Source organism: Neorhizobium sp. LMR1-1-1.1, assembly GCF_040675795.1.
Taxonomy (GTDB): domain Bacteria; phylum Pseudomonadota; class Alphaproteobacteria; order Rhizobiales; family Rhizobiaceae; genus Neorhizobium; species Neorhizobium cellulosilyticum.
Map to the genome: position 1 here is coordinate 1010341 of NZ_JBEGHE010000025.1, position 53094 is coordinate 1063434.

A 53094-nucleotide genomic window follows, 5' to 3' on the forward strand; every position below is an offset into this window, starting at 1 on the left:
TCGCGATAGGCCGGCGTCGTATTGATGCGCAGCTTCATGCCGTTCAGGTCGTTGATGCCGCCGATCTCCTTGGCAGTGAAGACGACGCGCATCGTGGTGATACCCCAGGCAAGACCCAGCGTACCGGTTTCCTTCGGCAGCACGTCGAGCATTTTCATCGCCAGCGGATCGCGCACCAGCTTCGCCACCTTTGCGGTGGAATCGACGACGTAAGGCGCGTTGATCGCCGCGATCGAGGGAATGCGCGAACCGAGTTCGGCGGTCATGATCCAGCCGAAATCGAGCGAACCGGCCTGCATCTGCTGCATCATCACGGCTTCGGTGCCGAGCTGGTTGGCCGGGAAGACGGCGAGGTCGAGACGGCCCTTGGTCTCAGCCTTCAGCATCTCGCCCACCTTCAGCGCCGCATTGTTCCACGGATGGCCGGGCGGCGTGGTGATGCCGAGACGGAAGGTTTTGGCCTCCTGTGCCCTGAGCACGTTCGGCATCGAGAGCGTGCCGGCGGCAACGGCGCCGGCTGCCGCCATCGTCGAGTTGCGGAGGAATGATCTGCGGGAAATTGTCATGGTCTAATCCTCTGGAGTTTTATTGTTGTGGTTGCGGTTACTTGACGAAGAAGGTCGACAGGATCGGGAAGATCGAAAGCAGCACGAGCAGCACGCAGGAGGCGAAGAAGAAGGGCAGGGTGACGATGAACATCTTGCCCGGTTTCGCCCCCGTCACCGCCGAGGCGACGAAGAAGCACAGACCGACCGGTGGCGACAGGAAGCCGAGCACCAGGTTGACGGTAACGACGACGCCGAAATGGATCGGGTCGATGCCATAGACCTCGGTCGCGATCGGCAGCAGGATCGGTACCGTCATGATCAGCCCGGGCGCGCCATCGATCACGGTGCCGATGACGAGCAGGATGACGTTGACGAGAAGCATGAAGGTGATCGGGTCGGATGCGATCGTCTGCACCCAGGCGGCGACATTCTGCGGCACCATGCCGTAGACCAGTACCCAGGAGAACACGGCCGCGGCCGCGACCAAGAGGAGCACGACGGCGGAATAGATGCCGGCCTTCAACAGCATCATCGGCAGGTCGGAGAATTTCAGGTCGCCGATCCAGTAGCGCCCGACGAGAACCGCAGCGACCACGCCGACGGCAGCCGCTTCCGTCGCATTGGCAATGCCCGCCATGATCGAGCCGACGATGATGATCGGGATCGACAGCGTCGGCAGCGCGCCGAGCACGATCTTGACACGCTGTTTCAGCGTCATCACATCGCCGCGCGGATAATCGTAACAGAACCAGCCCATGCCGGCGATGACGACGCAGAAGATCGCGGTCAGAAGAATGCCGGGCAGCATGCCGGCCGTCAGCATGTCGCTCACCGGCACCTGCGCAAGAACGGAATAGACGACGAACATGATCGATGGCGGAATGATCGGCCCGAGCATGCCGGCGTAAGCTGTTAGCCCCGCCGCAAAGGTCTTGTCATAGCCCTTCTTTTCCATCTCCGGCACCATCATCTGCGCCATGATGGCGACCTGGGCGGTGGCCGAGCCGAGGATCGACGAGACGAACATATTGGCGAGCAGGTTCACATAGGCGAGCCCGCCCTTCATCGAACCGACAAAGGCCATGGTCATGTTGATGATGCGGCGGGTAATGCCGCCGCCATTCATCACTTCGCCGATCAGCACGAAAAGCGGAATGGAGATCAGGCCGTAATTGTCGACCCCGCCGAAAAGCTGAACCGGAAAGCTGGCGAACAGAAGCGTGTTTCCGGTCGCCCAGATATAGACGGCGGCCGCCATGCACAGGCAAAGGCCGATCGGCACGCCGACCAGCATGAAGAAGGTGAAAAATGCGGTTGTGACCATCAGTTGACCCCTTCCGCATTGGCGAATGCAAGCCGCTGTCTTTTGGGAGCGAACTTCATCTCTTCAAGCAGATTGGCGGCGGTATGGATCGTCATGGTGACGGCAAACAGCGGCACGACGAGGCTGATCGCCCAGACCGGCCAGTTCAGCGTCTGGGTGTATTCGGTATAGAGGAAGTTGAAGCTCTCACCGGCATATTCCTTGGCGTCGAATCCTGCGGCTGCGATGCCGATCGGGTCCATCCAGTTCCAGCACATCACGCCGAGCCCGATGGAAAACAGCATCGCGAGAAAGGTCGCGAAGGCCTGCAGCCGCTCGGCATTCTTCTTCTGCAGCTTGTCGCTGATCAGCGTCACGGCAAAATCGAGCCGCAGGCGGGTGAGCGCCGAACCGCCGATGAAGGTGAGCCAGACCATGGCGTAAACCGCCGCCTCATCCACCCAATAGAGCGGCATGCCGCCATAACGGGTGACGACATTGAGCAGGATGAGGAAAAGCACGAGTGCCATGAAAAATCCGACGAGGAGCTTTTCCACGGCAAGCACGCCTTCCGACAGTCCGATGATTGCGCGTGCGGCAAGGGGAGGCGAACCGGGCGGCAGCCCGTTCTCCGTCAAGGCAGTCGTCATTATTTCAGTTCCCTCTTTGTTGGGTATAATGTAGATTTTATACATTTCGAGAGTCAACTGGCTTTTCGACGGAAATGGTGTAGCGGGGTTGCATGGCCTTAAAACTGAAACACAAGACGCTTTCGGGCGCCCTCATCACCGAAATCCGCCAGGCGATCCTGTCGGGAAAATATGCCGGCGGCACGCAGCTCAGGCAGGATGCATTGGCGGAAACCTATGGCGTCAGCCGCATTCCGGTGCGCGAGGTGCTGTTTCAGCTGGAAGCGGAAGGGCTGGTAAAAATCCTGCCGCAGAAGGGCGCGATCGTCTCGGAACTGTCGCGTGCCGAAATCGACGACGTGTTCGACTTGAGGATCATGCTGGAGCCGCGCCTGCTTCTGGCTTCCGCTCCGGCGCTGAACGAGAAGGATCTGGCCGAACTCGATGAGCATCAGGCAAATTACGTCAAGGCGATCGCCTCGGGCGAGCGGGATGATTATGGCCGGTTGAACGCTGAACTACACATGGCCATGTATCACCGCGCCGACATGCCAAGAAGCCAGCAGATCGTTGCCTCGCTTCTGCAGACCAGCGACCGCTATACCCGCCTGCAGCTGTCCAACGAGGCCGCAATGGAAAAGGCGATGTTCGAACATGCCGAACTGATCGGCCTGATCCGCGCCCACCGCTTCGAAAAGGCCGGCGAGCTGCTCGCCACCCATATCGGCTCCGTCCGCGAAGACCTGATCAAGGTCGTCGAGGGCAGGGGATAAGAAAAGTCGGGAATTTAAAGCGTGTCTCCCGAAAGTGGTCACCGGTTTCGGGACGAAGACATGCGCAAAAACAAAAAGCGAAAGTACGGCAAGCGAATTTGAACGATCGCGAAGTGCTTTAGCGGACGGCCAGCGTGATCTCGCGGCAACGACGTGACGTCAATCTATCGCCCGACCCCGTTCTAAAGTTAACGGCATTCGCGTCCGGTGGGGCTTGTGGCAGAAAGGGACCGATAAGTCCAATCGTAAAGCTATCGGTCGTGCCTGGCTAGCCGATTGCGCCCGGTTACGGTCATCAACTTCGGCTGCGCGAAGACTGGAGTTTGACTTTGGGCGTTCGGTGTACTATCTGAGGTATATCGATATTTTTCTTGCCGAGATTTGGTTACTGCGCGAGTGGCACCGCGTATTGAACGACACTCCCTTTAAAGCATCGTTATTATCATCCGCGGCGCTTTTGCGCAGCGGTCCCTCTATGTTGCTATGAAAGGGTTCATCATGACCACTGGCACAGTTAAATGGTTCAATTCCACCAAGGGCTTCGGCTTCATCCAGCCTGACAACGGCGAAGCTGACGCATTCGTCCATATCTCCGCTGTCGAGCGTTCGGGTATGCGTGAACTCGTAGAAGGCCAGAAGGTCTCCTTCGATCTGGAGCGCGACCGCAAGTCTGGCAAGATGTCGGCCTGCAACCTTCAGGCTGTCTGAATTGGTATCCGCTTTCGTGTGACCACGGATGTACTGGCACTGTCGAAAGCATGGGACCACAGGAGGTCAGGCAGCCGCCTGGCCTTTTTTTATTGCCGTTGAAGAGCGGATCACGCTGTCGATGGTGCTCAAATGGCGCTGTAGCAGTTTCAGGTCTGCACATCCTGCTTTGCGAAAGTCCGGACTTCTTATCGAAGCGCCGGCGCGCACAAACCGAGGAAGACAATGACCGAGCAACACAGCAAAGCGCGACAGGTTGCCGAAAAGGCATTCGACAAGACACAGGCTTCAAGTGCTGCCGGCGACCGTGCCCGCGATGAACTCGATGCCGTTACTAAGGCGCGTCAGGAAAAGACGTCCCGGTTGCGTGAAGCGCGTCTCGCCATGGAGGCGCAAAACGCGGCCGATGTGTCCGTCAGGAAAACCTGAGCGATTTCGAAACGGACCTGCTTGAAAGCGGCAGTGAGCGGCATTGACGCCTGTTGCGAAGAGAAAGAACAAAGACATGAACAGCACGACAACTGCTGCGCTGACCATTGAATTGACGCCAACCCAGATCAGGGGATTGAAGCTCGCAAAACTCGGCGACCTCCACCCCCAGGACGGGAACCGCTGGACCCATCTTGGCGCCACCGAGACCTACGCAAAATCCGACCGCTTCAAGGAGCGGCCGCTGAAGGTAAAGTTCGCGACGACCGCCACTCTCGAACAGCTTACGGGCTACGGCCTTCTCAAAGGACTTGACCCCGATGCCGAGGCCGGCGAAACCCCACATGGAATAACCATGGCGGGCAAGATGTGGCTGCTGAAGCACAAATGACGACAGGCGGCGCCTCATCAGGGCGCGTGGGGCGGGATTTTGATCACGCCCTTGGCGATGATCTGTCTTCAGGTGATCAGGGCGCTGCTGACCTTCCGGATTGCCAGGCCTGTGGTGCCTGCTGTTCCTATTCGTCCGAATGGCCGCGCTTCACCACGGAAACCGATGAAGCTCTCGACTTGGTTCCGCCGCAGTTCGTTGCTGCGGACCAGCGAGGCATGCGGTGTGAGGATCAGCGATGTTCGGCGCTGTCCGGCCGTGTCGGTGAGAGTACCTCATGTCTGGTCTACGAAGTTCGTCCCGACGTATGCCGCGCTTGCGCCCCCGGAGATCCCGAATGCAGGACCGCTCGCTGGGCTTTCGGTCTGAAATAGGCGCAGTCAAGTCAATCAGGGGCAGTTGATCAGAGAGCCAGCGTCGAGTGCCTTGACGAGCGCCGCGCTCCTCACGCTTCCCGATATGCCCATCCGGTTCAGGCGTTTCTTGATCCGCCAGTCGCTGACCTTGAAAAAGCCGCCGAAGAAGAACAGTGCCACGGACCCGATGACACGGGCGTCCGAAGACGCTTCAACATGGCGCGGATATTGAGCTTCTTGCCTTAAGTCGCCCGTAACGGATAGCTGCCAATGGTATGGGAAATATCGTCCAGAGGCTGTTTCATGTCCATTTCGCAAGATGATCCGAACAGGGCCGCGGCCCGCATCCGCCTCTTGCAGGAACTTGATGCAGCGCTGCCGCGGCTGGCGGTATTGATGGAGGAGATGCAGGCTCACTATGAGGTGCCGTGTCCTGCGCGCGCGGAAATCATTGCCGGGCTGCAGGCGAGGCCGCAAGGGGCAGAAATTCTCGTTGCCGAGCAGGAAGAAAGCGTGATTGCCTTATGTGCATTCAGTGCGATCTATCCGGGGCCGGGCTTGAAACCGGGCATTTTCCTCAAGGAGTTGTATGTCGGCAGAATGTCTCGTGGTCTCGGCGTCGGGCGGGCCCTGATGCGGGAACTCGCCGCCTTGGCCGGCCGGCGGGGGTTGTCGAGAATAGACTGGACCGCCGACGCGCAGGACGACAGGCTTCTTGCATTTTATGATGAGATAGGCGGCGTCGCAAAACCGGAAAAACTGTTCTACCGGCTGGATGGCGAGGCGCTGGCAAGGCTCGGCGACGAGGCGTCCTGAAAACGCGTGGCGGGGCCTGAGGTTTCAGGTCTCAAGCCGCTTCCCGTCCCGCATTGACCTATATTCCCCCTGCAAGGCGGCGATTCCGCCATGCGCGTATTCCTTCGCGCGGGTTGATCGTCTCCATCGCCCGAATGCGCCTGATCCGGGCTTTAATGATAGGGCGTTGCTGGGCCTCGAACGGGCGGTGCGGGTGGATAAACGGTGCTTCGATGATTCGAAGCAATATCCCTCATATGGGGTATGCCCTGTCTGCAATATAAGGTATGGTTAACTTCCGGTTAACTCTTGGAGTGGCGCATGGAAAAGCTTTTTCGTCACCTTCAGCTGCCTTGCAGTTTCCTGAAGATGCTGCTCGCGTCTGCTTTTGTTGCTTGCGCTAGTCTGATTTCAGGCGATGGGGCGTGGTGGGCTGCCGGCTTTGGTGTCGCCTCTCTCGTCTTCATGCAGGTCGGCTACTTCGGTGCCGTCGTCGCCCTGTCTTTCGCGGAAAAAAGCCGTAGAAGATAATTTCCGGCTTCAGAACAGAGACCATACGAGTGCAAAAAGGCCTGTAAGCCAAGCTATGGTCAAAACCGCGACGCAGACCAGAAACAGCTTTATGCGCATTCTTCGTCCTCCAGTTGGAGAAAATAGGCCAAATGCCCGGCTCGGCAAATCTATTTTAGAATCCGCTTTTATTCTTTTCCGTCACAGTTAATCGACAGCTGATGATAGGGCGTGTTTTCCGCGCCAGGCTGCGGGAACGGCTGACTCAAAGCCAATGTCTCCAGAATTGTGATTTGAAAATAAGCACGCGAAATATTGATGATAAAATGTGCAGGGATACTTGCGCGGTTGGCGATTTGTCGTTTTCTATGGGTCAATAACAACCAGCAGGGGAACATGATGCTGACTCGTAGATATCTGACTAAATTGGCCGCCCTGGCCACGGTGGCCTTGGGCACCGGCTTCTCCGGCGCGGCCTTTGCCGAAACCAACATCAAGTTCACGCTCGACTGGAAATTCGAAGGCCCGGCCGCCGGCTTCCTGCTTGCCGTGGACAAGGGATATTTCAAGCAAGAGGGTCTGAACGTCACGATCGACACCGGCAATGGCTCGGTGGAGGCGATCCCGCGCGTCGCGACCGGCACCTACCAGATGGGTTTCGGCGACATCAACTCGCTGATCAAGTTCTTGGACGAGGACCCATCGCAGAAGGTCAAGGCGGCGATGATGATCTACGAGCGCCCGACCTTCGCGGTCGTCGGCCGCAAGTCGCTCGGCGTCACCACCGATCCGAAGTCGCTGGAAGGCAAGAAGCTCGGCGCACCGCCGCCGGATGGCGCATTCGCCCAGTGGAAGGCCTTCAAGCAGGTGGCAAAAATCGACGACAGCAAGATCACCATCGAGTCGATCGGCTTCCCGGTGCGTGAGCCGATGCTGGCCAAGGGCGATGTCGATGCCGTCTTCGGTTTCGCCTTCTCGGTCATCCTCAACCTGAAGGCTCAGGGCATCGCCGATGACGATATCGCGACCATCCTGATGGCCGAACACGGCTTGAATCTTTATGGCAACTCGGTCCTGGTAAATACCGATTTTGCCAAGGAAAATCCCGAAGCCGTGAAGGGTTTCATGAAGGCGCTGGCCAAGGGCTTTGCCGCCGCTGTCGCCAACCCGAAGGAAGGCGTCGATGCCGTGTTGAAGCGCAACGAGACGCTTAACCCGGATATCGAGATCCAGCGCCTGAACATGGCCAACGCCATGAACATCAAGACGCCTTACGTCGTTGAAAACGGTTTCGGCGGCGTCGACATGGCAAGGCTCTCCGCTTCCATCGACACGCTCAAAATCTCGATGGGCCTCAAGGGCGCTGTCAAGGCCGAGCAGGTCTTCGACGCCAGCTTCTTGCCGGCAAAGGCGGAGCGGATGCTGCCGTAAGGACAGAGGAAAGTCCCCGCCCCAAACCCCTCCCCACAAGGGGAGGGGCTTAACCCGGCCGCACTCTCTACGCTTGATTTTGCCAGTTATGGTGCCGCGTGTTCAACCCTCCCTCTTGTGGGGAGGGTGGCCGGCAGGCGGGAGGGGGTTTCGCGACAAGATTGTTCGATCAAGGAAATTCTGATTGGCACACCTCGTTTCCATCGATGATGTCGATATGCGTTATGGCGGCGCGGAAGGCACGCTTGCTGTCTCCGGCCTCACCATGCGCGTCGACAAAGGCGATTTCGCCGCCGTTGTCGGCCCGTCCGGCTGCGGCAAGTCCACGCTGATGAAACTCGTCACCGGCCTGCATATCCCGCAGGTCGGCACGGTCATCGTCGCCGGCCAGCATGTCACGCAGCCCGTCTCGATCGTCGGCATGGCCTTCCAGAACCCGACCATGCTGCCTTGGCGCACGACGCTGGAAAACATCCTCCTGCCGCTCGAAATCGTCGAAAGACACCGGCATCGCCTGCGCGCCAACAAGAAGGAATACGTGGAGAAAGCCGAGCATCTGCTTGAACTCGTTGGCCTCAAGGGCTTTGGCGAAAAATTCCCCTGGCAGCTTTCCGGCGGCATGCAGCAGCGCGCGAATCTGTGTCGCGCCCTCATCCACGAGCCGGAACTCCTGATGCTCGACGAACCCTTTGGCGCGCTCGATGCCTTTACCCGCGAGGAGTTGTGGTGCGTCATCCGCGATCTTCACGCGGCACAGGGCGTCACCATCGTTCTCGTCACCCATGACCTGCGCGAAGCGGCCTTTCTCGCCGACAAGATTTTCGTCATGAGCGCGCGCCCCGGCCGTATCCTCAAGGAACATCGCGTCCCCTTCGAGCGGCCGCGTGATCTCGAGATCATGTATGAGACGAGGTTCAACGACCTCGTGCACCAGCTGCACGGCGAGATCGCGCAGGCGAGGGCGGTAGCATGACCACCACGACCGAGAATTCCACTGCTCCAGCGATCGTCGCAAAACAGCCCGCCCGCATCAACTGGGTGAAGGCCGCGCCCTGGCTTTTCACGCTTGGGCTGTTTCTCTTCTGGGAACTATTGGTGCGCGGCCTCGGCACGCCGGTCACCATCCTGCCTGCCCCGAGCCGCATCTTTCAAGCAGTGGTGCAATACTGGTCGCCGCTTCTGAAAAACTCCGCCCAGACGCTGTTCACCACCACGCTCGGTTTCGGCCTGGCGGTGGTCGGGGGGCTGGCAATCGGTCTGTTCATCGGCTGGTCGAAGACCATCTATGCCGGGCTTTACCCGATCATGATCGGCTTCAACGCCATCCCCAAGGTCGCCGTCGTGCCGATCCTCGTCATCTGGTTCGGCATCGGCACCATTCCTGCCGTCATCACCGCCTTCCTGATCTCCTTCTTCCCGATCGTCGTGAATGTCGCGACGGGTCTGGCGACGATCGAGCCGGAGACGGAGGATGTGCTGCGGGCACTCGGAGCAAAGAAGCTGGACATCATGCTGAAGGTCGGTATTCCGCGCTCGATGCCCTATTTCTTCGGCTCGCTGAAGATCGCCATCACGCTTGCCTTCGTCGGCTCGGTGCTCAGCGAAACCGTCGCCTCCAATTACGGCCTCGGCAACATGATGGCCTCGGCCCAGAGCCAGTTCAACGTGCCGCTGGTTTTTGCCGGTCTGCTTGCACTCGCCGTCGAAGGCATCGCCATGTATTCGCTGATGGCGTGGATCGAACGCCGCATGACCGGTTGGGCGCATCGCTCGACCATGGCCAACTGAGATCGAAAATGCCCCGGCGGGAGACCTGCCGGGGCGTTATATCTCGAGAAAGGACGGTTTAAGCTGGCAGCGGCGCCGCGGGGTTCACCAGCTTTTCCGCCCTCAACTCCCGCCAGAAATCGGCAGGCACGACTTCCTTCAGGGCCGCGCTGTCCTCGGCGATGCGCGAGGGCTGGCTGGCGCCGGGAATGACGGCGGCAACGGCCGGGTTGGCGAGTGAGAACTGCAGGCCGGCAGCCTTCATGCTCACCTGATGGCGGTCGGCAATCGCCTTGATTTTCGCGATCTTCGCAGCCATGTCAGGCTTGATCGGCGCATATTCAAAATTCGGTCCGCCAACCAGAGCGCCCGAGCTATAAGGCCCGCCGACGACGACACCCAGGCCCCACTCTGCCACCATCGGCATCACCCGCTGCAAGGCCTTGTCATGGTCGAGCAGCGTGTAACGGCCGGCAAGCAGGAAGGCATCGGGCTTCGGTTCGTCCAGTTCGAGCACCAGCTCGATCGGCTCGACCTTGTTGACGCCCAGCCCCCAGGCCTTGATCACCCCTTCGTTGCGCAACCGGTCGAGTGCCTTGAAGGCACCATTTCGGGCCTCCTCGAACTTTTCCAGCCACCGGTCGCCCCAGAAATCCTGCGCCAGATCATGCACGAAGGCGATCTCGATATGGTCGGTCTTCAGTCTTTCCAGGCTCTGCTCGATCGAACGCAACGTGCCGTCATGGCTGTAGTCGTTGACCACCTTGTTCGGCAGACCGTGGCTGAACACGCCGGCCTTTTCGCCCTGCTCGCGGGCGCTGACATCCTCGATCTCGTCGAGAATGTAGCGGCCGACTTTGGTCGAGATCACATACTGGTCGCGCGGCTTGTCCTTGAGCGCATCGCCCATGCGGATCTCGGCCAGCCCTGCGCCGTAGAAGGGGGCGTTATCGTAATAACGGATGCCGTCGGTCCAGGCGGCTTCCACCGTGGCGCGCGCCTCATCCTCGGGAATATCGCGAAACATGTTGCCGAGCGGGGCTGCGCCGAAACCAAGCCTGCTCGGCAGAATATCCTTGAGTGCCATGGGGTCTATCCTTCTTTTCAGGGGTGTCAGCCGAGATTGACGGGAGTGACCACATAGGCGGACCGCTCGGCCAAGCTGTTGATCTTTGAAGCGTAGTTTTTGAAATGGGGCGTCTCGCGATGCGCTTCAACCGCATCCGCATCGATATAGAGTTCATCGAGGATAAAGCGTTCGGGGTTCGCCCGGTCCTGCCAGACATCCCAACGCAGATTGCCCGGCTCGGAACGGCAGGAAGGTGCGGTGTCGGCAAGCAGCGCCCGCAATTCAGCGGCCTTGCCGGGCAGGGCGGTGAGTATGGCGATGATTTTGGCGTTGTTGGTTTCGGTAGTCATGGCGTGTTCCTTTGGGTGAGCCGTCGCGCGTGTAAAAAGTCCCCTCCCAACCCTCCCCACAAGGGGGAGGGCTTAGCCCGGTCGACCTGCCGTGGCTTAATTGGGACAGGCGGTCGCCTTAGGTCTTCTCCCCCCTTGTGGGGGCTCGAAGAGCGGGGCGAGACAGGCGGCTCGCCCCAGGAAAGCCGGCAGGCCAGAGGGGTATTTCTGCCAAGTATGTTTACTGTCACGCAGCCAGCCTGCGATCCAGTGCCTCGATCAGTGCTGCGGCGATCGGGTGATCCGAACGTGGGTTCTGGCCGGTGATCAGTTCACGGTCGATGACGACATTCGGTTCGAAATCGATCTTGGTCTTGCTTACATCACCACCTGCCGCCGTCAGCGCCTCGATCATGTTGAAATAGAGTTTGGCGTGCAGAACATAATCCTCGACGACCTTTTCTTCCGTGTCGGAAAAGACTGTCATCTTGTAGCCCGCATATTGCCAGCCCTTGGCCCATTCGCGCGCCTTGGCCTCATCGCCGGCCACCAGTGCCGAGCGAAATTCGCGGGCATGCGGCATGGCGGCGACAGTCGCTATCGGGCCGTGGCACAGATAGGCGGAAGGCTTGCCCTTTTCGTGGAAATGCCTTGCGATTTCGCCCATGTCGGGGTCGATCATCAGGTCGACGACCGGGCCCTGGCCGCCGGGAACGAAGATAGCCGCAAAATTGTCGAGCCCCTGTTCTATTGCGCCGCGCAGCGTCAGGCCGCTGTTCATCGACGTGTCGTTTGCCCAGAAGGCCTTGGCCTTTTCGTAAGCCGCGACATCGCCACCGAAATGCTCTGCACTGTCGGATGCCTCGTCCATATGCGGCTTCGCTCCGTTCGGCGTCGCCAGCACAACCTCGTAACCGGCATCGATCAATGCCAGCATCGGCACCACGGTTTCGTTGAGATATTGACCGGTCGCACCCGTGCGGCCGTCTTTGGTTTCGATCCGGGTCGCATTGGACCCGATGACCAGTACCTTGCCCTTGCTCATCGTCTTTCTCCTTAGAGTTGTGTTGTCCGTTTTGGACAGCCTGACGATGCGCCATCTCGACACATTTCGGAAATTTATTTAATCTATTCCAGACATAATCAAGGCGTTATAACTGAATAGGCGTTGTGTTTGAATGAGATACGACCTCAACCTACTGCCGGTCTTCGTTGTCCTGATGGAGGAGCGCAATGTAACCCGCGCCGCTGAACGCCTCGGCATCACCCAGCCGGCGCTGTCCAACACGCTCAACCGGTTGCGCGAGACCTTTCGCGATCCGCTTTTCGTACGCGAGCGATATGGCATCCGGCCGACCGAACTCGCAGAAGAGATCGCCCCTGCGATTGTGGAGGCGCTGGCGAAGCTGGATGATGTCATACTCGGCCAGCAGGACTTTGACCCGCTGACTGCCGAGCGGCTGTTCACCATCGCACCCAACGATTATGTGGAATTCGTGTTGGTGCCGGCCATCGTTGAGCGGCTGCGCCAGGCGGCGCCTGGCATCCGGCTGCGGCTCACTCCCTTCGGCAGCGATATCGCCGAGACGGGCGTGATGTCCGGCACCACGGCTATGGTGCTGGGGAGGCTCACCGATCCTCCGGATAATCTCGTCGTCCAGCATCTTATGGAGGATGGACTTGCCTGCGTTGTCCGTGCCGATCATCCCGATATCGGCGACAGCATCTCCAAGGAGCAATATGAGCGGCTGAAGCATGTCAACATGCTGCCGCCCGGCCGGTTACGCGCCGGCCTGTTCCAGTCTCTGGAGCGGCAGGGGCTGAAGCGTGAGGTGGCGGTGTCCGTCACGCATTTCCTCTCCATTCCGGAACTTGTAGCCGTCACTGACTACTGCACCACGCTTCCGGCATTGATCTGCCGGCGTATTGCGCTCGATCCACGGCTGAAGGTGCTTCCCTCGCCAGTCGATCTCGGCACCTTTCCCGTCCAGATGGCCTGGCATGTCCGCCACCGCAACGACCCGGCGCATCGCTGGCTGCGTGGGTTGATCGGTGACGTTGCCAGGGAGTTGGCGCGCTGAATATCAGCTATGCCTTCATTCGAATTCTGAACACTGCGGATATCTATATCAACGAGAAGCGACATATGTCCGAAAGGGTCGCTGTGTGACTGTCCGGGCTGCCTATCGGAATGGTTATTTGGCGAAAGCAATATGGCCATATCCTGCCCTAGGCAGACCCGCAGAAACTGACGATAATCCAAAAGATTGCAGAGATGAGGGGCTGAACCCGCCATAACCGATCTTTCATAGGTATCGGATATACCGATGCCGACCAGTTACACTATTCCTGAGGGCATGAAGGCCTTGGACGACGACAAAACGATGTTGCAGGCCGTCCGGCTGATGGAAGCCGCTGACGTCTGCGTGGCGCTCTATGACGACCAGGATCGGCTGCGTTATGCCAACCGTGCGTTTCGTGCGGCATGGTTCATCGAAGAAGGTGAACATCCGCTCTGGTCGGAGTTGATGCGTCGAAATTTCCACGCAAGGCGCGGCACCGTCATCAAGGTCGAAAATTTCGAGGCATGGCTGGCGTCCACCATCTCCCGGCGCGGCAAGGCAGGTTTTCGCGCCTTCGAAACGGACCTCCACGATGGCCGCTGGTTGTGGATGACGGAGACGACGCAGGATGATGGCTGGATGCTCTGCGTGGCGAGCGACATCACCTCAATCCGCCCCGACGAGCGTGCCTTGCGGCAGGACCGCGACGACGCGATCAAGGCTTCCCATACCGACGAACTGACCGGTATTCCGAGCCGCCGTTTCGTCATGGCAAAGCTCAACGATCTTCTCGCTATGCGTGACGAGGGTAACGTCAACGGGCTGCATTGGGGGCCCGTAGGCTGTATCGCCGTGCTCGACATCGACAATTTCAAATATATCAACGACCGTTTCGGCCATTCGGTCGGGGATGCGGTGCTGAAGGATTTCGCCGCCACCTTGCAGAGCTACGTCCGCAAGACGGATGTCCTCGGCCGTGTCGGCGGAGAGGAGTTCGTTCTCATCCTTCCCAATACCACCGCGGAAAATGCCGAGGTGATCGTCGGGCGCATGCTTGAGGCAGTCAGGCTGTCTCGGCCTCTGCCGGATCAGGTCAGTTTTCGCTACATGTTCTCCGCCGGCATCGCCTGCGCCGAAAGAAACGAGAAGGCTGACGACCTCTATCGCCGTGCCGACCTCGCGCTCTACGCCGCCAAGATGCGCGGTCGCAACCAGATCAGCCTCGATACGGCGGCGCGAGTGGGGTGAAAGATCAAAGACCCCGCACCGCCGCCGCAGGATCCCTGAGCGATGGCAGGTGACGGCGGATATGCTCTCCCAGCATCGCGGCAGCGGAGGACGGGCGGCTTTCGGAAAACTCAAGCGCTATACCGATCGTCGGCAGACGCGGCAGCCCATGCTCGATGATGTGAAGGTCAGGCGGCACCGCCGTTTTTGTCAGTACACTGACCGCATGGCCTGCGCGAGTGATCGCGATCAGCCCAGCAAGACTGTCGCTGGCAAACGCTACTCGATAACGGCGGTTGACGGCCTCCATCGCGTCACAGGCGGCGCGGTAATCGAGTGTTGTCGGCGCCGATAGCGCCAGCGGCAGGATCTCGTTGGACAGCAGCTGCGTATCCGGCCTGTCCGCCACCCAGACGAAGCGCTCCTGCCGGATCACCGCGGCATCATCCGCATCGGGCAGCGACACCAGCGCCATGTCGATCTGCCGGCGCTGGATGAGCGGCCGAAGCCCGATCGTCGGAGCGCAGACAAGCCTCAGCTCCACTTGCGGATTGGCAGCGCAAAAGCGTTTCAGCAGCTCCGGCAGGAAAGCGATCGAATAGTCCTCCGGACATCCGAGGCTGACCGCCCCCTTCAGCGCCAGCCCGCCCATATCTGCCAGGATCTCGTCATGCCGCGCGATCAGCTGTTCGGCATGGGCCAGCAGTCTCTCGCCTGCCGCAGTCAGCCGCATGCCGGCGCCGGTGCGCTGCAGAAGCGGCTGACCGACCTCGGCCTCCAACCGCTGCATCTGCATGCTGAGTGCGGATTGGGTGCGCCCGACCTGGTTGGAGGCAAGGCTGATGGAACCCGTGCGGGCAACGACGACAAAGTTTTTCAGAAGCGCGAGATCAAGCATGGCAATATCAGCGAAATGGATATCGGATTGAAATACTATCAATTGGACTGAGGTGCCAGTGGCTTGTTACCCTCCCGGCCAATCAATCACAATGGGGAACCGTCATGGAAAACGCCGCCAGAAACCTCACGTCGCGCAATGACGATCCGGCCTTCTGGGCCGATGCCGACAAGCACCTGACCCGTTACGGGCCGGCCTTCGAGGACGTCATCATCGAACGCGCTGAGGGTAGCTTCGTCTACGATGCCGATGGCCGCGCGATTCTCGACTTCACCTCCGGCCAGATGAGCGCCGTGCTCGGCCACACCCACCCGGATATCGTGGCGACGGTAAACCGCCAGATGGCCTCGGTCGCGCATCTGTTCTCCGGCATGCTGTCGCGTCCGGTGGTGGAGCTGGCAGCAAGGCTCGCCGCGCTCGCCCCGGGCCTCGACCGTGTCCAGTTGCTGACAACGGGTGCCGAATCCAACGAGGCGGCCATCCGCATGGCGAAGCTCGTGACCGGCGGGCACGAAATCGTTGCCTTCGCCCAGAGCTGGCATGGCATGACCGGAGCTGCGGCTTCCGCCACCTACAGCGCCGGTCGCAAGGGATATGGTCCGGTCTCGGCCGGCTCCTTCGTCATCCCGGCACCGAATGCCTATCGCCCGCGCTTCAGGAACCCGGACGGATCGAACGACTGGCAGGCCGAGCTAGACGATGCGTTCCATCTGATCGACAATCAGTCGACCGGCAATCTCGCCGCCTTCATCGCCGAACCGATCCTGTCTTCCGGCGGCATTCTCGAACTGCCGCTCGGTTATCTCGCGGCCTTGAAGAAGAAGTGCGAGGAGCGCGGTATGCTGCTTATCCTCGACGAGGCACAGACCGGCGTCGGCCGCACCGGTAACATGTTCGCCTTCCAGCGTGACGGCGTGACGCCCGATATCATGACGCTGTCGAAGACGCTCGGCGCCGGCCTTCCGCTTGCCGCTGTCATGACAAGCGCGGAAGTGGAGCAGAAAGCGTTCGAGAAGGGGTTCCTCTTCTACACGACCCACGTATCGGACCCGCTGCCGGCTGCTGTCGGTGTGACCGTGCTGGATGTGATGGCACGTGACAATCTGGTCCAGCAGGCGATAACCCGCGGCAAGCGCCTGAAGGACGGGCTGTTGGCGCTGCAGCAGCGTTTCGAATGCATCGGCGACGTGCGCGGCCGCGGTCTTCTGCTCGGGCTGGAAGTGGTGACCGACCGCCACACCAAGGCGCCCGGTTTCGAGCTTGGCGCGAAGATCATGGAAGAAGCGATGGTTCGCGGCCTTTCGATGAACATCGTCAAGCTGCCCGGCATGGGCGGCGTCTTCCGCATCGCTCCGGCGCTAACCGTTTCGGACGCCGAGATCGACCGCGGCGTCGAGATCATGGCCGACGCGATCGTGGCGGCTCAAGGATAGCCGATAGACGGAAGACCGCTCGGAGACACGGCCGGGCGCAAACCTCCAAATGACGAATATCGACCGTATCCTGCCCATGCGGCAGGATACGGCATGAGGGCTGATGAGCCGCGGGCCCAATCTATTCGGCATCCTCAAGGGGGCGTTTCACACAAAGTGCCACCCTCGCCATTACTTGGTTCTGAGTATCCTCCCAGTGCAACCATCGTGCTTCTGGATGGATGAGGCGATCACGTCTTTATCGTTTTCGGTGACCTGCGGAGGAATGGCCGTTCCACGAGGATCCAGCTGAGATAACCAGCCATATAGGCCAAGGGCAGGCTCAGCGCGATCATCATCGCTGGCGATTGGACACCAACGAAATAGAGAAGGGTGCCTGAAATCGGCCAGCCATATACACTCCGTAGGAAACGTCGTCGTCAGCGTTTATCCGCGATATCGCTTCTGATTTTACTGCAAAGGAGAACCAGAAGATCAGATAGCCGCCAAAGACGGCGAAGGCTGCGATTTCGAAGTACTCAAGGAACATCATCACGACCAGAGCGGTGGTGCTGGCAATGGCAAGGGTATTGGTGAACGGAATTTCCCGGCGGAACAGATAGAAGCACGCGCCGACAGAGAAGTTTGCAAACAGACGAACGCTTTCGGAATAATAACCGGTGAAAAATGCGATCCTGTTCGGGATCTGGATATCCAAAGGCATCATCGTCATGAGGAGCAGTGCCGCCGATATCGCAGCAAAGGCAAAGCGTTTTCGGCTCAGACCGACGAGGCCGACGAGCAAGGCGAATATGTAGCAACGGAATTCGTAAGAGATCGTCCAAAGCGAACCGTTCAGGATTTCATAGGGTAATCCTATGAAACCGGGTTGCGAGGGGCCGTGAAGCGTTACGATTTCCAGGGTGAGACGAAGCAGGTCACCCATCCCGTAATAACCGATTGCAGCGCCTGTCAAGGGTGCAAGCGCCAGGCAAATAAAGACCGCGACCAGATAACCCGGATAGATACGGAAAGCGCGTTTTTTCAGAAATGAAATTGGGTTGCTGGAGCGGTCGTAACTCTGAGTGATCAGATAACCGCTAAGAAGAAAGAACCCGTCCACGGCAAGCTCCGCGAATGTCCGCGCTCCAAGCGCGCCAGACAATATTTCTCGGGATCTATTACCGTCGATGATCTCTGACGCGTGAGAGACTATTACGAGAGAAGCAAACAGCAGTCGAAGAAAACCAATGTTGTTGGCATGCAGTGTCTGTTGCATAATATACCCGCTTCATTAATAATATAAATTCTTATTGTTTTGCGGGCTGAAAGTGTCAAGTTCAGTATACAAAATCCTTTTTATAGCATTAATGCCGGTGCCCTGAGCTGCGTCAGCTTGTGAGCCGGGCCGGTTTCAGCATGCTTTCGAGGAGGGCGGCCATGATGGCCGAAAGCATCATTGCTGCGGGAGATATCCTGATGATCCGGCGTGTCTATTGCCAACTGCGGGCGGAGGGCTGGGAGGACGGCGGAGAGCCCCGGCGTCTGGCAGCCAATCTCATCTATCTTTACAAGATCGGCGTGAGACAGGAAAATCAACTGCTTGAGCTTGCGCCCTATCTCACCTGAGGCGGCCCGGAGCCTGGTATTCCCATTGCAGAACAACGTCTTGAGTCCTGATTATCGTTAATTAAGCAAGTTTGAATGTATGGCGACACGAATAGCGCTTCTTTGCGTTAAATGCCGCCATGCTAATATTCGATAGAGCCAATCGCAGCATCGTTTCCGACCCGGCTGGTAACTTCGGGATGATGACTGCGCTCATCCTGCCCATGTTGCTGGGAGGCGCCGGGCTGGCGGTCGACACCGCCAATCTCATGGTTTCGAAACGCCAGTTGCAGGAGGCGACGGATGCCGCGGCCCTTGCCGTTTCAGGTGCTATGGCCAACGGTTCCGATACCGCGGCCGGCCAGAAGCTCGGCAAGGATTTTCTGGCGGGCCAGTTAGCCAATTACATGAACACCACCGACACCGCGACGATCAAGAACGCGACGACGGTGGCAATCGTCACCAACACGGATGCATCGACGGGGGCCAAGAGCTATACGGTCTCGGTAACCTCCTCTGCCGATATTCCGCTGACGCCGCTTACCAGTTTTTTCGCCGGGCGAACCTATCCCGTAAATGCCTCTAGCAGCACGATATCGGGCACCGGAAGCGGTACTGGTGCTGACGGAGCGGCTGCGGCAAGCAATGGCATATCGATGGAAATCCTGCTCGATGAATCTGCTTCGATGGCGGAGAACACGACGACGGTGAAGGGCACGAAATGCGTCATCAACCTGCTCGGCATCTGTATCGGCCAGCAGACTGTTTATGTGACCAAGGTGGAAGCGCTGAAACAGGCTGCAGCCACGATGTTTGACGCCCTCGACAAATCTGATCCCAAGACCCGCTTTGTCCGCACCGGCACGATCTCCTATACCAACGGCATCAAGGGCCAGTCGGCGGTCGCCTGGGGAACGACGGCTGCAAGGAACTACGTCAATGCCATGACGCTTAACCCGGTTGGTGGAACGGACGCGACGGCGGCGGTGACCACCGCGACCTCCAACATCAAGAGCAACATCTACGGCACCGATACCGAGAGCGTCGAGCAGGCCAAGAAAGGCAACAAGACATCGGATCGCATCATGATCCTGATGACCGATGGTGATATGACCGGCAATAGCGTGGACTGGAGCCAGAGGCTGGACCAGAACGTACGTGACGGATGCGCGGCCGCAAAGACGGCCGGAATAAAGATCTACACCGTCGCCTTCATGGCTCCGCCCAAAGGGCAGGAACTGTTGAAATACTGCGCCTCTGCCGCTGGCAACTATTACGAACCCAACACGATGGAAGCCCTGGTTGCATCGTTCAAGTCGATTGCCGACAACGCGATCAAGCCGGTGAACCGACTGACCAACTAGCCTGCCTTTAGCATTTCCTCCCGCGTCACGCGGGAACCGGACGGCGACCTTCCTGTTCTAACCTTCGGAGGCACAAAGGAAAGGGATGCATATGGTTGAGGCACATGGAGAAAAGACGCAGGCTCTGGAACTGGCCGAGGAATATCGCAGGCTCGGCGGAACGCGGCTTGCCAAGCTCGACGATAATTTCGTCACCACCCGAAAGTGGGAAGACGAACCCGAGGAGGCATCACGCTTCTGGCACGACCGGGTGGAAATTCTCGATGACAAGCGTCAGGCGGAGGTCGTCACCCATCTGAAATCCATGAATTCCTGACATTTCGAGATAGCAGGCTCCCAAGGCGAAAGCCGCCATTGCCCGGGCGGACCCAAGTGATCCGTCCGGGCAAATGGTTCGGTCGGGAAGGGCTAGAACACCGCCAGATATTTCAGAAGCGAAATGATGCCGATGATGATGACGACAACCCGCACGATCTGGCGGACCTTTGCGTCAAGCGGCAGCATGTTGACAAGATAAAGTACCAGCACGATCACGAGGAAAGTGATCAGGATGCTGATCAGAAGCGACAAACCCATAGCCCCAGTCTCCATAATTTGCGGCGCGTCCTGCGCCGATCACGAAACTGTAATTATGAGACGATGCGGAAAAGGAAAGGGTGCTCAATAAGATAGTGTGGGCGCTTTATCATTCGGTCCGGACAGGCACAGATGTTTCGGCTTGTTCCTCGCCTGCTATTTCCCATATTGGGCGAAAAGGCCCATATGCCCGATGGAGACATGCTTGTTCCACTTCGACAACTCCTATGCCCGTCTGCCCGACAGGTTCTACGCTTCGGTTTATCCCGAGCCGGTCGAGGGGCCGAAGCTGATCATGTTCAACGAGGCTCTGGCGAAAGAGCTTGGCGTCGAGGCCGATCTTTCCGATCCGGATCGGCTGGCGGCGACATTTTCCGGCAACGTGGTGCCACAAGGGGCGATGCCGCTTGCGATGGCTTATGCCGGCCACCAGTTCGGCAGTTTCGTGCCGCAGCTCGGCGACGGCCGTGCGATCCTGCTGGGCGAAGTGGTGGATCGAGGCGGTATTCGTCGCGATATCCAGCTGAAAGGCGCAGGCCCGACGCCATTTTCCCGCCGTGGCGACGGCCGTGCGGCTTTGGGGCCTGTGCTGCGGGAATATATCGTCTCCGAGGCCATGGCTGCGCTCGGCATTCCTGCGACACGGGCGCTGGCGGCGGTGACGACCGGCGAGCAGGTCTATCGCGAGACGGTGGAGCAGGGTGCGGTCTTCGTTCGTGTCGCGGCAAGCCATGTGCGGGTCGGCACCTTCCAGTTCTTTGCTGCGCGCGGCGATACGGATGGCATAAGGGAACTGGCCGACTATGTTATCGACCGGCATTATCCCGAGTTGAAGGCGGCCGAGAACCCCTATGCGGCACTGCTGCAGGCCGTGGCATTCCGGCAGGCGGAGCTGATCGCGCGCTGGCTCGGCGTCGGTTTCGTCCATGGTGTGATGAACACCGACAACATGACCATATCGGGGGAGACGATCGACTTCGGCCCTTGCGCCTTTCTCGACGAATATCATCAGATGAAGGTGTTTTCCTCGATCGATCATGGCGGGCGTTACGCCTATCGCAACCAGCCGGGCATCGGCCAGTGGAACATCGCCAGACTGGCGGAATGCCTGCTGCCGGTAATCGACGCGGATCAGGACAGGGCAGTCGACGCGTCGAACGAGGTTCTGAGAGAGTTCGGCGAGCGGTTTCAGGCGGAATGGATCAAGGTGTTCAGGGCCAAGATCGGGCTTTCGAGTGAAGCCGATGATGATGGAGAACTGGTACAGCAGCTGCTTTCGGCAATGCAGGATCAGGAGGCGGATTTCACGCTTGTTTTCCGTGGTTTGGCGGATGCGGCGGAAGGGCTGGACGAACGGTTCCTGAGCCAGTTCGCCGATCCTTCCAAGGCTGCGGAATGGCTGGGACTGTGGCGCGAGCGGCTGGCGCAGGAGCCTCAAGGTGACGCTGGCCGTGCCGACGCGATGCGTGCCGTCAATCCGGCGATCATCCCGCGCAACCACCGCATTCAAGAGGCGATTTCGGCTGCCAATTACGGCGATTTTTCCTTCTTCGAGCGGCTGCTTTCAGCACTCGAAAAGCCCTATGAGGAGCGTCCCGGATTTGCCGATTACATGACGCCGCCAACACCTGAAGAAAGGGTGACGCGAACCTTCTGTGGGACCTAGTCCTTCAGAAGCGAGATGGCTGCTTCGATATCCCGAACGGCCTCCGAACCCAGCGGCAGGACGGGGCGCGGCGGCTGGGCTTTGGTGATGCCCATGAGGTTCGCGGCCGCATAGACCACGCGCAGGCTGCCATGCGTCTTGAACAGCTGCCAGAGAGGGTGGAAGGAGGTATCCAGCCGCTTCGTTTCTTCCGCGTTGCCGCTGATCGCCGCGCGGGTCAGGGCTAGCGCGGGCTTGGGGAACAGACCGGCGACGACGCTGTACCAGCAATCCGCACCGGCCAGCAGTGCATGCGGGCACTCCCAGTCACCGCTATAGCCAATGGCGAAATTGGCCGGTGTGGCGGCTCTCAATCGAGCGATCTCGCCTGAAAAATCGCCGCCCTTCGGCAGCGGCATTTTCACCGCGCTGACATTGGCAAGGCCAGCCAGGCGCCCGATCAGTGCCTCGCTGAAAGAAAAATGCGTGGTTGACGGGTTGTTGTAGATCGAAAGCGGCAGATCGGTTGCGGCGGCGACCGCTTCGAAATGGCGAAACGCCTCTTCCTCGGTGAGCGGCGTGTATGAGACCGGCGCAAGAAGCAGCGCGTGGGCGCCGGCTGATGCCGCATCCCGGGCAAGCGCCACCGCATCGTCGGTGCGCAGAGTGCCGACGCCGACGATCAGCGGGAGCTTGCCGCCAACGCATTCGACCGCGGCCTCCACCGCCCGGCGGCGTTCCTCGCGGGTGAGGTACATATAGGTTCCGGTGCTGCCGAGAAGACCGATCGAATTCGTCTTGGCCTCGACAACGCGCGAAAGAAGTCGCTGCAGGGCATCGGTATCGACGCGGCCGGCTTCGTCCGCAGGCGTCAGCGGGAAGGCGGAAAGGCCGGTAAAGGCGGGCGGTGTGGTCGGCATCGAATTCTCCGGCGAAACGAATGGGTGGCCACTATGAGCGATTGCACCACGATCGCAAGGGCTTAAGACGACAGCGCAGAGATCGTCTCCGCCTATTTACGAAAAACACCAAGATAGGAAAATAATCCTTGACGGCGTAACGGTGCTTTGATAGGGTTCAGGCATAGTCGAAGAACTGCGCTTGAGGGCGGGGGGCTTCGACGGGTGTGCGCCTATAGTTGAGCGCGCCAGGACTTGAGCAACCATTCTAATCCGACATTGCGATACGGGAACGAAACGCTGCAGCCGAAGAGGCTGGCGGCGATTTGCCTGTGCGCTTCATGGAGCCTGCCATGGATGAGTTCGACAGTTTCGATCCGGGCCTGTTCGGCATCTGGCGGGATCGCGCGGCCTATGGCGACGAGATGCCAACGGAGGATGCCGTGCTGGCGGATGAAGTGCGGATTGCGCTTGAGATCAAGTCGGCGGATGGCGGCGTTTCTGCGAGCGACGAACTACGCAAGCTATTAAACGACATGACGGTGGAGATGCGCGAGCAGTTTTCCACCTTCCGCAAGATGCGCGAGAGCGCGGCGGGCGCTCTGACGGATGGCGACGAGGCGGCGCAGAAGCTGGCGCGCGCCGACGTGAAGGCGGCGACCGACGCCATGAGCCTGATCGTGCGCACGCTCGAAAAGGTCGACAGTCTTCAAAGGCAGCTGGCGCGGGATCGCGAGATCGAGGCCGAGCGCGTGGCCGATGAGGGCGGCTATGGAGAGGCGAAAGACCGCCTGCAGCGGCTGATAGCGGACAAGGCGGATGAACGGGCCAAAAGTCTTCTTGCTACCTGGATCCGAAACGGCGCTGCCTCTGATGCCGAGCCTCGACGAGCGGGCACCGATCCGCCATCGGGCACGGGCTGAGCGTCGTGCACGGGCATCCGACGCGAGGCGTCTCGCCAAGCAGAAAAGTCGTATCGCTGCCCAACATCAGGCAGGCATGCAGGGTATCGACGAGCAGCATGAGAGTGAATGCATGGCGGTCACCAGCGCGGAAAACATATTGGCGCGAGGGGCAAGCCATGCGCATGAAATAGAAACGGCTGAAGCATCTTCGACAGCGGCGACGCAACCTTCCGCGGTCGTCGAGGTGGAGGGGCTTGTGGTACCGGCACGGTTCGTCTCTCGCTATGAACGGGACTGGGACGTCAACGGTCGACCGGAACAGAGGCCGCCCGCAGGTGACTGGCGCACGTGGCTGGTCATGGGCGGACGCGGATCGGGCAAGACGCGGGCCGGGGCCGAATGGGTGCATAAGCTGGCTTCTGCCGGAGAGCGGTCCGATCTGAGGATCGCGCTGGTGGCGGAAACGCTGGGTGACGCCCGCGAGGTGATGATCGACGGCGTATCCGGTATCTGCCGGATTGCGCGCGACAAGTCTCCGGACTTTGAAATCTCGCGGCGCCGGCTTGTCTGGCCGAACGGGGCGGTGGCGCAGATATTTTCCTCCGAGGACCCGGAGGCGCTGCGCGGGCCGCAGTTTCATTATGCGTGGTGCGACGAGATCGGGAAATGGAAACATGCCGAAGAGACATTCGACATGCTGCAGTTCGGCCTGCGGCTGGGCAACGATCCGCGGCAGCTGGTGACGACGACGCCGCGGCCGGTTCCGGTATTGAAGCGGCTGATCGCCGATCCTTCGACGCGGCTGGTCAGGATCGCCACCGGCGACAACCGGCAAAACCTGGCGCCGGGTTTTATCGAGGCGCTGGAGCGCCGGTATGGCGGCACGAGGCTGGGCCGGCAGGAACTGGCTGGCGAGCTGATCGAGGACCGCGAGGACGCGCTGTGGCGCCGCTCGGAGATCGAGGCCTGCGTGATCCGGGTCGTGCCGGCCTTAAGGCGGATCGTCGTTGCGGTCGATCCGCCCGCAGGCATAGGACAGAATTCCTGTTGCGGCATCGTCGTGGCCGGGCTGGAGCCGGAGGGGCGGGCCGTTGTGCTGGCGGATTGTTCCGTGGAGGGCGCGACGCCTGCCCAGTGGGCGCAGTCTGTCGTGAGGGCATATCGGCGGTTTTCTGCCGACAGGATCGTCGCCGAGGTCAACCAGGGCGGCGAGATGGTGACGGCGATGCTCCGAAGTGTCGACGTGGCGCTGCCAATCACCATGGTCAGGGCGACGCGGGGAAAGTTTCTGCGGGCCGAGCCGGTGGCGGCGCTCTACGAACAGGGAAGGGTGGCGCATGCAGGGCGGTTTATCGAACTGGAGGACCAGATGTGCGATTTTGGTCCCGACGGGCTGTCATCGGGGCGCTCACCTGACAGGCTGGATGCGCTGGTCTGGGCGCTGACGGCGCTGGTTCTGGAAGGGCAGGGCGAACCGCGGGTGCGCGGGATATGATGCAATGCGCTTTAGGGGCAAAGCTCAATCAGGATAGGGGCTTTGACCCTAGAGCGTGCAGCTTTCGGCAAGGTCCTTGTAAAGCCGAGCCTCGGTCTGCCTTCTCAGCGCTTCACCGTTGCGGCCCGGCCCGAAACACCGATCGCCTGGTCTTATCTGTTCGGCGATGAGCGCGGCGCGCTCGCGATAGAACAGGCATTGTTGATTTCGCGGCAGTGATGACAGCCGCAAGAGAGTTTGTTCGGATTGCTGCATTCGGCGTGAATGCTCGGCTTGTCGCGGAGCGCAGGATGGATCCATGGCCACCCTGACCAGCATGCTTGCACCAAACAAAAGCACCGTTCCCATAAGGACCGGTGCCACGTAATTACGCCATCCGGACATCGGCGATATCCGGATGGGTTATCTGGCTCAGCGCTGGTTCGGCTGGCGGGAATTGTTTTCCTGCATCTGCTTCCATTCGGATTCCATGCGATCCAGAACTTCCTGCGGGATCGGTTTCGAAGGGGCTGCCTGAGCGGGCTGCGGCATCATCATGATCTCCTTTTTTGTTGCGCTGCACCATCATGGAAAAGCGTCGACATAACGTCGCATGGCCATATTGGTTCCATAGCTCGAGACAAAAGTAAATTAGCCTTTAAGTCGTTAAAACGATTTAGTTTTCTTAAACCGATTGAAAGTCGCAACACGGTGAAGGCGAGCGGTAAATGGGTAAGCTTAACAATGCGGCGGAACGTCGCATTTTCTTCGACGAGGTGCGCAAGAGCCTGTTTTCCGGGTGTCTGAAGCAGCGCGAGGTTAACGGGCTCAATACGATTCTCGACGGATGGACGAAACTGAGCGTGGCCGTTCGAAAGTCTGCAGGTGGCGACGATGCGCTGGCCTATGTGCTGGCGACAGCCTTCCATGAGACGGCGGCGACGATGCAGCCGGTGCGCGAGACGCTGGCGCTCAATGATGAGGAAGCGATTGCCCGGCTGGAAAAAGCCTTCAAGGCGGGTCGGCTTCCCGCGGTGAAGACACCCTATTGGCGGCCGGATGCCGAGGGCAGGACCTGGCTTGGCCGCGGCTTCGTGCAACTGACACATCGGAGAAATTACGAGGCGATGTCGGCACTGACCGGGATCGATCTCGTTTCCGAGCCGGGGCGTGCGATGGAGATGGGCGTTGCAGTCGCGATCCTTGTCAGTGGCATGCTCGAGGGCTCGTTTACCGGTCGCAGGCTCGGTGATTATTTCGCTGACGGCAGGAGAGACTGGACCGGTGCGCGAAAGATCGTCAACGGGACGGATCGGGCGGAACTTGTGGCGGGATACGCCAAGGCATACCGGCTGGCTTTGCCGAGGCGCATTGATGCGGGCGGGGACGCGTGTTAGCAGGCACCTTGTCTGAATGAGGTGCTGCGGAGTTTCGATGATACGCCATATCGTGTTTTTCACGGCCACGTCCGAAAATCTCGAGGATGTCAGGGCAGGGCTTTCGATGCTGACCGCAAACCCGCATGCATCGCTTCTGGAAATCGGCACGAATGTAAAAACCGACCAGTGGGACCGGGAAGTCGACTTCGTCGTCTACGGCGAGTTCGAAAACGAGGCGGCGCTGGCAGCCTACAAGGCGCATCCGATCTATCAGAAATCGACTGAAACCGTGCGGCCGCTTCGCGAGATGCGCATTGCTGCAGACTATGACAGCGACAAGGCGGCAAAGACGCCGCTCAGGTAGGCTATATCCGTAACTGACCTGAACTGACCTGTATGAGATGCACTTGTTGACACCGATAGATGTCAGTGATTTTCTCGGCTGCGGGGGCGGTTATGGATTGGGAAAATACTGCACATTCAGTTGATGACTGGATAGCGCTTGCGCAGCGACATCGAAACGGCGCGCGCGCCCTGAAAAAGGATAAGCAGTTTTCCTTAGTTTGGGACCATACCGGCTTTGCCGTCGAGTGCTATCTCAAGGCTGCGATCATGCAGCAAAAAGGGTGGAACAGATGGCCTGATAGCGGTGAGCGTAAGGACCTCTGGGTTCACGAAACGTGGGGGCTGCTGAAGGAACTCGGCGTAACCCCGGAGGGCTTAGGACGGCATCCGATTAGATTTCGCCTGAAGACAATTCTGGATTGGCGGCGCCGGCATGGCTATAATCCAAGCTCCATGCCTGAGAAATATGCCGAACAGATTTATAGAGATGCATTCTCAAGCGAAGGAGTGGTTGAGTGGATAGTGAAAACCTTTCACCTGCCCTGCTGAGGGCCGGCCAGGAATATCTGGCATCATTGCGGCGTTTGCGATTAAACCCCGAGGGTTTGCTGTGGGCTCGGGTCAATGAGACGCAAATGGTAAAAGATAGCGCGACAGGCATGCAGTTCGATGCCGGAGGTTTGGGAGAATGGCATCTGGTTCTCGTTACGGGCGCCATCGACGAAGCTGGTCCATCGGCACTCAATGAACTTCTTTTCAAAGCTTACGACGCTTCAGCGACTCCGAAAGAAATATCACCATTCATCGTCGAGGTCATGAGCGCTAAGTCACCATTCGTTTCACAGCTTTTGATTGCGCTGAATAATCCGGTTGGACCAATTGCCATAACGAGCGGTACGACCGGTGGAAAATCCTATCGTCAGGACATCGACCCATATGAGGGGCAGCAGATGGTTGCCGGCCTATGGTTCGATCGGAAATGGATATATCATCTTACGGGACTTCACGCACGTCACGCAGAAAGAAAGCGGAGCTGGAAAGATTTTAAGCAGAGCGTAAACGCACTTGCCGCTTAAAATCTGTGAGAGCCCGCCACTTCCGGCGCGCAGACTCCACTCCACGGTTAGTTTGGCCTTTAAATAAAGGATCACTGGAATGAAATCTCCTTTTCGCCTGCCGTGGCTTTCCACGGGGGAACGCAAAGCCGTGTCTGCAGATCAAGGGAAGGGCGTCGCGTCCGCCTTTGCGGTGCTTGCCAGCGAGGGAACGGCGCATTGGTCCGGCAGGTCTTATGCGGCGCTGGCGCGGACAGGGTTCATGCGCAATCCGGTGGCATATCGGGCGGTGCGGATGATTGCGGAGGCTGCAGCCGCTGTGCCGTGGCTGGCTTACGAAGGTGTTGCGGAGGTTGCGGATCATCCGGCGCTGGCGCTGCTTCTGCGTCCAAACGGACGGCAGGGCGGACCGGATTTTTTCGAGGCGCTCTACGGGCATCTGCTCCTCTCCGGCAATGCCTATGTCGAACCGCTGGCGATCGGCGGCAGTTTGCGCGAACTGCATCTGTTGCGGCCCGATCGGGTGAGCGTCGTTGAGGGGCGCGATGGCTGGGTGACGGGGTATGATTATCGCGCCGGTGGGGGAACGCGCAGGCTTGCGGCTGAAGCCGAGGATGGGAGGCTTTCGCTGTTGCACTTAAAACTGTTTCACCCGCTCGACGACCATTCTGGCTTTTCGCCGCTTGTGGCGGCGGGAGCAGCACTCGATCTCTCCAATGCGGCGGCGGGTTGGAACAAGGCTTTGCTCGACAATTCGGCGAGACCTTCCGGCGCGCTCGTCTATCAGCCGAAGGATGGCGGCAATCTTTCGGCCGACCAGTATCAGCGGCTGAAGGACGAGCTGGAGGCGGGGTATTCCGGTGCCGTCAATGCCGGGCGGCCCTTGCTGCTTGAGGGAGGGCTGGACTGGAAGGCGATGGGGCTTTCGCCGAAGGACATGGATTTCATCGAGGCGCGCAATGGCGCCGCAAGGGATGTCGCGCTGGCGCTCGGCGTGCCGCCGATGCTGATCGGTATTCCCGGCGACAATACCTATGCCAATTACCAGGAGGCCAACCGCGCCTTCTACAGGCTGACCGTGTTGCCGCTGATTGCGCGAACTGCCGCGAGCTTCTCCGCCTGGCTGTCCGAGATCTACGGGGAATTACGGCTGGAGCCGGATCTCGACCGGATTGCGGGGCTGAGTGCCGAGCGCGAAGCACTGTGGGCGCGGGTCGGGGCGGCGGGTTTTCTGACCGACGACGAGAAACGCGAGGCAGTGGGATATTGAGCGAATGGCCGCATGGGTGTAATTTGTAATACGTCGTATTACAAATGGAGGCTCCTATGGCTGACAAGAAGAACGCCGACAAATCGGCCGACAAGCCGGTCCTGTCCGATCCGATCACGCTGCGTGTGCCGCAAGACATTCTCGAGGATATCGAGAGGATTGCCGAAACTGCCGATCGCAGCCGCAGCTGGGTGATTGTGCGGGCGTTGAAATATTACCTGATCAATGAGGGCAGCGATCTGCTCGAAATTAGGCAGGGGCTGGACGATGTGAAGGCCGGTCGCGTCCACGACGCCGAAGAGGTTTTTGCCGAACTTGAGCGCCTTTCTAGAGAAGACGCCGCCTGATGAAAATTCGCCTTTCGGATCGAGCTTTGGCCTATCTGAAACGTGAGCAGGGCTATCTGGCGAAATTCGATAAGCGTGTCGCTCTTGCTGTTGTTCGGCAAATCAGGGCCGCGACCAAACTGATTGGCGAGTATCCGCAGATCGGACCTGTCATCGATGGTGCTAAAGGGGTTCGGCGTTATATCTCCGCGCCCTACCAGATCGATTATCAAGAAGACGACGTGGGGATCATGGTGGTTGCCATTCGTCACGGAAGACAAGCCCCGAGAGAGGTCGAGGCCGAGTACCCGCAGTTCAAGCTCGACTGAGCGTTGAGAAGGCAGGTATCGGCTGCAGCTTTCAAGCTTCAGCCTCTCACGCAACCTCCGAAGCGTCGGACTCAACCTCTCAAGGCTTCTCTACAAGCGATTCTGAAAGTTGACCAATATCCGCCTGCGCTCGCGGTAACACGGCGCCGCAATTGTCCGAAGGTGCTGTGGGTACACGCCTTTCCGAGATGCGCCTGATTGGGATCTCGACTGACTGCCCCCCTCTCTAACCGACAAGGGATTAACTATGGCTGACCTTGGACAGGATCCGGGCGCGATCATCGGCGTCTGGGCGGCAAAGACGGCGGGTGCTTTTGCCGGCGCCGGCGTGTCGCTGATCTACCTTCTGCCCAAAAGCAGGCGCGAGGCGGCGAGCCGGTTTGCGACGGGCGTGACATGCGGGTTGATTTTTGGCGGACCGACGGGGCTGTGGCTGGCAGAAAGGCTCGGCATTTCCGGCATGCTCTCGGGAGCGGAAACGATGCTGGCGGGGTCGGCTGCGGCGAGCCTCTGCGCCTGGTGGGTGCTGGGCGCATTGTCGCGGGTGGCGGAGAGATACGGTGGTCGACGTTAGGTGGTCAGCTGTGGATTTCACCACCGCCACCTTCATCGGTGCCGGTATACATGACCGCGTCTCCCAGGGCGTGATCCGCTCTTTCGAGGGCATCGGCCAGAAGCGGCTTTCGGAAAATGGCTGGTGGATGCAGGGCAAGGCCGACTGCTCCAGCTATCACTGCCGTGCCTGAGATGAGACCGAGTGCGATGAGCATCAACGTCTGCATGGCGCGCTCCATTCAAGGACCCGTGCTCCGAATATAGTGCGGCTCGCACGGGGCTTCAACTCAGCCAAGAGCGCACGCCGAGCCGTTCGTTCAGTTCATTCAGGAGATTTCCATGCACGCTTACCGCGGGCATCGCGCCCCCATGCGTATTCCTTTGCGCCCGACGGCCCGAAAATTCGCCAATCTGGAACTGGCCGGGATTACCGGCGACGGCACCTTTTCCGGTTATGCCAGCGTCTTCGGCGAGGTCGATCTCGGCAAGGACAAGATCGAGCGCGGGGCGTTTCTGAACTCGCTTGTCGCCCGCGGCGCGGATGGCGTGCGGATGCTTTACCAGCATGATCCGAACGAGCCGATCGGCGCCTGGAAGACGATCCGCGAGGATGCCCGCGGGCTTTTTGTCGAGGGCGTGTTGTCGCCGGGCGTGGGCCGCTCGCGCGAGGTGTTTTCACTGATGAAAACGGGTGCGCTGGACGGGCTTTCGATCGGGTTTCGGACCGTCAAGGCGCGCACCGATGCCAAGACAGGGGTGCGGCGCATCCTCGAAGCCGATCTTTGGGAAATTTCCGTCGTGACCTTTCCGATGTTGCCATCGGCCAGGGTTTCCGACGTCAAGCATGCCCGGTTCTTTCGAGATCGGGAAACAGAACTCGTCCGCCAGATGCGGCGGGCGGCGAAGATGATGTTCACCTCAAGCTTCAAGGGAAAATCGATATGACGGAGCAGGTTATGCAGGCAAACAAGGTGGCGCCCGAAGTGAAGGCCATACCCGAGACGGTAACGGCGGCTTTCGACGAGTTCATGGAGGCATTCGAGGCCTTCAAGGATGTCAACGACCGCAGGCTCGGCGAGATCGAGCAGAAGCTGACATCGGATATCGTCACCCGTGACAAGGTCGACCGTATCAACCGGGCAATGGACGACCAGAAGAAGGTTCTCGACCAGCTTGTTCTGAAAAAGGCACGGCCGCAGCTCGGATCGGCCCGTGCCAATACCCATGGAGGAGCCGAACTGTCGCCGGAGGTGGCGGAGCACAAGGCCGCCTTCGATGCCTATGTCCGCCGTGGTGACGAGGCGGGATTGCGCGAGCTGGAAGCCAAGGCGATGTCGGCAGGCAGCGGTGCGGATGGTGGTTATCTCGTGCCGGACGAGACGGATAGCGAGATCGGCAGGCGGGTTGCCGTCGTCTCGCCGATGCGGGCGCTTTCGACCGTGCGCACCGTCTCGACCGCCGTATTGAAGAAGCCGTTCGCGACGACCGGTCTTGCTACAGGCTGGGTGGCTGAGACAGCGGCGCGGCCGCAGACCAATGCGCCGCAGCTTGCCGAACTGTCCTTTCCGACCATGGAACTTTACGCCATGCCGGCGGCAACGCAGGCGCTGCTTGACGATGCCGCGGTCGATATCGAGGCCTGGATTGCCGGCGAGGTGGATATCGTCTTTGCCGAACAGGAGGGCGATGCCTTCATCCGCGGCGATGGCGTCAACAAGCCGAAGGGATTTCTGTCCTATACAGCGGTGGCCGACAGCGCCTGGACCTGGGGCAATCTCGGCTATATCGCGACCGGGGCCGCGGGCGCCTGGAAATCCACCGGACCATCCGACACGCTGGTCGACGCGATCTATTCGCTGAAGGCGGGGCATCGGCAGAACGGCACCTTCATGCTGAACCGCAAGGTGCAGGCCGATATCCGCAAGTTCAAGGACGCCGACGGCAACTACATGTGGCGCCCGCCGGCATCTGCCGGTCAGCCGGCAACGCTGATGGGCTTTCCGGTGGCGGAAGCCGAAGAAATGCCGGATGTGGCGGCGGGTTCGCTGTCGATCGCGTTCGGCGATTTCCGCTCCGGTTATCTGGTCGTCGACCGAGCGGGAGTTCGTATCCTGCGCGATCCCTATTCGGCCAAGCCTTATGTCCTGTTCTACACCACCAAGCGCGTCGGCGGCGGGGTGCAGAATTTCGAGGCGATCAAGCTGGTGAAGTTTGCGGTGAGCTGATGCTGCCGCGAAGCGAATAGGGAGTGGCGAATAGCGAATGGAGGGGCGGACGCGACCGCTTTCTCCCATCGCTGCAAGCCATCTCCCTATTCGCCACCCTCAATTCGCTATTCGCTTACCCAAGGGATTTCCATGACCTATGCACTGATCGATCCGCCATCGGCGGAACCGCTGACGCTTGCCGAGGTGAAGGCGCATCTGCGGCTGGATGGCGGTGACGAGGATGCGCTTCTCGTGTCGCTGATCACGACCGCCCGCACGTTTCTGGAGAGCGAGACGGGGCTTTGCCTGATCGCGCAAAGCTGGCGGCTTTATCTTGACCGATGGCAGACGGACGGAGTGATCCCAATCCTCAAGTCGCCGCTGCAAGCGATTCTATCCGTTACGATTTATGATGCGGATGGCGCGGCCGTTGATGTTTCGCTTGAAGACCATCTGCTCGACCGTGTGGGGCGTCCGGCACGGCTCTGGCTGCGTGAACCACCTTCTCCGGGCCGGGCCGTGAATGGTATCGAGATCGATTTTTCGGCCGGTTATGGCGAGGCGGCAACGGATGTGCCGGACACGCTGAAACGGGCGATGCTGATCCATATAGGCCACATGTTCGCTTTTCGCGGCGTCATCTCGGCAGAGCAGCAGCCGGCCGGTGTTCCCGACGGCTACGAGCGGCTGATCGCGCCGTTCCGGATGCGGAGGCTCTGATGGTGGTCTTCTTCGACCCCGGCCAGATGACGGCGCGGCTTTTGCTGGAAGAGCCGGTCAGCATACCGGACGGGCAAGGGGGCGCGACGGTGAACTGGACCGAGACCGCCGCCATGTGGGCCAAGGTCGAACCGGTATCATCAAGCCTTGCCGAACGGGCCGGTGCCGAGATCGGCACGATTACACATCGCATCTGGCTGCGGTTTCGCAGCGATATTTCTGCCGGACAGCGTTTGCGCAAAGGCGCTCGGCTGTTTGCGGTGAAGCTGGTCCAGGACCCGGATGAGACCGGGCGCTATCTGACGTGTCTTTGCGAGGAGGGCGCGGGATGAGTGCGGCAAATGCACTTCTGAGGGCTATCCATTTGCGGCTTGCAGGCAATGCGGTGCTGACGGCGCTGATCGGGCCGGATGGCATTCGTGATCGCCTGCAGACGCGGCCGAAACTACCGGCAATCGTGATCGGCGAAATGGAGACCCGCGATCTTTCCACCGTGACCGAGCCCGGCGAGGAGCATTTTCTCACGCTGGAGGTCTGGTCCGAGGGGGAAGGACGGCGGCAGGCATTGGAGATTACCGCGAAGGTGACGGCACTGCTCGACAATGCGGATCTGGCGCTCGACGGTGCCCTTCTGGTGAACCTGCTCAGGATCAGCGCGCGGAGCCGTCGCGAGCCGAAGACCAGATATTATCTCAGCGAGATACGTTTCAGGGCCGTGACGGAGTGACGATGCTGGCCGTTCGGCGCGCTTTTCTGACAAGCGAGATCAAAAGGATGACCGAGCAGAGAGCGACAAGCGTGAGCAGGATTGAAATGATGAGTGCGGTGGACACCCCTGTTCGGTCAAGCAGGGCGGTAAACAGGATAGGGGCGATGGCGTTGGCGATATTCTGCGGCATCATCAGCCGTGACGCCTGACGGCCGTATTCGCTCGGCGAAAACAGCGCCAGCGGCAGCAATGCGCGGGCGACGACCAATATGCCCGAGCCGAAGCCGTAAAGTGCGACGAAGATCCAGAGGCTGACAGTTGACGGTGGCAACAGGAGAAGGCTGCTAAAGCCGGCAACCATCAGGCTGATACCGCTGACCGAGGTGAGAAAGGGATTGCCGCGCTTGCCGAGCAACATATCGAAACCGCGTGCCGAAATGCCGAGCACGCCGCGTGCTGCGGCAAGCTGCAATGCGAGTTCAGGCGTGGCGCCGGATTGTTGCAGCACTTCCAGAAGGGAAGGCGACAGGCCGAAGGTGACGAAGGAGGCGATTGCCGTTGAGAGCGCCACGAAGATGAAGGCTGCCTTTTTGCCGGCTGCAGTCAGCGGTACTGGTGCGGTGTTGGCCGATGTGCGTGCGGTTTCCCGGACGACCGGTTTCGGCAGGCCGAACAGATAGAGCGGCAGGCAGACGAAGACCTGCAATCCGGCGGCCCAGAGGAAGGTCGAACGCCAGCCGATCAGATCATGCAGCAGGTTGAGCAGCGGCCAGGAAATCGTCGGCGACAGGCCGGTGAACAGCATGAGAATGGCGATCGTGCGCTTTCCCTCGACGCCTTCGCGTTCGACCACGGCGGTGAAAGCCGGGGCATTGAGGGCAAGCGCTGCACCAAGACCGAGAATGATCCAGGCAGTTATGTAGCCGATCACCCCTTGTGCGCTGGCCAGAACGCAAAGCCCTGCGGCGAAGAACAGGGTTCCGATGGAAAGCACGCGTGAGGCGCCGAAACGCTCCAGCATCCTGCCCGTCAACGGGCTTGCGAAGGCGCTCGTGATCATCATGACGGATAGGCCCGCAAAGACGATCTCGTTTGCAAGGCCAAGATCCGAGCCGAGCTTGCGGCCGATCGCCCCGACTGCTTCGAATGTCGTTCCCCATCCGATCAATTGCCCAACGGCGAGGACGCTCACGGTTCTGACCGAACTGGGGGGATGAGGCATGGCGGGACATCGCGAAGGGAACTGGCGGTAACGGCTGTAGCAGGTCCTCGTAACAGCGGGAAGTGGCCTTTCGGGCGAAGACGACAACCAATCGAAAAGGAATGGTAGAATGGCAGCGCAGAAAGGCCGGGACCTGCTTCTGAAGGTTGACGATGGCGGAACGTTCATGACGGTGGCGGGGCTGAGATCGCGTCGTCTCGCATTCAACGCGGAGACGGTGGATGTAACGGATGCGGAAAGCGTCGGGCGTTGGCGGGAATTGCTGGGCGGCGCGGGTGTCCAGCGCGCATCGCTGACAGGCGCCGGGATATTCAAGGATCAGGCGAGCGATGAAAAGATAAGGGCCGCCTTCTTCGCCTCCGCGATCTTGAACTGGCAGGTCGTGGTTCCGGGTTTCGGTACGATCGCCGGTCCGTTTCAGGTGAGCGCTCTCGAATATTCCGGCGAGCATAATGGCGAGGTGCGCTTTGAACTGGCGCTTGAATCCGCCGGCGCAATCACCTTCGGTGCGCTGTGATGGCCGGGGCGACGATAACCGGCAGCCGGGCCAACCGGCACCGCGGCGAGGTGGAGGCGGTGCTGAACGGCGAGCGTCGTATCCTTTGCCTGACGCTGGGCGCATTGGCGGAACTCGAGACCGCATTTGCCGCGGAAGACCTGAACGGGCTGGCGGCGCGTTTTTCCTCCGGCAGGCTGAAGTCCGCCGACATGATCCGCATCATTGGCGCGGGCCTGCGCGGCGGCGGAAATCTGCTTTCGGACGATGAGGTGGCGGCAATGAGCGTCGAGGGAGGGATCGCGACCTATGCCGGTATCGTTGGCGACCTGCTGACGGCGACCTTTTCCGGGCACGGGGAGGGTGCTGCAGCAAACCCTTGAATGCCGCAGCGGGAAAGAATGTGCGTGACGACAGGGCAGGCGGGTCGGCGCCATTTCCCTGGGACGTGGTGATGCATGTCGGCTTCTCCCTGCTGCGGCTTTCTTCACGGGATTTCTGGACGCTGACGCCGGTGGAATTCCTTCTCATGACAGGCGCCACGCGGCCACGCGAGATGGCGGCTGGCAGGGCCGAACTGGATGCGTTGATGCGGGCGTTTCCGGATGTGGGCGTCGGCGCAGCAATGTCTGACCTTCATCCTGGTCCTCTCCCCGCAGGCGGATGATGGACTGTGGCTCACGGAGAACAACAATGGAAAACGACGATACGGATGTCTCTGCAACGCTTGCCGGTGCAGAGGCGCTTTCGGACGTGATGGCGGATCTGGAGGCCAGGTCGCAGCGGTTCGGTGCGGCGCTGACCGGTGCGCTGAGATCGGCAACGACCGGCAGCAAGGGGCTGGAGGATGTGCTGCGCGGATTGGGCAACCGGCTGACGGATATTGCGCTGAGTGCCGGCCTGAAGCCGCTTGAAGGCCTGCTCGGAAATGCCGTGGGATCGCTGATCGGATCCGTGACGCCGTTTGCCGATGGCGGGGTCGTACGGGCACCAAGCTATTTTCCGATGAATGGCGGCACCGGCCTGATGGGCGAGGCGGGGCCGGAGGCGATCCTGCCGCTGAAACGCGGCGCCGATGGCTCGCTTGGCGTGGCTTCGGCTGGCGGCGGGGTAGGGCCACAGATCGTTTTCAATGTGACGGCGACGGATGCCGCGAGCTTTCGCAAGAGCGAGGCGCAGGTGTCGGCCATGCTCGCACGCAGCGTGATGCGCGGGCGCAGAGGGCTTTGAACCGGACACTTTAGAGGGAAATCGGCATGAGCGGGTTTCATGAAATACGTTTTCCGTTGCGATTGGCGCTCGGCGCGAGCGGCGGGCCGGTGCGGCGCACGGATATCGTCAATCTCTCGAACGGGCGAGAACAGCGCAACCAGCGCTGGCGCGATAGCCGCCGCAGCTATGAGGTCGGATCGGGTATCCGCTCGCTCACCGATCTTTATGCCGTGCTGGAGTTCTTCGAGGCGCGGCGGGGGCAACTCTATGGCTTCCGCTTTCGCGATCCGGTGGATTGGGCCTCCTGTTCGCCGGGCAGGGTGGTTTCCGCAAACGATCAGATCATCGGCACCGGCGATGGCGTGACAGCCGCGTTTCAATTGGTGAAGGCCTATCAGGATGCGGGTGGCGGTTGGGCCCGGCGGATCACCAAGCCGGTTCAGGAGAGCGTGCTGGTTGCGGTGGAAGGCGTGGCTGTCACGGATGCGGTCTATACGGTCGACGCGACGACCGGGATGGTGACCTTTGCTGCGGGGCATGTGCCGGTGGCCGGCGCACTGATCGAGGCCGGATATGAATTCGACGTGCCGGTGCGTTTCGACATTGACCGGATCGACGTCAACCTGGCGCATTTCGATGCCGGACGTATCCCGACCATTCCACTGACGGAGATATTGGCGTGAGGACAATCTCGCAGGCATTCAAGACGCATCTCGACGGGCAGGCGACGACGACCTGCCATTGCTGGCGGGTGACGCGGCGCGATGACGTCGTGATCGGTTTTACCGACCACGACCGCGACCTTAGTTTCGACGGCACGAATTTTCTGGCGGCGAGCGGCTTTGAAGCGAGCGAAAGCGAGCAGGCCGCAGGACTTGGCGCGGAAGCTGACGAGGTGGCAGGTGGGTTTTCAAGTGCGGCGATCGAGGAGGGTGATCTGGCGGCCGGGCGATATGATGGCGCTCGGGTGGAGCTGTTTCTCGTCAACTGGGCCGCGCCGGATGAGCGCATGTTGCTGAATGTGCGCGAGATCGGCGAGGTCGTGCGGGCCGGCGGCCGGTTTCGTGCGGAGCTGCGCAGCATGGCACACCGGCTGAACCAGCCGCAGGGCAGGCTTTACAACCGCCGCTGTGATGCGAGCCTGGGGGATGGCAGGTGCAGGATGAATCTTGTCGCCTGGCGTGGCGAAGGATCGGTCGTCGAGATGATCGATAGAAGCAGGCTGCTCGTATCGGGGCTGTCCGGTTTCGCCGATGGTTTTTTCCGGCAGGGCAGGGTCGTGTTTTCGTCAGGCCTCTCCGCGGAGGTGGATGGACATGGCAGGCGCCAAGACGGGACTGCTGTCCTTTCACTCTGGTTGCCGCTGGAAGAGAGGATCGAGCCGGGCCGGGCATTCACCGTGACGGCCGGCTGCGACAAGACGTTTTCAATGTGTCGGGAGCGTTTCGCCAATTCTCTAAATTTCCGTGGCTTCCCGCATGTGCCGGGTTCGGACTTCGCCTATTCCTATGCAGACGGGGAGCGGGTCCATGACGGCGGCCCGATTTTCGAATGACGGGGCCGGGTGATCGGATCGTCGCGCTGGCGGAAAACTGGATCGGCACGCCCTATCGCCATCAGGGCGCAGTAAAAGGCGTGGGCTGCGATTGCATCGGCCTGATCCGTGGCGTCTGGCGCGAGCTTTATGGCCAGGAGCCGGAAGTCGTACAGCCCTATGCGCCGGACTGGGCCGAGCGCAGCGGCGAGGATAGACTGATGCAGGCCGGGCGGCGATTGTTCGGACCAGCCTTGCCATTGGCAGAGGCGAGGCCGGGAGATCTGCTTCTATTTCGCTGGCGGCCGGATTGTGCGGCAAAGCATGCCGGTATTCTGGCCGGTCCGACCCATTTCATTCACGCCTACGAACAGGCTGCGGTGATACGCTCGGCGCTGGTGGCTTCATGGCGGCGCAGGATTGCGGCCGTGCATCGCTTTCCGGAAACCCGGATTGATTGAAAACGGCTGTCAGTTGGCGTATATCATCGGAGTGGTGAGCGGGGTTGCAGCCCCGCCCGCCGTTTTGCTTATCTGTTGAAATTTACCCGGACGGTCATTGACCAGCCCGTCCGGGTCACTGTCCGGATAAGTGTAAGGCTAATCGGCCGAAGCTTCATAACTTTACCTCCATGTTCGAAAGCAGGGCTTCTGCCGAAGTCAGCGTAGCCAATCTTCGCTGATGCGCCGGGTTGGCTCGGCGCGTGCTGCTTTTGCTCTCAAACATACACACGCTATCACAATTTTAGCGCGCATCTAGTCGTAAGGGCCGGTGCGTGGGGAGAGACCATGGCTACTCTTCTTTTTCAGGCTGCGGGCGCGGCGCTCGGCGGCGTTTTTGGCCCCATCGGCGCGATTGTCGGTCGGGCTGCGGGCGCTGTGGCCGGGAGTATGGTCGATCGGGCTTTGATCAACGGAAACGCGACAATTTCGGGCACAAGGCTCGGTACAGCGCGGATTCCGGGTGCCGATGAGGGCAGTGCAATCAACCGGCTTTACGGGACGGCGCGGATCGGCGGTACCCTGATATGGGCCACGCGTTTCGAGGAGGAGGTGACGAGTGAACGTACCGGCGGCAAGGCGACGGGCCCGCGTGTCGAGACGTTTCGCTACTTTGCCAATTTCGCCATCGGGTTGTGCGAAGGGCCGATCGCTTCGGTGAGGCGTGTCTGGGCCGATGGCCGGGAAATCGACCTGACCGCGATCGAAATGCGCGTCTATCGCGGCGACGAGGAACAGCTGCCCGATCCGCTGATCGAGGCGAAACAGGGAGAGGGATTGGCGCCGGCCTATCGCGGGCTGGCCTATATCGTCTTCGAAAGGCTGCCGCTCGATGCGTTCGGCAATCGTATTCCGCTGCTGCAGTTCGAGGTGCTGCGACCGGTTGGCAGGCTGGAGGCGCAGATCCGGGCGGTGACAATCATTCCGGGGGCGACGGAGCATGGCTATCAGACCCGTCAGGTAACGGAGAGCACCGGTGAGGGCAGCGGCCGCATCATCAACCGGCATACGACGACGGCGCTGACCGACTGGCAGGCCTCGATCGATGAGTTGCAGGCGCTTTGCCCGAACCTTCGACGGGTGGCGCTGGTCGTCTCGTGGTTCGGCACGGATCTCCGTGCAGGGCATTGCCGGATCAAGCCGGGTGTCGAAGTGGAGGGGCGGCGCGATGAAAGCGATCCCTGGTCGGTAGCGGGCATCGGGCGAGGTGAGGCTTACCTGGTCAGCCGGCGCGACGGCGCGCCTGCCTATGGCGGTACGCCGAGCGATAGGAGCGTCAGGGCGGCAATCGCGGATCTCAAGGCGCGTGGGTTGAAGGTCTATCTCTATCCGTTCGTGATGATGGATGTTCCGGCTGGAAACGGTTTGCCCGATCCTTATGGCGGCAGTGAACAGGCGGCCTATCCATGGCGGGGCAGGATCACCTGTCATCCTGCCCCAGGAAAAGCCGGGTCGGTGGACAGGACGGCGGTTGCGCGAGCCCAGGTGGAGGCCTTCAGCCGAGGCAGTGAAGGTTATTGCCGCATGGTTCTGCATTATGCGGACATGGTGGGCGATGCTGATGGTGTAGATGGTTTCATCATTGGCTCTGAACTGCGCGGGTTGACGCGATTGCGCGATGGGGCGGATCGGTTTCCCTTTGTTGACGAACTGGTCGAACTGGCCGGGGACGTCAGGGCGAGGGTCGGAGCGGAGACGAAGATAACCTATGGTGCCGACTGGAGCGAATATTTCGGCTATCATCCGCAGGACGGTAGCGGCGACGTTTTTTTCCATCTCGATCCGCTCTGGGCCTCTCCGGACATCGATGCGGTGGGCATCGACAATTACATGCCGCTCGCCGACTGGCGCGACGATGACCTCATAAAGCGTAACCCGGATGGCTTTGCTGCGCGCGACGACATGACGGGGATGGCAGGGCAGATTGCAGCCGGTGAAGGGTATGACTGGTATTATGCCAGTGAGGCTGACCGGCAAAATCGCCTTCGCTCCCCCATAACCGACGGGCTGGCGGGCAAGCCCTGGGTCTTTCGTTACAAGGATATCGAAAGCTGGTGGTCGAGCCTGCATTTCGACCGTGTAGATGGTGCGGAGAGGGCGACGCCGACTGTCTGGATGCCGGGAATGAAGCCCGTCTGGTTTACGGAACTGGGATGTCCGGCAGTGGACAAGGGCGCCAATCAGCCGAATGTCTTCGTTGATCCGAAATCGGCTGAAAGCAATCTGCCATACTTCTCTTCGGGCGGAAGATCGGACAGTCAGCAGCGGCGTTTTCTTCAAGCGCACCACAATCATTGGCAGGGCAATACAGTACCGCAGGGCATGGTCGATCCGGACCATGTTTTTGTCTGGACATGGGACGCACGCCCGCAGCCGGCCTTTCCGCATGACCTGTCGTTCTGGAGCGACGGCAGCAACTGGCGGACCGGGCACTGGCTCAACGGGCGTATTGGCGGCACCACGCTCGCCGATGCGATTGCCGCGATCCTTGCCGATCATGGCATCGAGGATTTCGATGTTTCTGCGGTCAGCGGTGACCTGACCGGTTTCGTGCAGGCGGACCTCACTTCGGCGCGGGCCTTGATCGAGCCGCTAATGGAGGCATTCCAGATCGATGCGGTCGAGGATGGTGGACGGATACGGTTTCGCTCGCGCTTGGCATCGAGCCTCGTACCGCATGAAATCGCCGTTCTGGCCGATATCGAGGATGAGCCGCTATGGACGGAAAACCGGGGGCACGACAGCGATTTCCCTGCCGAGACCGCATTGGGTTTCTTCAATCCGGTGCTGGACTACGAGCAGGCAAGCGTGCGCTCGCGCCCGGTTTTGGCCGCGGCCAAGCGGGTGCTGGGTTACGACCTGCCGGCAACGCTTTTTGAGGAGACGGCGCTTGCTGCGGTTGAAGCTGCCCTACGGGCAAACCGTATTGCACGGCGGACCGTGAATTTTGCGATTTCACCGGCTGACCAGGCAATCGGGACGGGTGACGCGATCCGGCTCGCTGATGGGCCTGATGGAATATTCGTGGTCGAGCGTATCGAAGAGGGCGCGATTCGCCGGATCGAGGCGCGCCATCATGTGGCGGTGCCGCCTTTCGGTTCGTATGTGGCGACCAGCCGAGGTCATACAAGCGGCGGAGGCGTTTCCGATGCCTTTCAGCCTGTCCTGCACTTCATGGACCTGCCGCGCCTGACGGATGCCGCATCGGAAAGCTTCGCCTGCGTTGCCGGTTACTGCCGGCCCTGGCGGCGCATGGTGATCTCCTCCTCGGCAACCAGCGAGGCATTTCGCACACGGGTGACGCTTGATCGCCCTGCACGACTCGGGTTGCTGACTTCGCCGCTGCGGCCCGGCGTCTCGGGGCGGTTCGATCATGCGAATGTACTGGAATTGGATCTTCATTTTGGCGGACTGGCATCGGCCGATGACGTTGCAGTTCTTTCCGGCGACAACCGGATAGCGGTGAAGGCGCAGAATGGTGCCTGGGAAATCATCGGCTTTCTGTCGGCGCAGGAAATTGCGCCAAAACGCTGGCGGCTGTCCGGTCTGCTGCGTGGGCTTGCCGGCACGCAGGATGCGACAGTGGCCGGTGCCGGGGTCGGCAGTCCGTTTGTCGTGCTGGATGAAGCGGTGGTGTCGCTTGGACTCGGCAGCGAAGAACGCGGGCGGTCGCTGAACTGGCTCGCCGAGAGCCTTGGCAGCGGTGGTGGTCGGGCCGGACCTCGTGTGTTTACGGGCGGTGAGCGAGCAGAAACTCCGTTGGCACCCGTGCATCTTTGGGCCGAGAGGAGAGCTGAAGGAGACATCGTCATAGGCTGGACGCGATGCGGCCGGGTAGACGCTGATGGCTGGGAGGCCTTGGACATCCCGATAGACGAACCACAGGAGCGGTATCGCATCGATCTGATCGCTCATGGCGATGTGGTGAGGAGCATCGAAGTGACTGAGCCGTCCTTTTCCTATGCCGCAGAAGACGAACTCGCCGACTTCGGTGAACGGCAAACAAGTATCGATTTCGCAGTCAGGCAGATGGGACGCGCGGTTCCTCTGGGCATTCCTGCGCGATCATCGATCAATCTTTGATAACAAGGAGATGAACAGATGGATTTGATGAAGAACTGGTATCAGTCGAAGACGATCTGGGGCGCCCTGATTGCTGTTGCAGCCTCCGCGCTACAGCTTGCTGGCCTTGAGATCGGGGCTGCGGATCAAGCGGAACTGGCCGATATCGCGGTGACATTGACGGGTGCCGTCGGTGGCCTTCTGGCGCTTTACGGGCGCCTTGTGGCAACCGGCTCAATCGGTGGAAAAGCCCCCTCCAGACCATCCTGAAGGGGAGGATTACAGAGCATTCATTTGCCATTCAGCCGTCATCCGATACATAATCCATAACATGCATTGGACATGACCTTTCGTCGGTTGAGTGGAAACAGGTACACATGGCGCGACTGCCGATCATAGCGATTTTGGCTGCCGGCACTGCATTTGCAGCATTGCCTGGGGAGCCTGCGACTGCACGAGACTATCTCGTTCTTGTTGCGGGCGACTGTGGCACAGCCGCGTCTCGCGTCGTTCGTGACACGGGTGGACAGCTTCTGTCGGCCCAGCCGTCCTCGGACGGTCAGACCTGCATTGTAACGGTCCTTGTGCAGGGCAATGGCAGCGAACGGCCGCGCAAGGTCACCGTCCGGGTGCCGATGTAGGCGGAGTATACTAGACATCAGCGCCTTTTTGGATCCGAAACCGGGTGCGGTTTTCGGGTTGATGCGCTAGATACTTGCAAGATTTTATGCAGGGGACGGTTCATGCGCATTCTCGTGGTCGAAGACGACGTCAATCTCAATCGCCAGCTTTCGGACGCATTGAAAGAATCCGGCTATGTCGTCGATACCGCATTCGACGGCGAGGAGGGTCATTTCCTTGGTGATACGGAACCTTACGACGCGGTGATTCTCGATATCGGCCTGCCTGAAATGGACGGCATCACGGTCGTTGAGAAATGGCGTTCCAACGGCAAGGGCATGCCGGTCTTGATGCTGACGGCGCGTGATCGCTGGAGCGACAAGGTGGCCGGCATAGACGCCGGTGCTGACGACTATGTGGCAAAACCCTTCCATGTCGAAGAGGTGCTGGCGCGAGTGCGGGCGCTGATCCGTCGCGCGGCTGGTCACTCGTCGTCAGAGATCGTCTGTGGCCCGGTACGCCTCGACACCAAGGCTTCCAAGGCAACGGTCGATGGCATTGCCCTGAAGCTGACCTCCCACGAATTCCGCCTTCTGTCTTATCTTATGCACCACATGGGCACGGTCGTATCGCGCACCGAACTGGTCGAGCATATGTATGACCAGGATTTCGATCGTGATTCCAACACGATCGAAGTGTTTGTCGGTCGACTGCGCAAGAAAATCGGTGTTGATCTGATCGAGACCGTGCGTGGGCTTGGCTACCGGATGCAAGCGCCGGCCGATGCCCAATAGTCTCCCCAAACAGCCTCCGAGCCTTGGCATGGGAGGATTTCGGTCACTCACCGCACGCGTGCTTCTGCTTGCGACCGCATGGTCTGCCGTAGCGCTGGTGGTGATCGCGATCGTCATCTCGCAGCTCTACCGGCAATCGTCGGAACGGGCTTTTACCGATCTGCTGCGTGCGCAACTCTATAACGTCATCAACTCGATGACGATCGGTGAGGACAACAAGCTTTCGGGCAATCCGCAACTCGGTGACCTGCGTTTCTCGCAGCCGGAGACGGGCTGGTACTGGATCATCGAGCCGCTCGGCACTTTCGCAGCGACGCCGCTGTCGTCTTCTTCGCTCGGAACCTCGAATATCAAGGTGCCGACCATTCTGAGCGTGCCGTTTAACAATCGGTACGAACGGTTCTACCGCACCAATGATGCTTTCGGGAATACGGTACTCGTGGCCGAGACCGAAGTGGTTCTCGACGGTGAAGGGCGTGCGGCGCGGTTTCGCGTTTCGGGCAATTTGGCAGTCGTGGAAGATGACGTGCACGGATTTTCGCGCAATCTCTATATCACGCTTGCCGTGTTCGGTGTTGGCAGCCTGATCGTCAATGGCCTGGCGATCCTTTTCGGCCTGTTGCCGTTGAAGGGCGCACGCCGTTCACTGGAGCGGGTACGTCGCGGTGAAGTCGAACGACTGGAGGGACGTTTCCCTCGCGAAATCATGCCCTTGGCAAACGATATCAATGCGCTGATCGAAAGCAATCGACGCATCGTGGAGCGTGCGCGCATGCAGGTGGGTAATCTTGCCCATTCGTTGAAAACACCGATTGCAGTGCTGCTTAACGAAGGGCGGCTGGGCGAGAAAGTGCCGTCCGATCTGGTGCGCTCGCAGGCCGAAGCGATGCAGAGCCAGGTTCAGTCCTATCTCAATCGCGCCCGGATCGCCGCTCAGCGCGATTCGCTTCTCGCCAGAAGCGAGGCCGAACCGGTGATGGAGCGGCTGGTGCGCGTCATGCGCAGGTTAAACCCGGACACGCAGTTCCACCTTTCCGTTTCACCGCCGTCATTGGCGGTGGCGCTGGAACAGCAGGACCTTGAAGAGACGGTTGGCAATCTTCTGGAGAATGCCGCGCGTTTTGCCAAGACCGATATCTGGGTAGCGATCGCTCCGTCGTCTCCGCCGCCGGGTTCCGAAGGCGAGGCTGCCCGAAGGGCATGGGTAGAGCTGATTGTAGAGGATGATGGTCCCGGTCTCGAGCCGGAGCAGATCACCATAGCGATGAAACGCGGAAAACGGCTGGACGAAAGCAAGCCCGGTGCCGGTCTCGGCCTTTCGATCGTCAGTGAAATCGCCTCTGAATACAATGGTACTTTCAATCTGGACCGTGGTGCGCACGGAGGATTGCGAGCAAGACTTCTGCTGCCCGGAGTGACCCGTGACGCAGCCTGACGCCGGTCATGAAACCTGTGGCCAATGAGCAACTGCTAAAGACTTGCTGTCATATCTTCTGGACGATCGCATCGCCTGCTATATCATTGAAGTGAAAGGCGGACGAACAAGGCTCTGCAACGGTCTCGATCAACCTAGCCAGGGAATTATTTCCCAAGGCGGGCGGAGATGCTGATGTGAAGACCTCGTTTTCTGCCGAGCATGCAAGTCGGAGACCATAAGCAAGCGATGCGCCCCACGAGCTTTTCAACCGTGCTGTTGACCCTTTGCGGAATAGCTGTCGTTTCCGGCTGCACGTCGACGTCGCGTTCTGCGGCCGGTGCGCGAGGGCTCTTGTCTCCAAAGCCTTCTGCCTCGGCAGGCTATATTACCGCCCTGCAGGGCGGTATCGTTGGGCGTAGTGGTGCAGAGCTTTCATCCAGCGACCGCTCGCGCGCATTGGAAGCTGAATACCGTGCTCTGGAAGAGATGGCCGGCGGGCAGTCTGTTCAATGGAAGGGCGATAACGCCAACGGCACGGTCGTCGCCAACGCACCTTACCAGGTAGGCGCACAGAATTGCCGGCAATACCGGCACACGGTTACTGTCGACGGTCGGGACATGCTCGCGAGAGGCGCCGCCTGCCGCAATTCCGACGGGACCTGGACGCCGCTCAACTGAATTCGTGTCGGATATGCCCGCACGGATTCGTGAATTTGATACAGGTCATAGTAGTCGATAGACATTCCCATCAGTCTTGAAACGTTCTAAAGACCTGGCCCGTGGCGTGGCCATGGGCCACGGAGATCTCTCAAATTCACGTCAACGGCATGGGACCGATTGGAATGTCACCGCCGTTGCAGTAATTGGCGAACATGATTTTATGGATCCTTCTTGCGCTCATGACGGCAATCGTCGCTGCAGCGCTGCTTTATCCGCTCTATCGGCGTCCCGAGGCCCTTGCGCCTGACAATGCCGGAGAGATCGAGGTCTATCGTGACCAGATGAAGGAACTCGACCGGGATCGTGCCGGCGGCCTGATCAGCGCCGAGGAAGCGGAATATGCGCGCGCCGAGATCGGTCGCCGGTTGCTGGCCGCTGCGGGCAAGGAAAATGTAGATGCTGCGGACGCGGCAAAGACGAGCGGATTACGCAGGATGGCGATCGGTATCGTGACTGTCGCGCCGCCTGCTATCGGGCTCTGTCTCTACATCATGCTGGGCAGCCCAGGTTTGCCCGATCAGCCGCTGGACGCGCGGCTGGCGAACCCAGGCAATGACATGTCGCTGCTGGTGGCGAAAGCCGAGCGGCATCTTGCGCAGAATCCGAACGATGGTTCCGGCTGGGATATTCTGGCTCCGATCTATTTCCGCACTGCACGGCTTGGGGACGCCGAACTTGCTTATCGAAATGCGATTCGCTTGATCGGACCCAATGCGGCACGTCTGTCGGGCCTCGGCGAGACGCTGGTCGTTGCCAATGATGGTATCGTGACCGAGGACGCCCGCTCTGCCTTCGAGCAAGCGGTTCGGCTGGAGCCGGGTGATGTGCGCGCGCGCTTTTATGTTGGCGTGGCACAGGAACAGGCCGGCAAGGCGGCTGACGCGAAAGCGACCTTCGAGGAGATCGCCAAGGCTTCGCCCCGCGATGCTCCGTGGATGGGCCTGATCAACGAACATATCGCCAAGAATGGCGGCACCGTTGCGGTGCCTGCCGCGCCGCCTTCTCTGGGCGGCCCGAACGCTGATGATGTAGCCGCAGCGCAGGATATGTCGCAGGGTGATCGCCAGGACATGATCCGCGGCATGGTCGACAGCCTCGCATCAAAGCTGGAATCGGATCCGAACAATATCGAGGGCTGGCTGAGGCTGGTAAGATCCTACATGGTGCTCGGGGACAGACAGAAGGCTGAAGCCGCCTTGAAGACCGGGCTGGAGCATTTCCCCGCCGATGGAAACGAGGGCAGACAATTGATCGCGCTCGCACAGGAAATAGGACTGTCGGCCGAAGGCGCGGAAAATCCGGGAGCCACCCCCAAGATGGGAGTAACCCAATGACGCGCAAGCAGAAACGATTGGCCGTAATCGCCGGCGGCATGAGCTTTATCATCATCGCCGTCTTCCTCGTGATGTTCGCCTTCTCGCAGTCCGTCGCTTACTTCTTCATGCCGGGCGATCTGGCCACGGCCAATCTGCAGCCTGGAACCCGCATCCGGCTCGGCGGTCTGGTGGAGGATGGATCGGTGAAGCGCGGGCAGGGGTCTACTGTGAGCTTTACCGTGACCGACGGCAAGGCGACCGTGCCTGTGAGCTATACCGGCATCCTTCCCGACCTGTTCCGCGAGGGGCAGGGGGTTGTCACCGAAGGTTCCTTCGATGCCGCGACGCATGCTTTCGTGGCTGACAGCGTGCTTGCCAAGCATGACGAGAACTACATGCCCAAGGAAGTGGCCGACCGGCTGAAAAAGGATGGTGTCTGGGAGGACGGAACCGGCAAGGGCATGGCGCCGGCCAAGGATGCCAAGAGCGGACAGGTTGTCGGGAGCACTACGCCATGATCGTCGAGATGGGCCATTTCGCGCTGGTTCTGGCGCTTGCGACCGCAATCATCGTTTCTATCCTTCCGCTGATCGGCGTCCATCGGCGTGACGCCAGCATGATGGCGGTGGCGACGACCGGTTCGCTCGTCATGTTCGGCCTCGTGGCGCTGTCATTCGCCGCGCTGACCTGGGCCTATGTGGTTTCCGACTTTTCGGTGAAGAACGTCTGGGAGAATTCCCATTCGCTGATGCCGCTGATCTACAAATATTCCGGTGTCTGGGGCAATCACGAAGGCTCGATGATGCTATGGCTGCTGATCCTCGTTTTCTTCAGCGCTCTGGTCGCCGTCTTTGGCCGCAATATTCCCGAGACGCTGAAGGCCAATGTTCTGGCCGTGCAGGCCTGGATCAGCCTGGCCTTCCTGCTGTTCATCCTTCTGACCTCCAATCCGTTCCTGCGCCTCGATCCGGCGCCGGCTGAAGGGCAGGATTTGAACCCGATCCTTCAGGATTTCGGCCTCGCCATCCATCCGCCGCTTCTCTATCTCGGTTATGTCGGCTTTTCCGTCTGCTTCTCCTTTGCCGTGGCGGCGCTGATGGAAGGCCGCATCGATGCGGCATGGGCACGTTGGGTGCGCCCATGGACGCTCGCCGCATGGACCTTCCTGACCGCCGGCATCGCTATGGGCTCCTACTGGGCCTATTACGAACTCGGCTGGGGCGGCTGGTGGTTCTGGGATCCGGTCGAAAACGCCTCCTTCATGCCCTGGCTCGCCGGCACGGCCCTCCTGCATTCGGCACTGGTCATGGAAAAGCGTGAGGCCTTGAAAATCTGGACCGTGCTTCTCGCGATCATGACCTTTTCGCTGTCGTTGCTAGGTACCTTCCTTGTGCGCTCCGGCGTGCTGACTTCGGTCCATGCGTTTGCCACCGATCCGTCGCGCGGTATCTTTATCCTCTGCATTCTGGCGATCTTTATCGGCGGAGCGTTCATGCTGTTTGCATGGCGGGCGCCGACCTTGAAGGCTGGTGGCCTGTTCGCGCCGATATCGCGCGAAGGTTCGCTGGTGCTGAACAACCTGATCCTGACGGTTTCGACTGCGACCGTCTTGACCGGAACGCTCTATCCGCTGGTGCTGGAAACCCTGACGGGTGAAAAAATCTCGGTTGGTGCACCGTTCTTCAACATGACCTTCGGCCTGTTGATGCTGCCGCTTCTGATCGCCGTTCCGCTCGGGCCGATGCTTGCCTGGAAGCGGGCCGATCTTTATGGGGCGCTGCAGCGGCTCTGGGTTTTTGCCGGCCTTGCGCTGCTTCTGGGTCTGCTGCTCTGGTATATGCAGAATGGCGGGCCGGTCCTTGCGATCTTTGGACTGGCAATCGGTTGCTGGGGCATGCTCGGCGCGATCGCCGATCTGTGGTATCGCGGCAACTTCGGTAAACTGCCGGTGATGACCTCGTTTGCCCGCTTGAAAGGCCTGCCGCGCTCGGCCTGGGGTACGGCATTCGCCCATTTCGGCCTCGGCGTGACCGTTGTCGGTATTGTTGCCGCATCGGCTTTCAGCACCGAACATGTCGTCGAGATGAATCAGGGGCAGACGGCGGACGCCGGCGGTTATTCGCTGACCTTCGACGGTTTTCGCGAAGCTGTCGGCCCGAACTTCACCGAGGAGCGGGGGCATTTTTCGGTGAGCTCCGGTGGCGCTGTGGTCTCCGATGTCTGGTCGTCCAAGCGGCTTTATACGGCGCGTCGCATGCCGACCACGGAAGCCGGCATCCTGACCTTCGGGCTCAGCCAGCTTTATGTCTCTCTCGGTGACCCGATGGATGGCGGTGGCATCGTCGTGCGCATCTGGTGGAAGCCTCTGATCCTGTGCATCTGGGGCGGCTGCCTGATCATGATGGTCGGTGGTTTCGTGTCTCTGTCGGATCGACGCTTGCGCGTCGGCGCACCGTCGAGGAAGGCCAAGCCGGTCAAGGTGGTGATGGAGCCGGCGGAATGAATTGTCAAAACCCCTCCCCAACCCCTCCCCACAAGGGGGAGGGGCTTTATCGCCCCGCCCTCGACTCTAGATTCGGGCAAGACGGTGCCACGGATTTTCTCCCCCCTTGTGGGGGAGATGGCCGGCAGGCCAGAAGGGGAAATATCACCAAACTCCTGATCGCTCTTTTCCTCCTCCTCACCCCCATCCAAGCCTTCGCCGTCAATCCGGACGAGGTGTTGAAAGATCCGGCACTCGAACAGCGTGCGCGGCAGATTTCGGCGCAGTTGCGTTGCATGGTCTGCCAGAACCAGTCGATCGATGACAGCAACGCCGAGCTTGCCAAGGATCTGCGCGTCCTTGTCCGCCAGCGGCTGACCGATGGCGATACGGACAAACAGGTTGTCGATTACGTCGTGTCGCGTTACGGCGAATTCGTTCTTCTCAATCCGCGGCTCAGCGGCAAGACGATCATTCTCTGGTCCATGCCGATCGGACTTCTGATCGCGGGTATTTTCGCTCTCGTCATTTTTGTCAGGAGCAGGCCTGCGCGGCGTCCTTCCGAGGTGTTAAGTGCCGAAGAGAAAGCGAAGATCGACGAATTGCTCGGCAAATAGGTCTTGGACCAACGGGCCGGATATTTCGAAATATTACGAACATTTCATGCTCTAGCCACCTGCAGTTAAGGTGACGGCGCCTATATCTGTCTCATCGAACAATGGCGGGTTGCCCATCGGCAGCCTGGCCAAGATTGAGTGACGAAGAGAAGAAGGTAGCTTTCACCATGACGTTTGGACGTCCCTCCCTCAAGACAGTGCTGAAGACCTCGACCGTTGCCGGCCTTGCCGCCGTCATGCTGTCCACCGGCATCTCAGGCCAGGTCATGTCCTCATTTGCTGCTCCGGTTTCGGTAACGGCGCCGCAGGCACCGAGCTTCGCGGACGTCGTGTCTGCGGTTTCCCCCGCCGTCGTTTCCGTTCGCGTCCAGTCCGACGCCCAGCCGGCCTCCGACGACAACAGCAATTTCTCCTTCAACTTCGGTGGCCGCGGTTTCGACCAGCTGCCTGACGATCACCCGCTGAAGCGTTTCTTCAAGGAATTCGGCGGCCAGGGTGGTCCCGGTGGCCCAGGCCCGGGCGCAGGCCCGCGTGACCGCGCAGAGCGCGGTGGCCCCGGCGGGCCAAATCGTCCGCACCACCTGCGTCCGACTGCCCAGGGCTCCGGCTTCTTCATTTCCGAAGACGGTTACATCGTCACCAACAACCACGTCGTTTCCGATGGACAGGCCTATACGGTCGTGCTGAACGATGGCACCGAACTTGATGCCAAGCTGGTCGGCAAGGACAGCCGTACCGACCTAGCGCTCCTGAAGGTCGATGCGCCGGCCCGTAAGTTCACCTATGTCTCCTTTGCCGATGACAGCAAGGTTCGCGTCGGTGACTGGGTTGTCGCAGTTGGCAATCCGTTCGGCCTCGGCGGCACCGTGACTGCCGGTATCGTTTCGGCCCGTGGCCGTGACATCGGCTCCGGCCCATATGACGACTATATCCAGGTCGACGCAGCCGTGAACCGCGGCAACTCGGGCGGCCCGACTTTCGACCTGAACGGTCAGGTTGTCGGCATCAATACCGCGATCTTCTCGCCGTCGGGCGGCAATGTCGGTATCGCCTTCGCGATCCCTGCCTCCACCGCCAAGGACGTGATCGCCGACCTGATGAAGGACGGCAAGGTCGAGCGCGGCTGGCTTGGTGTGCAGATCCAGCCGGTAACGCAGGACATTGCCGACTCGCTCGGTCTGAAGGAAGCTTCCGGTGCGCTGGTCGTTGCTCCGCAGGAAGGCTCTCCGGGTCAGAAGGCAGGCATCAAGCAGGGTGACGTTGTTCAGGCGGTCAACGGCCAGCCGATCAAGGATGCCCGTGATCTCGCCCGCCGTGTCGCAGCCTTTACGCCGAATACCAAGGTCGATGTCGATCTGTGGCGCGACGGCAAGAAGCAGACCATTCCGGTGACGCTCGGCAACATGGCAAGCGATGAGGCTGCTTCCGCTGAGCCCACGCAGCCGGACGATCCGGCTCCGGCAAGCGAACAGGCGCTGGCAAGCCTCGGCATCACCGTTGCCCCGGCTGAGGACGGCTCCGGCCTTTCCGTGACCGATGTCGATCCGGACAGCGAAGCAGCCGCCCGCGGCCTGAAGAACGGCGAGAAGATTCTTTCGGTCAACAACAAGAAGGTCGAAAGCGCAGCCGATGTCGGCAAGGTTCTCGAACAGGCCAAGAAGGACGGTCGCACCCGTGCGCTCTTCCAGGTCGAGGCCGATGGTTCCAGCCGCTTCGTCGCTCTGCCGATCAACGAAGGCTGATGCCGCGCAAAACATCTGAGTGACATTGCGGGGGTGGCACCTCCAGGCCCAGCCGCAGGATCAAGCTCATCAAGGGGCGCCGCCGGAAACGTCGGCGCTCTTCTTGTAACGGAGACCATCATGCAGACCCCGTCGTTTTCCTCGGCCAATACGGAAGATTCCGATAGTGCAAATGTTTCCGCCGAGGCTATTGTCCCGCATATGAAGATTCTGGTTATCGAAGACGACCTCGAGGCGGCAGCCTACATGACCAAGGCCTTTCGCGAGGCCGGCATCATCGTGGACCACGCCAGCGATGGTGAAAGCGGCCTGTTCATGGGCTCGGAGAATTCCTACGACGTGATGGTCATCGACC

66 protein-coding genes (2 of these 66 cut by a window edge) are annotated in these 53094 nt (G+C 60.2%); 53 read left to right on the forward strand and 13 right to left on the reverse strand.

What is annotated here, in order from left to right; translation table 11 throughout:
• The 3 genes in view from MRBLMR1_RS18030 to MRBLMR1_RS18040 are tightly spaced (at most 37 nt apart) and all read right to left on the reverse strand, a layout consistent with a single transcriptional unit that may run on beyond the window.
• A protein-coding gene (locus MRBLMR1_RS18030; RefSeq protein ID WP_148143889.1) for a TRAP transporter substrate-binding protein crosses the window boundary here: on the reverse strand, positions 1 to 566 show its 5' portion. The gene continues 442 nt to the left of window position 1, outside the view; only the first 566 of its 1008 coding nucleotides appear in the window; the start codon lies at positions 564 to 566; the stop codon falls past the left edge of the window.
• A 37-nt stretch (positions 567 to 603) separates the two neighbouring features.
• On the reverse strand, positions 604 to 1872 hold the full coding sequence (locus tag MRBLMR1_RS18035; protein WP_148143888.1) for a TRAP transporter large permease: 1269 nt from the start codon (positions 1870 to 1872) through the stop codon (positions 604 to 606).
• Positions 1872 to 2501, reverse strand: a complete 630-nt coding sequence (locus MRBLMR1_RS18040; protein ID WP_148143887.1) for a TRAP transporter small permease subunit — start codon at positions 2499 to 2501, stop codon at positions 1872 to 1874. The genes MRBLMR1_RS18035 and MRBLMR1_RS18040 overlap by 1 nt, the downstream gene beginning before the upstream one ends.
• A gap of 92 nt (positions 2502 to 2593) precedes the next feature.
• On the opposite strand from MRBLMR1_RS18040, the gene MRBLMR1_RS18045 reads away from it, so the two are divergent.
• The 5 genes from MRBLMR1_RS18045 to MRBLMR1_RS18065 all read left to right on the forward strand — a co-directional run bounded on the left by MRBLMR1_RS18045 (position 2594) and on the right by MRBLMR1_RS18065 (position 5155).
• Positions 2594 to 3253 (forward strand): GntR family transcriptional regulator, encoded by a 660-nt coding sequence (locus MRBLMR1_RS18045; protein WP_148143886.1) that lies wholly within the window; start codon positions 2594 to 2596, stop codon positions 3251 to 3253.
• A gap of 498 nt (positions 3254 to 3751) precedes the next feature.
• Positions 3752 to 3961 (forward strand): cold-shock protein, encoded by a 210-nt coding sequence (locus MRBLMR1_RS18050; protein WP_148143885.1) that lies wholly within the window; start codon positions 3752 to 3754, stop codon positions 3959 to 3961.
• A 225-nt stretch (positions 3962 to 4186) separates the two neighbouring features.
• Positions 4187 to 4390 carry a hypothetical protein gene (locus MRBLMR1_RS18055; RefSeq protein WP_148143884.1) on the forward strand — a complete coding sequence of 68 codons (204 nt, stop codon included), beginning with the start codon at positions 4187 to 4189 and terminating at the stop codon, positions 4388 to 4390.
• A 76-nt stretch (positions 4391 to 4466) separates the two neighbouring features.
• A complete protein-coding gene (locus tag MRBLMR1_RS18060; protein WP_148143883.1) occupies positions 4467 to 4781 on the forward strand; it encodes a hypothetical protein in 315 nt (104 codons plus the stop codon).
• The gene (locus MRBLMR1_RS18065; RefSeq protein ID WP_148143882.1) at positions 4778 to 5155 is read left to right on the forward strand and encodes a YkgJ family cysteine cluster protein; all 378 of its coding nucleotides are present in this window, start codon (positions 4778 to 4780) and stop codon (positions 5153 to 5155) included. Before MRBLMR1_RS18060 ends, MRBLMR1_RS18065 begins: the two co-directional genes overlap by 4 nt.
• 15 nt (positions 5156 to 5170) lie before the next feature.
• Here MRBLMR1_RS18065 and MRBLMR1_RS18070 read toward each other — a convergent pair whose 3' ends face one another.
• Entirely contained in the window at positions 5171 to 5317 is a 147-nt protein-coding gene (locus MRBLMR1_RS18070) for a hypothetical protein (protein WP_183684996.1), read from the reverse strand.
• Between the two features lie 123 nt (positions 5318 to 5440).
• On the opposite strand from MRBLMR1_RS18070, the gene MRBLMR1_RS18075 reads away from it, so the two are divergent.
• The 5 genes from MRBLMR1_RS18075 (at position 5441) to MRBLMR1_RS18095 (ending at position 9661) form a co-directional block, all read left to right on the forward strand.
• A complete protein-coding gene (locus MRBLMR1_RS18075) occupies positions 5441 to 5953 on the forward strand; it encodes a GNAT family N-acetyltransferase (protein ID WP_500065456.1) in 513 nt (170 codons plus the stop codon).
• A gap of 300 nt (positions 5954 to 6253) precedes the next feature.
• On the forward strand, positions 6254 to 6463 hold the full coding sequence (locus MRBLMR1_RS18080; RefSeq protein ID WP_148143881.1) for a hypothetical protein: 210 nt from the start codon (positions 6254 to 6256) through the stop codon (positions 6461 to 6463).
• Positions 6464 to 6838: 375 nt separating this feature from the next.
• On the forward strand, positions 6839 to 7873 hold the full coding sequence (locus MRBLMR1_RS18085; RefSeq protein ID WP_183684997.1) for an ABC transporter substrate-binding protein: 1035 nt from the start codon (positions 6839 to 6841) through the stop codon (positions 7871 to 7873).
• 184 nt (positions 7874 to 8057) lie between these two features.
• The gene (locus MRBLMR1_RS18090; protein WP_183684998.1) at positions 8058 to 8846 is read left to right on the forward strand and encodes an ABC transporter ATP-binding protein; all 789 of its coding nucleotides are present in this window, start codon (positions 8058 to 8060) and stop codon (positions 8844 to 8846) included.
• Positions 8843 to 9661: an ABC transporter permease gene (locus MRBLMR1_RS18095; RefSeq protein ID WP_148143879.1), complete on the forward strand. Its 819-nt coding sequence runs from the start codon at positions 8843 to 8845 to the stop codon at positions 9659 to 9661. Before MRBLMR1_RS18090 ends, MRBLMR1_RS18095 begins: the two co-directional genes overlap by 4 nt.
• 58 nt (positions 9662 to 9719) lie before the next feature.
• On the opposite strand, the gene MRBLMR1_RS18100 is transcribed toward MRBLMR1_RS18095, so the two are convergent.
• The 3 genes from MRBLMR1_RS18100 to MRBLMR1_RS18110 all read right to left on the reverse strand — a co-directional run bounded on the left by MRBLMR1_RS18100 (position 9720) and on the right by MRBLMR1_RS18110 (position 12083).
• A complete protein-coding gene (locus MRBLMR1_RS18100; RefSeq protein WP_148143878.1) occupies positions 9720 to 10727 on the reverse strand; it encodes an aldo/keto reductase in 1008 nt (335 codons plus the stop codon).
• A gap of 26 nt (positions 10728 to 10753) precedes the next feature.
• Entirely contained in the window at positions 10754 to 11059 is a 306-nt protein-coding gene (locus MRBLMR1_RS18105) for a putative quinol monooxygenase (RefSeq protein WP_148143877.1), read from the reverse strand.
• A 226-nt stretch (positions 11060 to 11285) separates the two neighbouring features.
• Positions 11286 to 12083 carry a type 1 glutamine amidotransferase domain-containing protein gene (locus MRBLMR1_RS18110; RefSeq protein WP_148145569.1) on the reverse strand — a complete coding sequence of 266 codons (798 nt, stop codon included), beginning with the start codon at positions 12081 to 12083 and terminating at the stop codon, positions 11286 to 11288.
• A gap of 133 nt (positions 12084 to 12216) precedes the next feature.
• Between MRBLMR1_RS18110 and MRBLMR1_RS18115 the strand changes: the two genes are divergently transcribed.
• Both MRBLMR1_RS18115 and MRBLMR1_RS18120 read left to right on the forward strand, forming a co-directional pair.
• Positions 12217 to 13119 carry a LysR family transcriptional regulator gene (locus tag MRBLMR1_RS18115; RefSeq protein ID WP_148145568.1) on the forward strand — a complete coding sequence of 301 codons (903 nt, stop codon included), beginning with the start codon at positions 12217 to 12219 and terminating at the stop codon, positions 13117 to 13119.
• A 246-nt stretch (positions 13120 to 13365) separates the two neighbouring features.
• Positions 13366 to 14349: a GGDEF domain-containing protein gene (locus MRBLMR1_RS18120; protein WP_500065461.1), complete on the forward strand. Its 984-nt coding sequence runs from the start codon at positions 13366 to 13368 to the stop codon at positions 14347 to 14349.
• A gap of 4 nt (positions 14350 to 14353) precedes the next feature.
• Here the strand turns inward: MRBLMR1_RS18120 and MRBLMR1_RS18125 are convergent, their stop codons facing one another.
• Positions 14354 to 15226, reverse strand: coding sequence for a LysR family transcriptional regulator (locus MRBLMR1_RS18125; RefSeq protein ID WP_148145567.1), 873 nt, complete (start codon positions 15224 to 15226; stop codon positions 14354 to 14356).
• Between the two features lie 104 nt (positions 15227 to 15330).
• Here MRBLMR1_RS18125 and MRBLMR1_RS18130 point away from each other — a divergent pair, with 104 nt between their 5' ends.
• Complete coding sequence (locus MRBLMR1_RS18130) at positions 15331 to 16659, forward strand: aspartate aminotransferase family protein (protein WP_148145566.1); 1329 nt, start codon at positions 15331 to 15333, stop codon at positions 16657 to 16659.
• A 334-nt stretch (positions 16660 to 16993) separates the two neighbouring features.
• Here the strand turns inward: MRBLMR1_RS18130 and MRBLMR1_RS18135 are convergent, their stop codons facing one another.
• Complete coding sequence (locus tag MRBLMR1_RS18135; RefSeq protein WP_500065464.1) at positions 16994 to 17917, reverse strand: acyltransferase family protein; 924 nt, start codon at positions 17915 to 17917, stop codon at positions 16994 to 16996.
• Between the two features lie 161 nt (positions 17918 to 18078).
• On the opposite strand from MRBLMR1_RS18135, the gene MRBLMR1_RS18140 reads away from it, so the two are divergent.
• The 3 genes from MRBLMR1_RS18140 to MRBLMR1_RS18150 all read left to right on the forward strand — a co-directional run bounded on the left by MRBLMR1_RS18140 (position 18079) and on the right by MRBLMR1_RS18150 (position 19926).
• On the forward strand, positions 18079 to 18267 hold the full coding sequence (locus tag MRBLMR1_RS18140) for a hypothetical protein (RefSeq protein ID WP_148145564.1): 189 nt from the start codon (positions 18079 to 18081) through the stop codon (positions 18265 to 18267).
• 179 nt (positions 18268 to 18446) lie between these two features.
• Positions 18447 to 19610, forward strand: coding sequence for a vWA domain-containing protein (locus MRBLMR1_RS18145; RefSeq protein WP_500065466.1), 1164 nt, complete (start codon positions 18447 to 18449; stop codon positions 19608 to 19610).
• A gap of 91 nt (positions 19611 to 19701) precedes the next feature.
• Positions 19702 to 19926: a hypothetical protein gene (locus MRBLMR1_RS18150; protein ID WP_148145562.1), complete on the forward strand. Its 225-nt coding sequence runs from the start codon at positions 19702 to 19704 to the stop codon at positions 19924 to 19926.
• A 92-nt stretch (positions 19927 to 20018) separates the two neighbouring features.
• Here the strand turns inward: MRBLMR1_RS18150 and MRBLMR1_RS18155 are convergent, their stop codons facing one another.
• Positions 20019 to 20186, reverse strand: a complete 168-nt coding sequence (locus tag MRBLMR1_RS18155; RefSeq protein WP_162713894.1) for a Thivi_2564 family membrane protein — start codon at positions 20184 to 20186, stop codon at positions 20019 to 20021.
• A 193-nt stretch (positions 20187 to 20379) separates the two neighbouring features.
• Between MRBLMR1_RS18155 and MRBLMR1_RS18160 the strand changes: the two genes are divergently transcribed.
• On the forward strand, positions 20380 to 21852 hold the full coding sequence (locus MRBLMR1_RS18160; protein WP_148145561.1) for a protein adenylyltransferase SelO: 1473 nt from the start codon (positions 20380 to 20382) through the stop codon (positions 21850 to 21852).
• Here the strand turns inward: MRBLMR1_RS18160 and MRBLMR1_RS18165 are convergent.
• Positions 21849 to 22751 (reverse strand): dihydrodipicolinate synthase family protein, encoded by a 903-nt coding sequence (locus MRBLMR1_RS18165; RefSeq protein WP_148145560.1) that lies wholly within the window; start codon positions 22749 to 22751, stop codon positions 21849 to 21851. The two genes, MRBLMR1_RS18160 and MRBLMR1_RS18165, sit on opposite strands and share 4 nt — an antisense overlap.
• 332 nt (positions 22752 to 23083) lie before the next feature.
• On the opposite strand from MRBLMR1_RS18165, the gene MRBLMR1_RS18170 reads away from it, so the two are divergent.
• Genes MRBLMR1_RS18170 through MRBLMR1_RS18180 form a run of 3 tightly spaced genes read left to right on the forward strand, consistent with a single transcriptional unit; the run spans position 23084 to position 25349 of the window.
• Complete coding sequence (locus MRBLMR1_RS18170; protein WP_148145559.1) at positions 23084 to 23653, forward strand: hypothetical protein; 570 nt, start codon at positions 23084 to 23086, stop codon at positions 23651 to 23653.
• On the forward strand, positions 23604 to 25130 hold the full coding sequence (locus MRBLMR1_RS18175; protein WP_500065470.1) for a DNA-packaging protein: 1527 nt from the start codon (positions 23604 to 23606) through the stop codon (positions 25128 to 25130). Before MRBLMR1_RS18170 ends, MRBLMR1_RS18175 begins: the two co-directional genes overlap by 50 nt.
• 42 nt (positions 25131 to 25172) lie before the next feature.
• Positions 25173 to 25349: a hypothetical protein gene (locus MRBLMR1_RS18180; RefSeq protein WP_183684999.1), complete on the forward strand. Its 177-nt coding sequence runs from the start codon at positions 25173 to 25175 to the stop codon at positions 25347 to 25349.
• A gap of 192 nt (positions 25350 to 25541) precedes the next feature.
• On the opposite strand, the gene MRBLMR1_RS18185 is transcribed toward MRBLMR1_RS18180, so the two are convergent.
• Complete coding sequence (locus MRBLMR1_RS18185) at positions 25542 to 25664, reverse strand: hypothetical protein (protein ID WP_281422902.1); 123 nt, start codon at positions 25662 to 25664, stop codon at positions 25542 to 25544.
• 173 nt (positions 25665 to 25837) lie between these two features.
• Here MRBLMR1_RS18185 and MRBLMR1_RS18190 point away from each other — a divergent pair, with 173 nt between their 5' ends.
• From MRBLMR1_RS18190 to MRBLMR1_RS18255, 14 genes are all read left to right on the forward strand, one after another.
• The gene (locus MRBLMR1_RS18190; protein WP_148145558.1) at positions 25838 to 26506 is read left to right on the forward strand and encodes a lysozyme family protein; all 669 of its coding nucleotides are present in this window, start codon (positions 25838 to 25840) and stop codon (positions 26504 to 26506) included.
• Between the two features lie 37 nt (positions 26507 to 26543).
• Positions 26544 to 26852 carry a Dabb family protein gene (locus MRBLMR1_RS18195; RefSeq protein WP_148145557.1) on the forward strand — a complete coding sequence of 103 codons (309 nt, stop codon included), beginning with the start codon at positions 26544 to 26546 and terminating at the stop codon, positions 26850 to 26852.
• A 59-nt stretch (positions 26853 to 26911) separates the two neighbouring features.
• On the forward strand, positions 26912 to 27382 hold the full coding sequence (locus MRBLMR1_RS18200; RefSeq protein WP_148145556.1) for a hypothetical protein: 471 nt from the start codon (positions 26912 to 26914) through the stop codon (positions 27380 to 27382).
• Positions 27349 to 27909, forward strand: coding sequence for a hypothetical protein (locus MRBLMR1_RS18205; RefSeq protein WP_148145555.1), 561 nt, complete (start codon positions 27349 to 27351; stop codon positions 27907 to 27909). The genes MRBLMR1_RS18200 and MRBLMR1_RS18205 overlap by 34 nt, the downstream gene beginning before the upstream one ends.
• 79 nt (positions 27910 to 27988) lie before the next feature.
• Positions 27989 to 29158 carry a phage portal protein gene (locus MRBLMR1_RS18210; RefSeq protein WP_148145554.1) on the forward strand — a complete coding sequence of 390 codons (1170 nt, stop codon included), beginning with the start codon at positions 27989 to 27991 and terminating at the stop codon, positions 29156 to 29158.
• A gap of 56 nt (positions 29159 to 29214) precedes the next feature.
• Positions 29215 to 29505 (forward strand): CopG family ribbon-helix-helix protein, encoded by a 291-nt coding sequence (locus MRBLMR1_RS18215; protein WP_148145553.1) that lies wholly within the window; start codon positions 29215 to 29217, stop codon positions 29503 to 29505.
• Complete coding sequence (locus MRBLMR1_RS18220; protein ID WP_148145552.1) at positions 29505 to 29813, forward strand: type II toxin-antitoxin system RelE/ParE family toxin; 309 nt, start codon at positions 29505 to 29507, stop codon at positions 29811 to 29813. The genes MRBLMR1_RS18215 and MRBLMR1_RS18220 overlap by 1 nt, the downstream gene beginning before the upstream one ends.
• Before the next feature lie 247 nt (positions 29814 to 30060).
• The gene (locus MRBLMR1_RS18225; RefSeq protein WP_148145551.1) at positions 30061 to 30387 is read left to right on the forward strand and encodes a DUF6107 family protein; all 327 of its coding nucleotides are present in this window, start codon (positions 30061 to 30063) and stop codon (positions 30385 to 30387) included.
• 10 nt (positions 30388 to 30397) lie between these two features.
• Positions 30398 to 30559 (forward strand): hypothetical protein, encoded by a 162-nt coding sequence (locus tag MRBLMR1_RS18230; protein WP_183685000.1) that lies wholly within the window; start codon positions 30398 to 30400, stop codon positions 30557 to 30559.
• 148 nt (positions 30560 to 30707) lie between these two features.
• The gene (locus MRBLMR1_RS18235) at positions 30708 to 31313 is read left to right on the forward strand and encodes an HK97 family phage prohead protease (RefSeq protein ID WP_148145549.1); all 606 of its coding nucleotides are present in this window, start codon (positions 30708 to 30710) and stop codon (positions 31311 to 31313) included.
• On the forward strand, positions 31310 to 32593 hold the full coding sequence (locus MRBLMR1_RS18240; RefSeq protein ID WP_148145548.1) for a phage major capsid protein: 1284 nt from the start codon (positions 31310 to 31312) through the stop codon (positions 32591 to 32593). Before MRBLMR1_RS18235 ends, MRBLMR1_RS18240 begins: the two co-directional genes overlap by 4 nt.
• A gap of 132 nt (positions 32594 to 32725) precedes the next feature.
• On the forward strand, positions 32726 to 33295 hold the full coding sequence (locus tag MRBLMR1_RS18245) for a head-tail connector protein (protein ID WP_148145547.1): 570 nt from the start codon (positions 32726 to 32728) through the stop codon (positions 33293 to 33295).
• Positions 33295 to 33627: a phage head closure protein gene (locus MRBLMR1_RS18250; protein ID WP_500065477.1), complete on the forward strand. Its 333-nt coding sequence runs from the start codon at positions 33295 to 33297 to the stop codon at positions 33625 to 33627. Before MRBLMR1_RS18245 ends, MRBLMR1_RS18250 begins: the two co-directional genes overlap by 1 nt.
• Complete coding sequence (locus tag MRBLMR1_RS18255) at positions 33624 to 34022, forward strand: DUF3168 domain-containing protein (protein ID WP_148145545.1); 399 nt, start codon at positions 33624 to 33626, stop codon at positions 34020 to 34022. The genes MRBLMR1_RS18250 and MRBLMR1_RS18255 overlap by 4 nt, the downstream gene beginning before the upstream one ends.
• Here MRBLMR1_RS18255 and MRBLMR1_RS18260 read toward each other — a convergent pair.
• Positions 34003 to 35226 carry an MFS transporter gene (locus MRBLMR1_RS18260; RefSeq protein ID WP_148145544.1) on the reverse strand — a complete coding sequence of 408 codons (1224 nt, stop codon included), beginning with the start codon at positions 35224 to 35226 and terminating at the stop codon, positions 34003 to 34005. The two genes, MRBLMR1_RS18255 and MRBLMR1_RS18260, sit on opposite strands and share 20 nt — an antisense overlap.
• 109 nt (positions 35227 to 35335) lie before the next feature.
• Here MRBLMR1_RS18260 and MRBLMR1_RS18265 point away from each other — a divergent pair, with 109 nt between their 5' ends.
• The 19 genes from MRBLMR1_RS18265 to MRBLMR1_RS18355 form a co-directional block, all read left to right on the forward strand.
• A complete protein-coding gene (locus tag MRBLMR1_RS18265) occupies positions 35336 to 35743 on the forward strand; it encodes a phage major tail protein, TP901-1 family (RefSeq protein WP_148145543.1) in 408 nt (135 codons plus the stop codon).
• Positions 35743 to 36105: a gene transfer agent family protein gene (locus tag MRBLMR1_RS18270; protein ID WP_148145542.1), complete on the forward strand. Its 363-nt coding sequence runs from the start codon at positions 35743 to 35745 to the stop codon at positions 36103 to 36105. The genes MRBLMR1_RS18265 and MRBLMR1_RS18270 overlap by 1 nt, the downstream gene beginning before the upstream one ends.
• A 20-nt stretch (positions 36106 to 36125) precedes the next feature.
• Complete coding sequence (locus MRBLMR1_RS18275; protein WP_500065480.1) at positions 36126 to 36389, forward strand: rcc01693 family protein; 264 nt, start codon at positions 36126 to 36128, stop codon at positions 36387 to 36389.
• Positions 36390 to 36415: 26 nt separating this feature from the next.
• A complete protein-coding gene (locus MRBLMR1_RS18280; RefSeq protein WP_183685001.1) occupies positions 36416 to 36952 on the forward strand; it encodes a phage tail tape measure protein in 537 nt (178 codons plus the stop codon).
• Between the two features lie 26 nt (positions 36953 to 36978).
• Complete coding sequence (locus MRBLMR1_RS18285) at positions 36979 to 37617, forward strand: DUF2460 domain-containing protein (RefSeq protein WP_148145539.1); 639 nt, start codon at positions 36979 to 36981, stop codon at positions 37615 to 37617.
• On the forward strand, positions 37614 to 38489 hold the full coding sequence (locus tag MRBLMR1_RS18290; RefSeq protein ID WP_148145538.1) for a phage/gene transfer agent baseplate hub protein: 876 nt from the start codon (positions 37614 to 37616) through the stop codon (positions 38487 to 38489). Before MRBLMR1_RS18285 ends, MRBLMR1_RS18290 begins: the two co-directional genes overlap by 4 nt.
• Positions 38486 to 38929, forward strand: a complete 444-nt coding sequence (locus MRBLMR1_RS18295) for an NlpC/P60 family protein (RefSeq protein WP_148145537.1) — start codon at positions 38486 to 38488, stop codon at positions 38927 to 38929. The genes MRBLMR1_RS18290 and MRBLMR1_RS18295 overlap by 4 nt, the downstream gene beginning before the upstream one ends.
• Positions 38930 to 39256: 327 nt before the next feature.
• Complete coding sequence (locus MRBLMR1_RS18300) at positions 39257 to 43051, forward strand: baseplate multidomain protein megatron (RefSeq protein ID WP_148145536.1); 3795 nt, start codon at positions 39257 to 39259, stop codon at positions 43049 to 43051.
• Between the two features lie 18 nt (positions 43052 to 43069).
• The gene (locus tag MRBLMR1_RS18305) at positions 43070 to 43300 is read left to right on the forward strand and encodes a hypothetical protein (RefSeq protein WP_148145535.1); all 231 of its coding nucleotides are present in this window, start codon (positions 43070 to 43072) and stop codon (positions 43298 to 43300) included.
• 107 nt (positions 43301 to 43407) lie between these two features.
• Entirely contained in the window at positions 43408 to 43671 is a 264-nt protein-coding gene (locus MRBLMR1_RS18310; protein WP_148145534.1) for a hypothetical protein, read from the forward strand.
• A gap of 102 nt (positions 43672 to 43773) precedes the next feature.
• The gene (locus MRBLMR1_RS18315) at positions 43774 to 44445 is read left to right on the forward strand and encodes a response regulator transcription factor (RefSeq protein ID WP_148145533.1); all 672 of its coding nucleotides are present in this window, start codon (positions 43774 to 43776) and stop codon (positions 44443 to 44445) included.
• A 28-nt stretch (positions 44446 to 44473) separates the two neighbouring features.
• On the forward strand, positions 44474 to 45880 hold the full coding sequence (locus tag MRBLMR1_RS18320; RefSeq protein ID WP_148145532.1) for a sensor histidine kinase: 1407 nt from the start codon (positions 44474 to 44476) through the stop codon (positions 45878 to 45880).
• A 228-nt stretch (positions 45881 to 46108) separates the two neighbouring features.
• Positions 46109 to 46540 (forward strand): RT0821/Lpp0805 family surface protein, encoded by a 432-nt coding sequence (locus MRBLMR1_RS18325; RefSeq protein ID WP_148145531.1) that lies wholly within the window; start codon positions 46109 to 46111, stop codon positions 46538 to 46540.
• Between the two features lie 194 nt (positions 46541 to 46734).
• On the forward strand, positions 46735 to 47916 hold the full coding sequence (gene ccmI / locus MRBLMR1_RS18330) for a c-type cytochrome biogenesis protein CcmI (protein ID WP_148145530.1): 1182 nt from the start codon (positions 46735 to 46737) through the stop codon (positions 47914 to 47916).
• On the forward strand, positions 47913 to 48416 hold the full coding sequence (gene ccmE, locus MRBLMR1_RS18335; protein WP_148145529.1) for a cytochrome c maturation protein CcmE: 504 nt from the start codon (positions 47913 to 47915) through the stop codon (positions 48414 to 48416). Before ccmI ends, ccmE begins: the two co-directional genes overlap by 4 nt.
• The gene (locus MRBLMR1_RS18340) at positions 48413 to 50401 is read left to right on the forward strand and encodes a heme lyase CcmF/NrfE family subunit (protein WP_500065486.1); all 1989 of its coding nucleotides are present in this window, start codon (positions 48413 to 48415) and stop codon (positions 50399 to 50401) included. The genes ccmE and MRBLMR1_RS18340 overlap by 4 nt, the downstream gene beginning before the upstream one ends.
• A 143-nt stretch (positions 50402 to 50544) precedes the next feature.
• Positions 50545 to 50997 (forward strand): cytochrome c-type biogenesis protein, encoded by a 453-nt coding sequence (locus MRBLMR1_RS18345; RefSeq protein ID WP_500065524.1) that lies wholly within the window; start codon positions 50545 to 50547, stop codon positions 50995 to 50997.
• Positions 50998 to 51164: 167 nt separating this feature from the next.
• Positions 51165 to 52739 (forward strand): Do family serine endopeptidase, encoded by a 1575-nt coding sequence (locus MRBLMR1_RS18350; protein ID WP_148145527.1) that lies wholly within the window; start codon positions 51165 to 51167, stop codon positions 52737 to 52739.
• Positions 52740 to 52859: 120 nt separating this feature from the next.
• Positions 52860 to 53094, forward strand: partial view of a response regulator transcription factor gene (locus MRBLMR1_RS18355; protein ID WP_148145526.1) — the 5' end (the start) only. 524 nt of this gene lie beyond the right edge of the window; 235 of the gene's 759 nt are visible here — the first part of the coding sequence; its start codon is at positions 52860 to 52862; its stop codon lies beyond the right edge, outside the window.

Excerpts from the sequence above, each read along its gene's own strand:
- MRBLMR1_RS18035 (WP_148143888.1), bottom strand. The coding sequence starts at position 1,872 with ATGGTCACAACCGCATTTTTCACCTTCTTCATGCTGGTCGGCGTGCCG.
- MRBLMR1_RS18040 (WP_148143887.1), bottom strand. The coding sequence starts at position 2,501 with ATGACGACTGCCTTGACGGAGAACGGGCTGCCGCCCGGTTCGCCTCCC.
- MRBLMR1_RS18045 (WP_148143886.1), top strand. The coding sequence starts at position 2,594 with ATGGCCTTAAAACTGAAACACAAGACGCTTTCGGGCGCCCTCATCACC.
- MRBLMR1_RS18050 (WP_148143885.1), top strand. The coding sequence starts at position 3,752 with ATGACCACTGGCACAGTTAAATGGTTCAATTCCACCAAGGGCTTCGGC.
- MRBLMR1_RS18055 (WP_148143884.1), top strand. The coding sequence starts at position 4,187 with ATGACCGAGCAACACAGCAAAGCGCGACAGGTTGCCGAAAAGGCATTC.
- MRBLMR1_RS18060 (WP_148143883.1), top strand. The coding sequence starts at position 4,467 with ATGAACAGCACGACAACTGCTGCGCTGACCATTGAATTGACGCCAACC.
- MRBLMR1_RS18065 (WP_148143882.1), top strand. The coding sequence starts at position 4,778 with ATGACGACAGGCGGCGCCTCATCAGGGCGCGTGGGGCGGGATTTTGAT.
- MRBLMR1_RS18075 (WP_500065456.1), top strand. The coding sequence starts at position 5,441 with ATGTCCATTTCGCAAGATGATCCGAACAGGGCCGCGGCCCGCATCCGC.
- MRBLMR1_RS18080 (WP_148143881.1), top strand. The coding sequence starts at position 6,254 with ATGGAAAAGCTTTTTCGTCACCTTCAGCTGCCTTGCAGTTTCCTGAAG.
- MRBLMR1_RS18085 (WP_183684997.1), top strand. The coding sequence starts at position 6,839 with ATGATGCTGACTCGTAGATATCTGACTAAATTGGCCGCCCTGGCCACG.
- MRBLMR1_RS18095 (WP_148143879.1), top strand. The coding sequence starts at position 8,843 with ATGACCACCACGACCGAGAATTCCACTGCTCCAGCGATCGTCGCAAAA.
- MRBLMR1_RS18100 (WP_148143878.1), bottom strand. The coding sequence starts at position 10,727 with ATGGCACTCAAGGATATTCTGCCGAGCAGGCTTGGTTTCGGCGCAGCC.
- MRBLMR1_RS18105 (WP_148143877.1), bottom strand. The coding sequence starts at position 11,059 with ATGACTACCGAAACCAACAACGCCAAAATCATCGCCATACTCACCGCC.
- MRBLMR1_RS18110 (WP_148145569.1), bottom strand. The coding sequence starts at position 12,083 with ATGAGCAAGGGCAAGGTACTGGTCATCGGGTCCAATGCGACCCGGATC.
- MRBLMR1_RS18115 (WP_148145568.1), top strand. The coding sequence starts at position 12,217 with ATGAGATACGACCTCAACCTACTGCCGGTCTTCGTTGTCCTGATGGAG.
- MRBLMR1_RS18120 (WP_500065461.1), top strand. The coding sequence starts at position 13,366 with ATGCCGACCAGTTACACTATTCCTGAGGGCATGAAGGCCTTGGACGAC.
- MRBLMR1_RS18125 (WP_148145567.1), bottom strand. The coding sequence starts at position 15,226 with ATGCTTGATCTCGCGCTTCTGAAAAACTTTGTCGTCGTTGCCCGCACG.
- MRBLMR1_RS18130 (WP_148145566.1), top strand. The coding sequence starts at position 15,331 with ATGGAAAACGCCGCCAGAAACCTCACGTCGCGCAATGACGATCCGGCC.
- MRBLMR1_RS18135 (WP_500065464.1), bottom strand. The coding sequence starts at position 17,917 with ATGCAACAGACACTGCATGCCAACAACATTGGTTTTCTTCGACTGCTG.
- MRBLMR1_RS18140 (WP_148145564.1), top strand. The coding sequence starts at position 18,079 with ATGATGGCCGAAAGCATCATTGCTGCGGGAGATATCCTGATGATCCGG.
- MRBLMR1_RS18145 (WP_500065466.1), top strand. The coding sequence starts at position 18,447 with ATGATGACTGCGCTCATCCTGCCCATGTTGCTGGGAGGCGCCGGGCTG.
- MRBLMR1_RS18150 (WP_148145562.1), top strand. The coding sequence starts at position 19,702 with ATGGTTGAGGCACATGGAGAAAAGACGCAGGCTCTGGAACTGGCCGAG.
- MRBLMR1_RS18155 (WP_162713894.1), bottom strand. The coding sequence starts at position 20,186 with ATGGGTTTGTCGCTTCTGATCAGCATCCTGATCACTTTCCTCGTGATC.
- MRBLMR1_RS18160 (WP_148145561.1), top strand. The coding sequence starts at position 20,380 with ATGGAGACATGCTTGTTCCACTTCGACAACTCCTATGCCCGTCTGCCC.
- MRBLMR1_RS18165 (WP_148145560.1), bottom strand. The coding sequence starts at position 22,751 with ATGCCGACCACACCGCCCGCCTTTACCGGCCTTTCCGCCTTCCCGCTG.
- MRBLMR1_RS18170 (WP_148145559.1), top strand. The coding sequence starts at position 23,084 with ATGGATGAGTTCGACAGTTTCGATCCGGGCCTGTTCGGCATCTGGCGG.
- MRBLMR1_RS18175 (WP_500065470.1), top strand. The coding sequence starts at position 23,604 with ATGCCGAGCCTCGACGAGCGGGCACCGATCCGCCATCGGGCACGGGCT.
- MRBLMR1_RS18185 (WP_281422902.1), bottom strand. The coding sequence starts at position 25,664 with ATGATGCCGCAGCCCGCTCAGGCAGCCCCTTCGAAACCGATCCCGCAG.
- MRBLMR1_RS18190 (WP_148145558.1), top strand. The coding sequence starts at position 25,838 with ATGGGTAAGCTTAACAATGCGGCGGAACGTCGCATTTTCTTCGACGAG.
- MRBLMR1_RS18195 (WP_148145557.1), top strand. The coding sequence starts at position 26,544 with ATGATACGCCATATCGTGTTTTTCACGGCCACGTCCGAAAATCTCGAG.
- MRBLMR1_RS18200 (WP_148145556.1), top strand. The coding sequence starts at position 26,912 with ATGTCAGTGATTTTCTCGGCTGCGGGGGCGGTTATGGATTGGGAAAAT.
- MRBLMR1_RS18210 (WP_148145554.1), top strand. The coding sequence starts at position 27,989 with ATGAAATCTCCTTTTCGCCTGCCGTGGCTTTCCACGGGGGAACGCAAA.
- MRBLMR1_RS18215 (WP_148145553.1), top strand. The coding sequence starts at position 29,215 with ATGGCTGACAAGAAGAACGCCGACAAATCGGCCGACAAGCCGGTCCTG.
- MRBLMR1_RS18220 (WP_148145552.1), top strand. The coding sequence starts at position 29,505 with ATGAAAATTCGCCTTTCGGATCGAGCTTTGGCCTATCTGAAACGTGAG.
- MRBLMR1_RS18225 (WP_148145551.1), top strand. The coding sequence starts at position 30,061 with ATGGCTGACCTTGGACAGGATCCGGGCGCGATCATCGGCGTCTGGGCG.
- MRBLMR1_RS18235 (WP_148145549.1), top strand. The coding sequence starts at position 30,708 with ATGCACGCTTACCGCGGGCATCGCGCCCCCATGCGTATTCCTTTGCGC.
- MRBLMR1_RS18240 (WP_148145548.1), top strand. The coding sequence starts at position 31,310 with ATGACGGAGCAGGTTATGCAGGCAAACAAGGTGGCGCCCGAAGTGAAG.
- MRBLMR1_RS18245 (WP_148145547.1), top strand. The coding sequence starts at position 32,726 with ATGACCTATGCACTGATCGATCCGCCATCGGCGGAACCGCTGACGCTT.
- MRBLMR1_RS18250 (WP_500065477.1), top strand. The coding sequence starts at position 33,295 with ATGGTGGTCTTCTTCGACCCCGGCCAGATGACGGCGCGGCTTTTGCTG.
- MRBLMR1_RS18255 (WP_148145545.1), top strand. The coding sequence starts at position 33,624 with ATGAGTGCGGCAAATGCACTTCTGAGGGCTATCCATTTGCGGCTTGCA.
- MRBLMR1_RS18260 (WP_148145544.1), bottom strand. The coding sequence starts at position 35,226 with ATGCCTCATCCCCCCAGTTCGGTCAGAACCGTGAGCGTCCTCGCCGTT.
- MRBLMR1_RS18265 (WP_148145543.1), top strand. The coding sequence starts at position 35,336 with ATGGCAGCGCAGAAAGGCCGGGACCTGCTTCTGAAGGTTGACGATGGC.
- MRBLMR1_RS18270 (WP_148145542.1), top strand. The coding sequence starts at position 35,743 with ATGGCCGGGGCGACGATAACCGGCAGCCGGGCCAACCGGCACCGCGGC.
- MRBLMR1_RS18280 (WP_183685001.1), top strand. The coding sequence starts at position 36,416 with ATGGAAAACGACGATACGGATGTCTCTGCAACGCTTGCCGGTGCAGAG.
- MRBLMR1_RS18285 (WP_148145539.1), top strand. The coding sequence starts at position 36,979 with ATGAGCGGGTTTCATGAAATACGTTTTCCGTTGCGATTGGCGCTCGGC.
- MRBLMR1_RS18295 (WP_148145537.1), top strand. The coding sequence starts at position 38,486 with ATGACGGGGCCGGGTGATCGGATCGTCGCGCTGGCGGAAAACTGGATC.
- MRBLMR1_RS18300 (WP_148145536.1), top strand. The coding sequence starts at position 39,257 with ATGGCTACTCTTCTTTTTCAGGCTGCGGGCGCGGCGCTCGGCGGCGTT.
- MRBLMR1_RS18305 (WP_148145535.1), top strand. The coding sequence starts at position 43,070 with ATGGATTTGATGAAGAACTGGTATCAGTCGAAGACGATCTGGGGCGCC.
- MRBLMR1_RS18310 (WP_148145534.1), top strand. The coding sequence starts at position 43,408 with ATGGCGCGACTGCCGATCATAGCGATTTTGGCTGCCGGCACTGCATTT.
- MRBLMR1_RS18315 (WP_148145533.1), top strand. The coding sequence starts at position 43,774 with ATGCGCATTCTCGTGGTCGAAGACGACGTCAATCTCAATCGCCAGCTT.
- MRBLMR1_RS18320 (WP_148145532.1), top strand. The coding sequence starts at position 44,474 with ATGGGAGGATTTCGGTCACTCACCGCACGCGTGCTTCTGCTTGCGACC.
- MRBLMR1_RS18325 (WP_148145531.1), top strand. The coding sequence starts at position 46,109 with ATGCGCCCCACGAGCTTTTCAACCGTGCTGTTGACCCTTTGCGGAATA.
- ccmI (WP_148145530.1), top strand. The coding sequence starts at position 46,735 with ATGATTTTATGGATCCTTCTTGCGCTCATGACGGCAATCGTCGCTGCA.
- ccmE (WP_148145529.1), top strand. The coding sequence starts at position 47,913 with ATGACGCGCAAGCAGAAACGATTGGCCGTAATCGCCGGCGGCATGAGC.
- MRBLMR1_RS18340 (WP_500065486.1), top strand. The coding sequence starts at position 48,413 with ATGATCGTCGAGATGGGCCATTTCGCGCTGGTTCTGGCGCTTGCGACC.
- MRBLMR1_RS18350 (WP_148145527.1), top strand. The coding sequence starts at position 51,165 with ATGACGTTTGGACGTCCCTCCCTCAAGACAGTGCTGAAGACCTCGACC.